Here is a 51,403-nt window from a genome sequence, read left to right on the forward strand (position 1 = left end):
CCTGCAGGTTGACGAGAACCGTGCGCGCTTCTCGCGGATCATCTGACCGTCTGGGCGACAGGGCCACCATGCAGACCTCGATGGCGATCACGGCGTTCTTCATGGGTGTGGTGGGCGGCCCCCACTGCGTGGCCATGTGCGGCGCGGCCTGCGCCGGTATCGGCCGGGCGGCGGGCGCGCGCAGCACGCGTGCCCTGCTGGGGTTCCAGGTCAGCCGCATGGCGGGCTACGCGCTGTTCGGGGCGTTCGCCGCCGGGTCGGTGCAGGGCCTGGCCTGGATGGGCACGAACACCGCGGTGTTGCGCCCGGTCTGGACCATGTTTCATGTGGGCGCGCTGCTGCTGGGCGCGGTGTTGTTGTGGCAGGCGCGTCAGCCCGCGTGGATCGAAAGCCTGGGCCAGGGCGTCTGGCGGCGGGCGCGGCCGGCACTGGCCGCCCTGGGGCCGCGCGCACCGGTGGTGCTCGGCTTTGGCTGGGCGCTCATGCCCTGCGGCCTGCTGTATTCGGCCCTGCTGGTGGCGTCCCTGTCGGCCAACGCGCTGGATGGGGCGCTCATCATGGCGCTGTTCTCGATCGGTACCTCGGTGTCGCTGACCGCCGCGCCCTGGTTGCTGCTGCGCCTGCGTGGTGCCCCGTCGGGCGGCTGGGGCATCCGCCTGGCGGGGTTTGCGCTGGCGCTCACCTCGGGCTGGGCGCTGTGGATGGGCCTCACCCAGCCCACGGGCCTGTGGTGCCTGTGAACTAAGGCTGCGCGCGCCTGCCAGGCAGGGTGGCCAGCACCAGTCCGAGCAAGGCGATGCCGAAAGCCACGGCCTGCAGCGCCGTGAGCCGCTCACCCATGAAGAGGACGCCGATCGCTGCTGCGCTGATCGGCAGCATCACGGTGAACACGCCGGCTTGCGAGGCAGGCACCGCCTTGAGGCCGGTCATCCACAGCCAGACCGTCCAGACGCTGGCGGCCAGACCGTAGAAGACCAGCAGCGCCCAGACGGGCAGCGAGACCCCGGAGAAATCGAACTGCCAGGCGGCCCACAGACCGAGTGGCGTGACCAGCGCGAAGCCCCAGAGGTTGATGATGGCGGAGATGCGCTTGGGCCCAAGGCCCTGGGTGAGGTGCTTGCCGATCACCACATACGATGCCTCGCACACGACGGCTGCGAAGACCAGCAGGTTGCCCAGCAGGGTCCGGCTGATGCCCCATGGGCCGCTGGTGTCCGCGACAGCGGCCGTGGCACTGTCCACCTTCTGGAGCGAAAACAGCCCGATGCCGATGGCCGCGCATGCGATGCCGGCTGCGCTGCGCCAGCCGATGCGCTCGCGCAGGAAGATCCAGCTCAGCACCGCGACCACAGCCGGGATCGACGACATCACGACGCCGGCAGCGACGGCCGTGGTCAGGCTCACGCCGAACAGCATGCAGATCGAGAACAGGAAGTTGCCGAGAAACGACTCGAGAAACAGCAGCCAGCGCGTGCGCGGCGTGATCGCCGGCTCGCCAGCGGGCTTGCGCAGCCAGTGGCCCATGGCCACGCCGCCGATGCCGAAACGCAGCCACGCCAGCAGAAACACGGGGAACACCAGTACCAGGGGCTTGGACAGTGCCACGTAGCTGCCGACCAGGGACATGCTCAGGGCCAGGCTGGCATAAGCCCACCATCGGTTCGGGGAAGTCACGGCATTTCAGGGTATACGCGGAAGTCTGCGCATCATGCCTGACGCGTCACGGGGCATTTCGGGATGAGAGATTTTTGTTTTGCAATATGAGATGAAAGAATGTTGCGCTGCACTAAATTTTCTCAATGCAAGAGAATGATTTTCATATTGAGGGATTTGATGAAAAAGATATTGAAAAATAAAGAAAAATTAATTGTCTTATATAAGACATAAGAGCTTTCAAAACTCTTCTATAAGACTTAAAGTCTTCTCAACGGCACCGCGCTTCGTTTTTTCCGTTCGCGAGTCCGCTGCCCCGATCCCCCAACCTCAAGGAGTATTCACATGCCTCAATCCCTGACCGAGCAACTGAGTCGCCAGCAGCAAATCGAAGCCCTCGAAAAAGACTGGGCGACCAACCCGCGCTGGAAGGGGGTGAAGCGTGGCTACACCGCCGCCGACGTCGTGCGCCTGCGCGGCAGCATGCAGGTCGAGCACACGCTGGCCAAGCGCGGTGCCGAGAAGCTGTGGGACAAGGTCAACGGCGGCGCCAAGAAGGGCTATGTGAACGCTTTTGGAGCCATCTCCGCCGGTCAGGCCATGCAGCAGGCCAAGGCCGGCTTGGAGGCCGTGTACCTGTCGGGCTGGCAAGTCGCTGCCGACGGCAACACCTCCGAGACCATGTACCCCGACCAGTCGCTTTACGCCTACGACTCGGTGCCGACCATGGTTCGCCGCATCAACAACACCTTCAAGCGGGCCGATGAAATCCAGTGGGGCCGTGGCATCGAGCCGGGCAACAAGGACTTCATCGACTACTTCCTGCCCATCGTGGCGGACGCTGAAGCCGGTTTCGGCGGCGTGCTCAACGCGTTCGAGCTGATGAAGAACATGATCGCCGCGGGTGCCGCTGGCGTGCACTTCGAAGACCAGCTGGCGGCCGTGAAGAAATGCGGCCACATGGGTGGCAAGGTCCTCGTGCCCACGCAGGAAGCCTGCGAAAAGCTGATCGCCGCGCGCTTCGCCGCCGACGTGATGGGCGTGTCCACCATCGTGCTGGCCCGCACCGATGCCGAGGCCGCCAACCTGATCACCAGCGACCACGACGCCAACGACAAGCCTTTCCTTACCGGCGAGCGCACGCAGGAAGGTTTCTACCGCGTCAAGAACGGCCTGGAGCAGGCCATCAGCCGCGGCATCGCCTACGCGCCTTATGCCGATCTGGTGTGGTGCGAGACCGGCGTGCCCGACATCGGCTTCGCCCGTGAGTTCGCCCAGGCCGTGCAGGCCGCCTGCCCCGGCAAGCTGCTGTCCTACAACTGCTCGCCGTCGTTCAACTGGAAGAAGAACCTCAACGACAAGCAGATCGCATCCTTCCAGGAAGACCTGGCCGCGCTGGGCTACAAGTACCAGTTCATCACGCTGGCTGGTATCCACATCAACTGGTTCAACACCTTCCAGTTCGCCCACGCCTATGCCCGCGGCGAGGGCATGAAGCACTACACCGAGATGGTGCAGGAACCCGAGTTCGCCGCGCGCGAGAAGGGCTACACCTTCGTGTCGCACCAGCAGGAAGTCGGCGCGGGTTACTTCGACGACGTGACCACCGTGATCCAGGGCGGTTCGTCCAGCGTGAAGGCGCTGACGGGTTCGACCGAGGAGGAGCAGTTCCACTGAAATCCCCCGAGTCCGCCCCAGAGCGGTTTGAGGAGACACGGAGCCCGGGCATGCCCCGGGCTTTTTTATGGGAAAATGGCGGCTTGTTCGACACAGCAAGAGCGAGAAAGGCAATCTGGTTATGACACCGCGAACTCAGGAGACCACTCTCCCGGCCTTGTAAGGCCTGCAGTTCGCGCCTGCCCGATTGATTCCCTTCTGACCCACACACCAGCGCGGCCCCTGCCGCGCTTTTTTGTTTTCTGGATCCCCCATGTTGCACATCACGCTCCCCGACGGTTCCCAACGTGAATTCCCCGGCCCGGTCACGGTGGCCGAGGTGGCGGCCTCGATCGGCGCCGGTCTGGCCAAGGCGGCGCTGGCCGGAAAGATCGACGGCAAGGTGGTCGATACCGGTTACCTCATCACCCAGGACAGTCCGCTGTCCATCGTCACTGCCAAGGACGCCGACGGGCTGGAGGTGATCCGCCACTCGACCGCTCACCTGCTGGCGTATGCGGTCAAGGAGCTGTTCCCGGACGCGCAGGTGACCATTGGCCCGGTGATCGAACACGGCTTCTTTTACGACTTTTCGTACAAGCGGCCCTTCACGCCCGAGGATCTTGTCGCGATCGAAAAGCGCATGACCGAACTGGCCAGCAAGGACGAGCCCGTGGTGCGCCGCGTGCTGCCTCGCGACGAGGCCGTTGCTCATTTCAAGGCCATGGGCGAGCACTACAAGGCAGAGATCATTGCCAGCATCCCTAGCAACGAGGACGTGTCGCTCTACCGAGAAGGTGCGTTTGAAGACCTGTGTCGCGGCCCGCACGTGCCCAGCACCGGCAAGCTCAAGCACTTCAAGCTCATGAAAGTGGCGGGTGCCTACTGGCGCGGCGACCACCGCAACGAGATGCTGCAGCGCATCTACGGCACGGCCTGGGCCACCAAGGAAGAACTGCAGCAGCACCTGACCATGATCGAAGAGGCCGAGAAGCGCGACCATCGCAAGCTCGGTCGTGAACTCGACCTGTTCCACATCGACGAGCATGCGCCCGGCCTGGTGTTCTGGCACCCCAAGGGCTGGACGCTGTGGCAGGAGGTGGAGCAGTACATGCGCCGCGTCTACCGCGACAACGGCTACCAGGAGGTCAAGGGTCCGCAGATCATCGACAAGTCGCTGTGGGAGAAGACCGGCCACTGGGACAAGTACCGCGACAACATGTTCACCACCGAGAGTGAAAAGCGCGACTATGCCCTCAAGCCCATGAACTGCCCGGGACACATCCTGATCTACAAGCAGGGCATCAAGAGCTACAGGGATCTGCCCCTGCGCTATGGCGAGTTCGGACAATGCCACCGCAACGAGCCCAGCGGCGGCCTGCACGGCATCATGCGCGTGCGTGGCTTTACGCAGGACGACGGCCACATCTTCTGCACCGAAGAGCAGATATTGCCCGAGTGCCTGGCCTACACCGCGCTGCTGCAGAAGGTCTATTCCGACTTCGGTTTCAAGAACATCATCTACAAGGTCGCTACGCGGCCGGCCGCGCGCATCGGCTCCGACGAAGTCTGGGGCAAGGCCGAGCATGCCCTGATGGAGAGCTTGCGAGCCTCAGGTTGCGAATTCGAGATCGCGCCCGGCGATGGTGCCTTCTACGGCCCGAAGATCGAGTACACCCTGAAGGACGCGATCGGACGGCAATGGCAGTGCGGCACCATGCAGGTGGACTTCTCCATGCCCGAGCGGCTGGACGCCGAATACGTGGGCGAGGATGGCTCGCGCCACCGCCCCGTCATGCTGCATCGCGCCATCGTGGGCAGCCTGGAGCGCTTCATCGGCATCTTGATCGAAGAACATGCGGGGGCCTTGCCCACCTGGCTGGCGCCGGTGCAGGTCGCCGTGCTCAACATCACCGACGCGCAGGCCGAATACTGTCGGGAAATCGCGAAATCTCTGCAGAATCAAGGGCTTAGGGTGGTGACCGACCTGCGCAACGAGAAAATTACGTATAAAATACGGGAGCACGCGCTGCAAAAGCTGCCTTTCATCGTTGTCGTGGGCGACAAAGAGAAGGAAGCTGGTGCCGTGGCTGTACGGGCTCGAGGGAACAAAGACCTCGGTGTCATGCCGCTGGAAGCCTTTTCCAAACTCATTGCGGCAGACGTTTCATCCAAAGTTTGATGTCCAACATCTGGCTTGATGCCCCTGCCGCCGTGGCACACCTCGCGTGTATGGTGGCGGCCGAAGGGCCGCCATTCCGCTTGACCAAGCCCACACGAAGGAACTCACCATAGCTACCAACTTTCGCGACCGCCGCCAACGTGAAGAGCGCGCACACAGACTGAACCGGGAAATCATGGCTCCTGAGGTTCGCCTCAATGGCCCCGAGAACGAGCCGCTGGGCATCGTGAGTCTGCAGGAGGCGCTGCGCATGGCCGGTGAACTGGATGTGGATCTGGTCGAAATTGCGGCCACTGCTGTCCCTCCCGTGTGTCGTCTGATGGACTACGGCAAGTTCAAGTACCAGGAGCAGAAGAAGGCAGCGGAAGCCAAGGCCAAGCAGACGGTCATCGAGATTAAGGAAGTCAAATTCCGGCCCGGTACCGACGATGGCGACTACAACATCAAGATGCGCAACATCCGGCGCTTCCTTGACGATGGTGACAAGTGCAAGATCACGCTGCGGTTTCGCGGCCGTGAGATCACCCACCAGGATCTGGGCCTGGCCTTGTTGAACCGGATTCGCGATGAGTTGGCCGATTCGATCGTGGTGGAGCAGTTTCCCAAGCTGGAAGGGCGCCAGATGATCATGATGATCGCGCCCGGACGAAAGAAGGCCGGTGCAGCGGCCAAACCCGCCGAGGCGTCAACGCCAGCGGCGGGGCAGTCGGCAGCCTGAGGACGGCCGGCGGCAACAACAGCATTGGACGGGCAGGGTAGTCTCCTGCCGGTTCGAGGCGGTGGCTGAAGGGCCATGCGCCGAATCGGAGAGCCGAAAGGTTGTCCATAAAAGTGGCTCGGGGCCAACAAGTCCGCGGAAGGTTCGCGGCGCCTCACGAGCACAAATGAAAAGGAGCATGAAGATGCCCAAAATGAAGACCAAGAGCAGCGCGAAGAAGCGTTTTCGCGTTCGTCCCGGTGGCACCGTCAAGCGCGGTCAAGCCTTCAAACGTCACATCCTGACCAAGAAGACCACCAAGAACAAGCGTCACCTGCGTGGAGCAGTCACCGTGCATGAGACCAACATGGGTCATATGGCACAGATGCTGCCCGGCATGGGCATTTGATCAACGACGAACAAGGAGAACACACATGCCTCGCGTCAAACGTGGTGTAACGGCTCGCGCCCGACACAAAAAGGTTCTGGCTCTGGCCAAAGGTTTCCGCGGCCGCCGCGGCAACGTCTTCCGCATCGCCAAGCAGGCGGTGATGAAGGCAGGGCAATACGCCTACCGTGATCGCCGCACGAAAAAGCGCGTCTTCCGCCAATTGTGGATTGCCCGTATCAACGCCGGTGCCCGCGCATGCGGCCTGACGTACAGCCAGTTCGCCAATGGCCTCAAGAAGGCCCAGATCGAGATCGACCGCAAGGTACTGGCCGATCTGGCGGTGAACGACCCGGCGGCCTTTGGCAGCATCGTGGAGCAGGTCAAAGCCAAGCTGGCCGCTTGATTCACGATCGGGAGTGCAGCGTTCGTCGCAGCGTCTCCCGTCGCTCTAAGGGGTTGAGGCTTGAGGGATTCCCTCGCTGGCTTCAACCCCTTTTTTCTTTCCCAACGATTCAAGCACGAACATGAACGAGTTGGACGCACTGGTTGAAAGCGCCCGCGCAGGCTTCGCGCAGGCGGGCACGCCGGCCGATCTGGAAAACGCCAAGGCCCGGTATCTGGGTAAGGCGGGCCGCATCACGGAGCTGATGAAGGGCCTGGGCGCGCTGCCGGTGGATGAGAAGAAGTCGCGCGGGGCTGCCATCAACCTGGCCAAGCAGGCCATAGAGACCGCGCTCGCCGAACGGCGCCAGGCGCTGGCCGACGCGGAGATGCTGGTGCAGCTCAGGGCCGAAGCCCTGGACGTGACACTGCCTGGGCGCCAGCGCGGGCAGGGTGGCCTGCATCCGGTGAGTCTGACGCTGGAGCGCATCGAGGCGATCTTCGGCTCCATGGGCTTCGAGGTGGCAGAAGGGCCGGAGATCGAATCCGACTGGTTCAACTTCACCGCACTGAATACACCGGAGGATCATCCGGCGCGCTCGATGCACGACACGTTTTATGTGGAGGGCGGCAGCGAGAAGGCGCCCAATCTGCTGCGCACCCATACCAGCCCGATGCAGATTCGCCATGCGGTGCAGCACGTGAAACGCCACCGGGCCGCGTTGGACGCTGGTCGCTCCATGCCGGAGATTCGGGTGATCGCTCCGGGGCGTACTTACCGGGTGGACAGCGATGCCACGCACTCCCCCATGTTTCACCAGTGCGAAGGGCTGTGGATCGGTGAAAACGTGAGCTTCAAGGATCTGAAGTTCGTCTTCACCGATTTCTGCCGCACCTTCTTCGAATCAGACGACCTGGTGCTGCGCTTTCGTCCCAGTTTCTTTCCTTTCACCGAGCCCAGCGCCGAGATCGACATTCAGTTCCAGCACGGCCCGCTGGCGGGACGTTGGCTGGAAGTGGCAGGCTCCGGGCAGGTTCATCCCAACGTGGTGCGCAACATGGGGCTCGATCCGGAGCGCCACATCGGCTTTGCCTTTGGCATGGGACCGGACCGCCTGACCATGCTGCGCTACGGAGTCAATGACCTGCGTCTGTTCTTCGATGGCGACATCCGCTTTCTCGCCCAGTTTCGCTGAGACCACGACATGCAATTTCCCGAATCCTGGTTGCGTGCATTCTGCAACCCGCCCCTGAACAGCCAGCAACTGGCGGACACCTTGACCATGGCCGGTCTGGAGGTGGAAGAGTTCGAGCCTGTGGCGCCCCCGTTCTCGAAGGTGGTGGTCGCGGCGATCATTTCGGCCGAGCAGCACCCGAATGCAGACCGCTTGCGCGTGTGCCAGGTCGATGTCGGGCAAGGCAGTCTGCTCAACATCGTGTGTGGCGCGCCCAACGCCCGCGTGGGCATCAAGGTACCTTGCGCACTCGTGGGAGCTGAGCTGCCGCCGGGTGAGGATGGCAAGCCGTTCCAGATCAAGCTGGGCAAACTGCGCGGTGTGGAGAGTCAGGGCATGCTGTGTTCGGCGCGCGAACTCAAACTGTCCGACGACCATGGTGGCTTGCTGGAGCTGCCCGACGACGCGCCGGTGGGGCGCGACATCCGCGAGCAACTGGCGCTGGACGACATGCTGTTCACGCTGAAGCTCACACCCAATCTCGCGCATTGCCTGAGCGTGTACGGTATTGCACGGGAAGTGGCGGCGTTGACCGGCGCGCCGCTGATCGAGCCCTCGTTTCCCGCGGTGAACGTGACGCTGCAGGACCGATTGCCGGTCCGCGTGGATGCACCCGATCTGTGCGGGCGCTTCACGGGGCGCGTCGTGCGGGGCGTGAACACGCAGGCCGCGACGCCGGACTGGATGGTCGAGCGCCTGGCGCGCTGCGGGCAACGCAGTGTGTCGCCCCTGGTGGATATCTCGAACTACGTGATGTTCGAGTTGGGCCGGCCCTCGCACATCTTCGACCTCGACAAGATTCACGGTGGCCTGCAGGTGAGGTGGGGTCGTGAGGGCGAGTCGCTCAAGCTGCTCAACGGCAACACAGTCGCGGTGGATGCGCAGGTCGGGGTCATTGCGGACGATCAAAACGTGGAGTCTCTGGCGGGCATCATGGGAGGGGATTCCACCGCGGTGTCGGACGCGACGCAGAACATCTATATCGAGGCGGCTTTCTGGTGGCCCGGATCCATCGCTGGTCGCTCCCGCCGGTACAGCTTCTCCACCGACGCCGGCCATCGTTTCGAACGGGGCGTGGACCCGTCCACGACGCGCGAGCATGTGGAGCGCATCACGCAACTGGTGCTTGACATCTGTGGTGGTCAGGCCGGTGTGCTCGACGACCATGTGGTCAATCTTCCACAGGTGGCGTCAGTAACCTTGCGTGTGGCGCGCGCGGCCAAGGTCATCGGCATGCCGCTCACGCTGGACCAGTGCGCTGGCGCCCTGCGCAGGCTTGGCTTGCCGGTGGAAGAGGGGAGTGGAGTGCTCACCGTCGTGCCACCACCCTACCGTTTTGACCTCCGGATCGAGGAAGACCTGATTGAAGAGGTCGCGCGCGTGATCGGCTACGAGCACCTGCCCGACACGCCGCCCCTGGCGCCGATCACGGCCAGGATCCGGGCCGAATCACGCCGTGGCCCGTTTGAAGTTCGCCGCAGCCTGGCCGGTCTCGGCTATCAAGAGACCATCAACTTCAGCTTTGTCGACGCGCGCTGGGAGCATGAACTCGCAGGAAACGCCGATCCCGTGCGACTGATCAACCCGATTGCAAGCCACATGAGCGTGATGCGCTCGTCGCTCCTGGGAGGGCTGGTATCGGTGCTCAAGTTCAATCTCGACCGCCGGGCCGACCGTGTGCGCCTCTTTGAGGTCGGCCGCGTGTTTCTCAAGGACGCATCCGTCATCGACAGCGACACCACGGTGGCTGGGTTTCGCCAACCCGTGCGGGCGGCTGGTCTGGCTTACGGCGCAGTGGATGCCTTGCAATGGGGTGTGACCGAGCGCACGACCGACTTCTTCGATCTCAAGGGCGACGTGCAGAGCCTGTTGTCGCCTCGCCAGCCCGAATTCAGGGTTGCGGAGCACCCGGCGATGCATCCCGGGCGTTGCGCAAGTATCTGGGTGGACGGTCGTTGCGTTGGACACGTGGGCGAGCTGCACCCGCGCTGGCGCCAGGCTTACGAACTGGCGCACGCGCCGGTACTTTTTGAACTGGAGCTGGAGGCCTTGCAGGATCGGCCCGTGCCGGCCTACGAGGCGGTCAGCCGCCACCAGTCCGTTGAACGCGATCTGGCAGTCGTGGTGAAGGAGTCGGTGACACATGACGCCGTGACGGCGGCGATCAGGGATCTCGCAAATCCCTGGTTGCGCGATGTGGTGCTGTTCGACGTGTACCGGCCCAAAAAGGGGGCAATCTCAGGTGGGTTGGGCCAGGACGAAAAAAGCCTTGCCGTGCGGCTGGTGCTCAATCGTGAGGACGCTACACTGACCGATGAGGACATTGAAACGACGGTGCAAGCCGCAATGGAGGCCCTGGCTCGGCGCGTCAATGGCCGGCTTCGCGCCTGATTGAACGAGGATGGAGAAAGCCTGAATGGAACTCGCTGTTGAAAGTCTGGAAACGCCGGCACTGACCAAGGCTCAGCTTGCCGAGTTGCTCTTTGATCAGATCGGTTTGAACAAGCGCGAGTCCAAGGACATGATCGATGCCTTCTTCGATCTGATCACCGACAGTCTGGTCAATGGAACGGATGTGAAGATTTCCGGGTTTGGCAATTTTCAGATCCGGACCAAGGCGCCTCGACCGGGGCGCAATCCGCGTACCGGTGAACCAGTGGCCATCGAAGCCCGTCGCGTGGTCACGTTCCACGCCAGCCCGAAGCTCAAGGAGCAGGTGCAGACTGCCGTGATCGGTGCATGAATGCCATATCGGGACGTAGCGTCCCGAACACATCCTGCTCCTGAATGGCTACCGATATCGCACCAAATTGGTGCGATATCCTGTTGTAGATGGCTGGTTGCAACATTTCACACGGAAATGTTCACTCGCCCACGCGCACCAGCCCGAGTTAGAGTAGATTTCAAGGTTCGGTCTGTACCGCCTTGATTTTCATGGAAAAAACGCTCCCGCCCATTCCCGCAAAACGCTACTTTACGATCGGTGAGGTGGGCGAGCTGTGTGGTGTCAAGCCCCACGTGCTGCGGTATTGGGAACAGGAGTTTACGCAGCTTCGGCCGATGAAGCGGCGCGGCAATCGCCGGTACTACCAGCATCACGAGGTCCTCATGATCCGCAGGATCAGGGAGCTGCTGTATGACCAGGGCTTCACCATCAGCGGTGCGCGCAACAAGCTGCAGGAACTCGTTCAGGCCGAGCGCGACAAGCGCCGCAACGATGAAGACGAAGCCATCGACGTGATTGATCTGGACGAGGTCGTTCATGGCGAAGATGTAGTGCCTTTCATCGAGGCCCATTTTCCTGTGCCAGGTGCCTCGGGTGCGCTGCTTCACGATGTGCGCCGCGAGTTGCTCGAAATTCGCGAGCTTCTCAGGCACTCGGTCTGAATGCCCCTGGTTTGGACGCTATAATTTCAGGCTTGTCGGCGTGTAGCGCAGCCTGGTAGCGCACTTGCATGGGGTGCAAGGGGTCGCGAGTTCGAATCCCGCCACGCCGACCAATAAAATCAACGGGTTAGCTCAGAAATGAGCTAACCCGTTTTTCTTTCCAGAGCCCGTGGGGTAAACGTTGGGGTAAACAGCCGCAGCGCTGTCGGTTCTTCAACGGACCAGAAAAACGCCCACGACGACAGGAATCACCATCCCGGCGGCTGAGACTTCTCAAGTCTTGGTTTTGTGGTGGTCAAGCAACGATGAGCCGTTGCCTGTGCCGCTTCGCTCTATCGACTTCACTTCGCCGACGAACGGCAACTTCTTGCCAGACTGTCGCTACACCCCGCGCAGCACACTGAACTCTCGGAACAGCCGCGCCGGCAACGGCGTCCGCAACTTCCAGACGATGCTCATGGGCCGTTCGCCCTCGGCCGACTCCAGCGTGACTGGGCCGCAGGCACGGTAGGCCTCGCCCTTGCGTGTTCTCACGAAGAGTTGGAACTGCCATCCGTTGGTCGCGCTTTCGAGATAGCGCCTGCCTCCGGGCGTGTCCGGGCCGGCGCTGTTCTGGGATTGCCAGTGAAAGCGCTCGGCGCTGATCGCGTAGTCGTGATACGCGATGCGGTCGTGGTAGCCCTCGCTCTTGTCGAGCGTGACGAACAGCAGCTCGGTCTGGCGGCTGAGCAAAGACAGTGTGCCGGCCTGGAACGGCACGCGGCGTGACGCCGTCAGCCAGCGCACCGCCGTGAGGATTTCGCGAGCCCCGTAACCCGCATGCAGGCACAAGGGTGTGTCTTCGAGACCGGCCACAGGATGCGCGCCCAAGGTGCTGCGGGCCTGCAGAAGGGCAGACAGCTCCACCAGCTCGGCAGCGATGACCGGGTGAGCCTCCATGCGCTCCAGGAAGGCTTCATGCCCCGCTGCTTGCTCGTGGCGTCCATCGATCTGAAAGGCCAGCATCTGCACGCCCAGCGCGTCCTCTGCATTGAGTGCTGGTGAACTCCCTTGGCGCGAACCCACAGCCGTCATGACGTCGAGACGGCGCGGATCATCCACATGCAACAGATCGCCGAAGCGGCGGCTGAAGTAGTCCTCTTCAGGTCCGGGCTCTGAGACGATCAGGCCTGCATCACGCTTGAGCGATGTCCAGCCGCTGCGGCCTTGTCCGGTACCGGTGCGATAGATGTCTTCCAACTCCAGCGCCTGGTCGTGGAGGAAGTCGGCCAGTTGAATCGCTGATCGGCCACGCAGCGCCGCATAGGTCTGCAGCTCGGTCTTTAGACGGCGCCAGTTCTGCGACGTCAGGGATCGCAGGCCTTGTAGCACCTGTTCTCGCGTCTGGCGCTGCAAGTGAATGTGGCATCCGGGCGGCAAGCTGCCAAAGCCGTTCTCAACGCCGTCCACCAGTTCGCGTCTCGACAAGCCGGTCAGGCTCGACAACAGGCGGTCAAACCGGAACTCGGCGCGGTGCTGGCCCACGAAGTCGAGCACCAGGCAACTCTCTTTGCCGGGGGCCAAACGCAGGCCGCGACCGATCTGTTGCTGGAACAGCACCGGGCTCTGAGTGGGTCGCAACAGCAACAGCGTGTCCACCATCGGCAAGTCGATGCCCTCGTTGTAGAGATCCACCGTGACCAACGCGCACAACTCGCCGCTGAGCAGGCGTTGCGGCGCCCGTCGCCGCTCCTCTGGTGCCGTCGTGCCGACCACGCAGACCGCCGGCAGACCCGCGCGGTTGAGCCAATCGGTCATGAACTCGGCGTGCGCCACGGACACGCAGAAAACAATGGCGCGCGACTGCCGCGCATCGGACGCCAGGCGACGCCACTCGTTGATGACCAGCTTGGCGCGCACGTCGTTACCGGTGACCAGGTTGGCCACCGCCTCGCGCTCTCCAGGCCTGTCCCATGGCACTTCCGAAAAGTCGGTGGCGTCGTCGCAGGCGTAGTACTCGAACGGCGCCAGCAGTTGCAGGTCCAGCGCGTGCCACAGCCGCAGCTCGACCGCCGGGCTGCCATCCGGACGCGAATCGAAATACGGCGCGATGGGCTGCCCATCGCTGCGCTCAGGCGTCGCCGTCAGCCCGAGCAACACGCTGGGGCGAACGGCTTTGGCAAAAGCGTCGAACCGATCGGCCGCCAGGCGGTGGCATTCATCCACCACCACCGTGTGCCAGTGGTCGGCGCCAACGGTGGCCACCAGGTTGCGGCTGGTCACGCTGTCGATGGTGGCGAACAGGTGGTCCCAGCGCTCGGGTTGGTGGCTCCCGGTGAGCAGATCGCCGAACTCGGGATCGCGCAGCACCTCGCGGTAGGTGCGCATGGCCTGCCGCAGGATTTCCTCCCGGTGGGCCACAAACAGCAGGCGAGGGCGCCCACCTTCGATGCGGCAGGTGTTCCTATAGTCAAACGCGGCCACCACCGTCTTGCCGGTTCCGGTGGCCGCTACCAGGAGGTTCCGGGAGCGACCGTGGGCGCGCTCGGTGCTCAGCTGCTCCAGCATTTCCAACTGGTAGGTCTTGGGCTGCAGGTCGAAGAAGCTGATCGTGGCAGAGGGTTCGCCACCAAATGACTCTCGACCCAGTGCCGCCGCCAGGGCCTGCCGGTGTTCGACGTTGTCCGGGTCGTAGCGCTGAAACTCACTGTCCGCCCACAGCGTCTCGAAGTGAGCCACGGCGCGGGCAAACATCGCTTCTTGCGCGCGCTGGGTTAGCTTGACCGTCCACTCCAGCCCGCCGGTCAGTGCAGCTCCCGAGAGGTTGGCGCTGCCGACATACGCCGAACCAAAGCCGGTCTTGCGCTGGAACAGCCAGGCCTTGGCATGCAGGCGCGTGCGCCGGCCATCCAGCGACACGCGGACCTCACAGCCCGGCAGGCGCGCGAGTTCGTCCAGCGCACGTGCCTCGGTCGCACCTGTGTACGTGGTGGTGAGGATGCGCAGCCGGGTCTTCGGTAGCGCCTGTCCATCTTGCTGCGCACCCTTGGCCGTGATCTGTTGCAGCACATCCTGCAGCTTGCGCACGCCCGAGACGGTGATGAAGCTGACCAGGATGTCCACCTGATCGCTCGACGCCAGCTCGCGACGAATCTCCTGCAGCAGCGAAGGCGAGCCTTTGCCGGCCGTGAACAGCCAGGGCACGCCCAGCCCAATCTCCGGCGACACCGGGAACTGCTGGTCGCGTTGTACGGCCCTCAGGACACGCAATGGCGGCGCCACCAGGTCCACCACTTCGCCAGCCGCATTGGCACCGTCCGCGCTGCTTCCTGCGAGCCGCTGACGCAGCATCACCAGCAACCCATTCACCAGTTCGAGTTGTCGCTTCGCTTTCTCGGCCTCGTCGCCAGACACATCGTCGAGGATGGTCGAGAGCTGGCGGGTGATGACATCGGCCAGGAACTCGGCTGCACCACCTTTGAGTGCCGACACATCGGTCCGTGACGGGTCGAGGTCCGCCAGCGATCGGGCCAATCCCTCGGTCAACAACAGGTCATAGAGACCATCGGGCAATGCCATTGTTGTCCTTGGAATCAGTTGATCGGGCGCGTTCCGCGGCAGGCCGGGTAGCCGGTGCAGCCCCAGAACTCGTTGCCGGCGTTGGTGCCGCGTTTGGCGGTGCGCCGAACCATGGGTTTCGCGCACAGAGGACAAGCCAGCGCCTGGGTTGATAGAGCAGGGGCGTGAGCCACCGGCGCAGCAGGCTTCTGGGCAGGCGACCGATCGGCACCCGCCTGAGCTTGCCGCAGCAGCCTGTGCAGCTTCGGCCCATCGACCAGCGTCACGTTGCGGCCGCTGGCAAAGCTGATCGCCTCATCGGTGAACCGACCCGAGGTCACCACGAACCCGCCGGTGGCGCCCTTGGCGGCCATCACACCGTACAGCTCGCGCACCACGTCCACGCCCACCATGTAGGCGCGCCACTGCTTGCACTGCACGAGAAACTTTTCGCCGCCATTCTTGCCCGGCTTGGTGAGCACGAGGTCAATGCCACCGTCGGCACCGCCGCCCCCGGTTTCCACCACCTGGTAGCCCTGCAACCGAAAACCTTCCCCCACGAGCATTTCGAACTCGCGCCAGCTCATGCCATCGAGCGCGTCGGTCGCTTTGCTCCTGGCCACATCAGCAACCAGGTTCTTTCGCTCACGCCGCCGCCAGGCTGACGTGCCCGCACCCAGCAAGCAGATGAAAGGGAGGAGGTACTGGCCAACAGTGGCCAGTGATCTCCAGATGGACTGCGTGACCACCGCGCCCATTTGACCGGGCTGCGTTGGCGCTACCACCGGCAGGGATGCGATGCTATGAAGCACGAAGTAGCTCACCAGCGCCAGCAGCACGCCGGCCCACCAGGGCAGCATTGCCACCAGTTCCAGCAGGTCGTCGGCCGTGCTGGTTTTCTTGCGTCTCGCCATTCTTGAGTTCCTCCCTTGATCACCCGTGCTGCTTGGCAGCCAATTGCTGGCGCGCAGCCTATCCTGCCATCAATCCTATCCACCTCTCTTCTGCTTGATCGGATGGGGTCGGACCGTCCGACCCCTGCGATGGGGCGCGGTACCCGACTGGAAGGGCCGTGCATGGGCGGACAGATCAGGGAATGCCTTGTGGATCAGCCGCAATTTGTCAAACGGTTTGACAACGTAGTTCGGTGTCTGCCTTCAAAGGGAGAGACTGAATGCTGCGTGTTGCAGTCGAAGCCATAGTCCGGTGTGCAGCGAGTGCAGACGGTGAGTCCTGCCAGTCCAACTCACGCTGACTGACCCGAAGCGGCTGTTGGGTGCGGTGATCAGCATTGGCCCGAATGGCGGCTCTACGAGGTACTGCGGTCATAGGGATACCGCGAGCTGAATTGTGCCGCGCCACCGACCACTTCCACATGACCTGAGCTGATGCTTTCGACAAATCTCGGGCAGGTTAAATTTCAGTCTGGATGACTGCAGTACCCAGTTCGCTGGCAACGGTGAAGCAAGGTGATCTTAGTGGCTGCTCTCGGTAGAGGACAACGGGGATGACTGCGATCCTCGTGGGCGCGGCCTGAGGTTCGCCGCGCACCAGCCACTCAGAATCTGCGAACTGATGCCACCAGACTCGGGAATGTGGTGCCATAGTGCATATATCGGGAAATAAAAATGAAGCATGCTGCGTTGAGCATCCTAAGTGCATTTTTCTTGGAGTAGCTGCGGAAATCGATATCAAACCCCCAACAGCTCATTCAACGAGTCCATCTTTTCATCAAGTTCGCTAGCACTGAAACGTTCGACAATGCGGCCGTGCTCCATCACATAAAACCGGTCTGCCAATGGCGCTGCAAAGCGGAAGTTCTGTTCGACCATGACGATGGTGTAGTGCTTCTCACGCAGCGAGACGATCATGTGGGCCAGCACTTCGATAATCACCGGAGCCAGGCCTTCAGAAATCTCGTCCAAAAGCAATAGGCGAGCTCCCGTGCGAAGTATGCGCGCCACGGCCAGCATCTGCTGCTCACCGCCAGAGAGCCGAGTTCCAGGGCTGTGTCGGCGTTCGGCCAAATTGGGGAACATTTCGTAAATTTCCTCGAGCGACATACCTGGTGTGCCCGTCTTCAACACCGGCGGCAGCAGCAGATTCTCCTCGCACGACAGACTGGAGAAAATGCCACGCTCTTCGGGGCAATAGCCGATGCCAAGGTGGGCGATCCGATGTGTGGGCATGCCGATGGTCTCAGCACCGTTGACCTTGATCGAACCTCTCCGGGCGTCGGTCAGTCCCATGATGGCGCGCATGGACGTGGTGCGCCCTGCGCCGTTGCGGCCGAGCAAGGTGACGACCTCGCCTGGCCTGACGGCCATGTCCACGCCATGCAACACGTGGGATTCGCCATACCACGCCTCAAGACCGCTGATTTCCAGTGCGTGTGTATTGGTAGACGGGAGGTTCATATCAGTGCTGCCCTTGTAGTTGCCCGTCGGTCGTGCCCATGTAGGCCTCCATCACTTGCGAATTCTTCGACACATCGTCGTACGGCCCTTCCGCTAGCACCTCGCCGCGCTGCAACACCGTAATGCGGTTGGCAATGGTCGAGACCACTTTCATGTTGTGTTCGACCATGAGGACGGTGCGTCCGGTGGCGACCTTCCTGATGAGTTCCGTCACCCGGTCGACATCTTCGTGGCCCATGCCTTGCGTGGGCTCGTCGAGCAGCATCAGCTCAGGCTCCATCGCCAAGGTGGTGGCAATCTCTAGTGCCCGTTTCCGGCCATACGGCAGGTTCACGGTCATCTCGTCCGCGAGGTCTTCCAGTCCCACCTCCGTCAGCAATTGCATGGCGCGGTCGTCGAGCTTGTGCAGGCTGCGCGCGCTGCGCCAAAAATGAAAATCCGTTCCCAGTTTTCGCTGAAGTCCAATGCGGACGTTCTCGATAAGCGTCATGCGCGGGAACACGGCTGAAATCTGGAAGGAGCGGATCACGCCGCGCCGGGCAATCTGTGCCGGTTGTTCGTGAGTGATGTCATGTCCATTGAAGAAAATCTGACCCGAGGTTGGCTCCAGAAATTTGGTCAGCAAATTGAAGCATGTGGTCTTACCCGCGCCGTTCGGACCAATGAGCGCGTGGATGGTGCCGCGCTGAACCTGCAAGCTGATGTCGCTGACGGCTGTGAAACCTCTAAACTCTTTGCTCAGGCATCGAGTTTCCAGTATGAAGTCGCTCATTCTTTCTGCTCCCCCGAGACAGGCTTGTCGCCGTTCGAAAATAACCAGGCGCGGGCGCGCTCGATGAGCACTGTGAGCTCGCCCATGATTCCGCTGCGAAAAGTCAGAACGCAGATCACGAAGATGAGTCCGGTCACCATGCTGACCGACTCACCCAGCGAGTTGAACCACTCCACGCCGGAAAGTGCTGCGAAGAATTGCCCGAGTTCGCCTATCTTGTTTTCCAGCAAGACCACCACGGCAGCACCGACAATGGGGCCGGACAGGGTGCCCATGCCGCCCACCAGTGTCATCAGAATCACGTGGCCCGAGGAGGTCCAGTGCACGTCACTGAGCGTGGCGAAACCCAGAACCAACGTCTTGAGTGAACCCGCCAGGCCCGCGAGCCCCGCTGAGAGCACGAAAGCCAACAACTTGAAGCGATTTGTGTCGTAGCCCAACGAAATCGCGCGGGGCTCGTTTTCCTTGATTGCCTTGAGCACCTGCCCGTAGGGAGAGTGGATGGTGCGCACGATGAGCAGGAATGCAGCGGTCACGACTGCGAGCGCTACGTAATACATGACGAGATCGTTTTGCAGATCGACAAGGCCGAACAGCATTCCGCGCGGAATACCCTGGAGCCCATCTTCACCGCCGGTGAAGGGCGCTTGAAGACAAACAAAGTAGAACATCTGCGCCAAGGCCAACGTGATCATGGTGGAGTAAATGCCTTGGCGCCGGATGGAAAAAAACCCGATCAGCAAACCCAGCACCGCACCACTGAGTGTGCCGAGAAGCAGGCCCAGTTCCGGCGACAGACCCCACGCCTTGATGGAATGCCCCGCGGCGTAGGCCGCACCGCCGAGAAACGCGGCATGTCCAAAGGACAACAGACCGGTGTACCCGAGCAACAGATTAAAGGCTGCAGCAAAGAGTGAAAAGCACAGTATCTTCATAACGAAAATTGGATACGCGCCAATTGCCGGCGCCACGAGCAACCCCAGAAACACGAAGCTGTAGCCGATCAAGCGAAGTTTGTTTGCATTCATATTTGATTCTTCACTTCTCTTTGCCAAACAGGCCGGCCGGGCGGATCAAAAGCACAATCACCATGATGACAAACACGACGGTGGACGAAGCTTGGGGATAGAAGACTTTGGTGAGACCCTCGACAAGACCGAGCCCCAGGCCGGTGAGGATGGAACCCATGATGGAACCCATGCCTCCGATCACAACCACGGCGAACACCACGATGATCAGGTTCTGGCCCATGAGCGGCGAGACCTGGTAGATCGGCGCGGAAAGCACGCCCGCGAAGGCGGCCAGACCGGCGCCAAACGCGTAGGTCAGCGTAATCATTAAGGGCACGTTGATGCCGAATGCTTCCACCATCCGGGGGTTTTCGGTTCCTGCGCGCAGGTAGGCGCCCAGCCTGGTTTTTTCAATGACGTACCAGGTGACGGTGCAAACCAGCAAGGACACCACCACTACCCATGCACGGTAGTCGGGGAGGAACATAAAGCCAAGGTCTGTGCTGCCTTGCAGCAGTTCGGGTGTGTCGTAGTTCAAGCCCGACACGCCATATACCGACCGGAACGCACCTTCGATAAGCAGTGTCAGGCCGAGGGTGAGCAGCAGGCCGTACAAATGATCGAGCTTGTAGAGGCGCCGCAAAAAGAGGCGCTCGACCAGAATGCCGAAAACTCCGACCACCACCGGCGCCGCAATCAGCATGATCCAGTAATTGATACCCAGGTAGTCCATGGCCATCCAGGTCAGCACCGCTCCCAGCATGAACAGTGCGCCGTGCGCAAAATTGATGATGTTCAGCAGACCGAAAATAACTGCCAGTCCGAGACTGAGGATTGCATAGAACGAACCATTGACGAGCCCAAGAAAGAGCTGGCTCAATAGAACCGATAGATTGAACTGCATCAGTTGAGACCTCGGGAGATGTTCATGGTGTTGTTTGCATGTTTTTGAAGCTTCCGCGTGCTGAGGGTGCATGGCGCTCTCAGGGGCCGCCGTTGTTTACGGCGAAACGACCTACCACGCTTGCTCCAGGATCTGGAGAATTTGATTTCGATGGAAAATAGGTCGCGGATTGGTTTTCACCATCATGCTTTGCATGGCTGCGGTCGCGATGGTTGCGAAATGCTCTCGGCTCACGCCAACGTCACGCAGTTGCGTCGGCATGCCGAGATCCTTGGCCAGTTCTTCGATGAGGTCGCAGGCCGAAGAATCGGGCCGCCGCAAGGCCTGGCTGATCAAGGCCTGCCGTTCCTCGTTGGCCATCTGGTTGTATCGGAGAACGTTGTGCAGCATGACGCAGGATGTATGTCCGTGGGGGACTCCTGCGACAGCGCCGAGCTGGTGCCCGATTCCGTGACTCGCGCCCCATTCGATGCGGTTCAGCCCGGTACAGCAGAGCCAAACCGCCAGTTGGCTGTTCAGTCTCGCTTCGATCTGGCTTGGATCGGATTTCGTCTGACGCAGGGAGTCCGCCAGCATTGACAAACCATGAAGACATGTTGAGTCCGTGAAGGGCTGTGGGTTACGCGAACAAATGGTCTCTGCGGCGTGGTCGATGGCGCGCATGCCTGTTGAAAGCCACAACCAATCAGGGGTGTGCACAGTGATAGCCGGATCGAGAATCACCCGTTGCGCGCCAATTTCCCTTGCAGTGAACAGATCCTTTGTTTGCCTGTTTGTGTCGGTACAGCCGGCGAGGTTGCTGAACTCTGCACCGGACAGCGTCGTCGGAACGGCGATCTGGCGGATGGGCGGGTTCTTGATGGGCGGCACGTGCTTGCTGCCGTCTTCAAGCAGCCGGATGGCGAATGCATCGAATTGCTCCGGCGACTCCAGGTCTTCTGCAAGGCCGATCAACAACATCTTGACGGTGTCGATCGGTGTGCCTCCGCCAACCGTCACGATCAGGTCCGGTCGTGCAGAACGGACCGCTGCCAGTGCCCGAATAACGCTGTCCCGCGGCACGTGGGCGACACACTCGTCGAACAATCCGCAAAAACAATCACCTAGTGCTGTGGTAATGCTGCTCACCACGTCGGTCTTGCGGCTGAGCGATTGACTCGAAACCAGATACACCCGTTTGGCGCCCATTTCCCCGACGGTCTGCATTACCGCCTGAACACACGGCATGCCAAACAAGATGCTTTCCTGGGCGAGGAAGTCGTAGCGGCCAGAAGGAATCATTGGTTTGCCTTTTCTGTTGAACCTGAGGAGCGCCGAGTTGAAGCAAGGCTGTTCGGGATGCCATACATCGACCACGAATGAAGACGGCTTTTGCACAACATGCGTCGGAATCTCCAAGGTTCAGATGGGTTTGCGGTCGCTGTGCTGCTGGTACTCCTTCGCCCGGAGTTCACGCCGCAGCAACTTCCCAGTGGAGGTTTTCGGAATCCCCTCGATGAACTCGATGAGGCGGGGATATTTGTAGGGCGCCGTGGTCTTTTTGACATGGTCCTGCAGCGCCAGTACCAGCGCACCATCGCCCTCAACGCCGCTGCACAGTTTCACGAAGGCCTTGACGACCTCACCCCTTTCCGGATCGGGGCTGCCGACGACCGCGCACTCCATCACCGCAGGGTGTTCCATCAGGGCGTTCTCCACTTCCATCGGGCCGATTCGGTAACCTGCCGAACTGATGATGTCGTCGGTGCGACCTTGATAGAAGATATAGCCTTCTTCATCGATGACGACCATGTCTCCGGTCAGGAAGTATTCTTTCGATCCGCAAGTCAGCCGGGTTTTTTGCGTCAGTTCTGGATCGTTCCAGTAGCCCAGCATCACCTGGGGATTCGGCAGACAAAGCGCCAGTTGGCCCGCGGCGCCACGGGGCATGATGTCGCCCTGTTCATCGATGGCCACCATCTCGCTGCCAGGCAGCGCGCGCCCCATCGAGCCCGGCTTCTGAATCGATCCCGCCTGGTTCGCCACGGTCATCAGGGTCTCGGTCTGGCCATAGGCTTCGACCAGCGGAATTCCCGTCTGCTCGGTCCAGCGACGCGTCACTTCCGGATTGACCGACTCCCCTGCCGAAACCGCAAGCCGCAACCGCCACCCGGGTTCGGTAATACCCGGTTCGTTGATGAGCTGGCGAAACTCAGTGGCTGCGCCGCAAAACACGGTCACGCCGTATTTTTCGATCTTGAGCAGGCGGTCTGCAGGATCGAAGCGGCCGTTGTAGAAAAGCACGGTGCTGCCACACGACCAGGGTCCCCACAGAATGCTGGTGCCCGCTTTGCTCCATCCCGTATCGGCCGTGCACCACATGAGGTCCTGCTCGGTCAGTTCCTGCCAGAATTGGGCCGATACCCGCCAGGAAAACAGTGCACGGGCGGCATGGGCGACGCCTTTTGGCAGACCGGTGGAACCAGACGTGTAGTAAATCACCGCCGGATCATCGAGGCCGGTGTCGTCGCAGGTGAACGTCGTGCTGGCTCGGCTTACTTCGCTGTTGAAATCCAGCCAGCCGGGTTCTATGGCGGCGTCGATCCCTACAGCCAACCGGGTTGAAATGCCTGATCCAGTGAACTTGCCCATGTTCGCGGATGTGGTGACCGCAGCGGTCGCTCCGGCATGCCGGGCTCGGTATGTGACGTCCTTTTCGGTCAACATGTCGATGCACGGAATGGGTACAGCCCCCAGCTTGGTGCAGGCCACCATGATCAGTTGCCATTGCGGGATGCGGGGCAACATCACGATCACCCGGTCGCCCTTTTTAACCCCACACGTGCGCAGGAAATTGGCAGCCTGGTTCGACTGCCTGCTGATGTCGCTGAAGGTGTAGCGCTCTTCCTTTCCGGACTCTTCACACCAGATCAAGGCTTCCCGATCGGGCGTTCTTGCAGCCCAGTCGTCAACAACATCGCGGCCAAAGTTGAATGTCCTGGGCAAATCCCAACTGAATGCCTTGTATTCGTTCAGGTATTTGTCGTGGTTGATATTCATCGTCTGTCTCCTTGCTGTAACGCACGCGTCTATGTTTCTGTGTCTTGGGGGCTGGCATTCTGATGGCCAAGCTCAGATGACGTTTTGGTCTCTGAGCGATGCAATTTCCTGGTCAGTAAAGCCTGCTCCCAGCAGTGCCTCCTCATTGTGTTGGCCCAGCATGGGCGGTGCGAGCCTCACGTTTCCGGGTGTCCTGGAGAACTTGATGGGAAAGCCCAATTGCGGAATGCGGCCTTCACGCGGGTGGTCGATATGGAACAGCATTTGCCTGTGCTGCAACTGAGGGTCGGCAAAGGCTTCTTGTATGGTGTTCGCTGGCGTGGCCGGGATATCTGCCGCCTTCAGGCGTTCAAACCACTCCTGCGCCGTTGCGGTGAGGAACAGCGCCCGCAACACGGCGAACTGGTGCTCACATGCCTCCCCTTCGGGCCACTGGTCGGCCTTCAGTTCCGGGTGCCCTACCAGATCACAAAATGCGGCCCAGAAATGCGCCTCGATGGCACCCAGCGTCATGTGGCGACCATCGCTGCAAAGGAAAACGTTGTAGCAAGGCGCCGCGCCCAGGAAAGCCCGTTCACCGCCTTTGGGCTCCACACCGGCGAACAAATAATCCGCCGCGTGATAGGCCAGCCATGGAACGAGTCCGTCGGTCATGGAAATGTCGACGAACTGTCCTTGGCCGTCGGCCTGGCGAGCCTGCAGCGCCGCCAGGATTCCAAACGCGGCCATCAGCGAGCCGCCGCCCACATCGGCAATCGACAGGCCGGGCACGATGGGGCCGGTCGCGGGTGTACCGAACAGATGCAGGCCGCCCGCGAGCGCCAGGTAGTTGAGGTCGTGGCCCGCCACCTTCGCATAGGGCCCGTCTTGCCCATAACCGGTGATGGCGCAATAGACCAAGCCGGGATTAGTCTCCCGCAGCGATTCGTAGCCCAATCCCAGGCGTTCCATCACGCCTGGGCGGAAGCCCTCAACGACTACATCGGCAGTGGAAGCCAGGCGTCGGAGGACCACTTTGCCTTCTTCGCTCTTGAGGTCCAGGGTCAGGCTTCTCTTGTTCCGGTTGAGCAGCAGGAACGAGCCGGACTCCTCCTTGCAAAGCGGTTCGAAGGCTCGGTTGTAGTCGCCCCCGATGGGGTGCTCAATCTTCAGCACGTCGGCGCCGTAATCGGCCAGCATCTGGGTGCAAAAGGCACCGGGCAGCAGGCGCGTGAGGTCGAGCACCTGGATGCCGGCCAGAGCGCGTTGCTTGTCGGGTTTTGAGGGATTGTGCATATCAAGCAGCAGTCCAACCGCCGTCAACCATGAGGCTGTGGCCCGTGACATACGACGAGGCCGAGGAGGCAAGGAACACCGCCGCGCCATGGACTTCATCGGCGCGGCCAAAGCGGCCCATGGGAATCCGTGCCAGCAGCCGTGGCCCGATGTGGGGGTGAGCGACCATGTTGGCCGTGAGGTCGGTTTCCACGAAACCATAGGCGATGGCGTTGACCCGGATGCCATGTTCGGCCCAGTCGTGCGCGAGCGATTTCGTCAGCTGCTCGACCCCACCTTTCGAGGCGCCGTAGGGCACCTGCCGCTTCAGTCCGATGTGTCCCGCGATGGAGCTGATGTTGATGATGGAGCCGCCCTTGCGCGCGATCATCAGAGCACCCAGGTGGCGGCAGCAGTTGAATACGCCGGTGAGATTGACCCCGATGATCTGGTCCCAGTCCGAACGCTCTGTTTTCTCCATGGAGGCGTAGTGAGGGTCTATCCCGGCGTTGTTAACCAGAATATCCAGGCCGCCATATTGCGCAGTCACCTGTTCGCGCAGGCGAATGACGTCGGCCTCGTTCGATACGTCGGCTAGCATGTGAGCGGCGCGCCCGCCACGTTGCCCAATGACATCCACTGTCTCCTGCATGGACGCCGTGGTGCGGCCGCAGACCACCACCGTGGCGCCGCTGGCCGCTAGGGCTTCGGAAATCGCCCGTCCGATACCGCGACCACCGCCGGTGACCATGGCGATTTTTCCGGTCAAGTCAAAACTGCTCACTGCGCTTTCTCCTCACGCGTCACGCGGCGGCTGATCGCCCATCGGTGCACCTCTGAAGGGCCGTCGTAAATGCGGAATGCTCGAAGTTCGCGGAATGCCCGTTCGACGATGGTGTCCCCGGTCACACCCAGGCCACCAAGAATCTGCACACAGCGGTCCGCAACCCGGTACAGAGCCTCTGAGACAATCACTTTGGCCACGCTGGACTCGTGCCTTCCATGCTTGCCTTGGTCCAGCGTCCAGGCGGTGTGCCAGATTGTGAGTTGGCACACATGCAAGTCGATTTCGTTGTCGGCGAGCATGAAACCGATGCCTTCGTGTTCTGAAAGTGGCTTGCCAAAAGCCTGGCGGCGTTTCGCGTAGTCGATGGCGACTTCGTTGGCGCGGCGAGCCACACCCAGCCAGCGCATGCAATGCGTCAGCCGAGCCGGCGCCAGGCGAACTTGCGCATACCGCAGGCCCTGCCCCAGTTCGCCCAGGATGTGACTGGCCGGAATGCGCAAGTCGCGGAATTCGATTTCAGCATGTCCACCGGTGAAGCTGGAGTCGATGCTGTCGATGCTCCTGACGATGTGGATGCCGGGCGCGCTCATGTCGGTCAAAAACATGGTCGGCCCACCGCCGGAACCCGCGGCCTTGGCCATCACAATGGCGAAGGCCGCGCCACTCGCTCCGGTGATCAGCCACTTGCGACCGTTGATGACGTAGTCGTCGCCATCGCGCTCCGCCGTAGTCGCCAGAAGGCTGGGGTCGGAACCGGCCCCCGGATGTGGCTCGGTCATGCAGAAGCACGAGCGCACCTCACCACTGGCCAGCGGTTTGAGCCAGCGTTGCTTTTGCTCTTCTGAAGCCACTTCCTCCAGCAAGTGCATGTTGCCCTCGTCTGGCGCCGCGCAGTTCAGCGCGAGGGGCCCCAACATGGAGTGTCCAGCTTGCGCGAAGACCACCGCCCGGCCCAGGTGCGACAAGCCCAACCCACCCCATTTTGTGGCCACATGTGGCGAGAGCAGGCCAGCCTGGCGGGCGAGGCCCACCAACTCCAGGCGCAGCGCATCGGTGGGGCCGTGGCTGTCCTGACGTGGATCGGATTCGTAGGGAACCACCCGTTCGCGGACAAAGGTCGCAGTTCGTTTTTCTAGGTCCAGCAGCTCTGGAGGCAATGTGAAGTCGATCATGGAGTCGTTCCTGTATGTTCATTGAAATGAGTCAGACATGGCGCCCTTGCGCCAGGTCGTGGGTGAATTCCAGCAACCCGTGTGAGAGTTCACCGAAGCGGCTGTAGCGCGGGTCGGTGGTCGCCCCGCTGCGGTAACGGGCGTGGAGCTGCATGAACACCACGCTCAGTTTGAAGAGGCACAACACGCGGTAGAACGCCAAGTTCGAGACATCACGGCCCGTGGCGCAGGCGTAGGCCTGCACCACATCGTTGCGGCTCGGAAACCCGTAGCCTGCGGTCGGCATTTGAGCCAGTTCTTGCATGGCTGGTGGGTCGCCGGCCTCTGTCCAGTAGCTCAGCATCGTGGCCAAGTCGAACAGGGGATCGCCGCGGGTCGACATGTCCCAGTCGAGCAGCGCCAACGGCTCAAGGGTCTGCGGATGCAGGATCAGGTTGTCCAGCTTGAAGTCGGCATGCAGAAGGGTGGGCGGCAGCTCGGATGGTCTGTTTTTCTCAAGCCATGCAGAAATGAAGCGGACCGACTGGTGTTGCTCGTCTTTGGATGCAAGTTCTGCGCGCCGCGTCCAGCCGCTCACCGCGCGGGCCAAGAATCCCTCAGGTTTGCCAAGATCGCCCAGGCCTGTTTTGGCTGGATCAAGCGCATGCAGCTGCACAAGTAGATCCACCATCGACCCAGCCAGCTTTTGGCCGATGGCCGGGGCCACGATGTCGGGCGGCAAGTGCGCGCCGCTGATGACGCGCCCGGACCGGTATTCCATGATCTGGAAATGTGCGCCCATCACGGCGTCGTCGTCGCAGTACAGCACGGAGCGAGGCGCGTAAGGATAGTGTGGAGCGAGCGCTTGAAGCACCCTGTGCTCGCGAGCCATATCATTGGCACCTGGCAGCACTTCACCCAGGGGCGGGCGACGCAGGACATAGTCGGTGCCATCGATTTCCACCAGGTAATTCAGGTTGGCCAGCCCACCGGCAAACTGCCTTGGCGCGTGCTCCAGGTTGAGGCGCATGCCCTGGCCTGACAAGTATTGGCTGACGTTATCCCATGGCAAAGGCACGGTATCGCCCGCGGTCCGCAGGTTGGGCCCCGCACCCAGGGCATCTGTTGATGGCGCCTGAGCGAGCACCCTTGCCTGTCCGAGGTAGCCGGATTGTGCTGTGATGGACGTACTGTTCATGTTCCGTTTGCAAAGTATTCGCAATAGCGCAATGTGCGGCGATCGCCAAGTTCGCCGGGTGTCACATTGGTCCTGGCAAGAGCCGTTATTCGGGCAGGGGCCAGGATTGGGTTTCCGATGGAACCCCCCCCTGCGATGGATTTTTTTCTATTTCTTGAGCAATGCGCAGGTGGACTTTTCCAGTGGAATGAAGGCTTGGTCGCCTGGCGTTATCTGGCGAACGTGGTAGTAGTCCCATGGGTATTTGGACTCTGACGGCCTTTTGACTTGCAGCAGATACATGTCGTGCACCATGCGGCCGTCCTCACGCAGCTTGCCGTTGCGAGAGAACATATCTTCGACCGGCATACTCCGCATTTTTTTGAGGACAGGCATCATCTCGTCGGTGCTTGCTGCGGCGATGCCTTTGAGGTAGTGAAGAACCGATGAATAGACGGAGGCTTGGACCATGGTTGGCATCCGTTTTTGCTTTTCGAAGAACCGCTTGGACCAAGCCCTGGTTTTCTCGTCAAAATCCCAATAGAACGCCTCCGTCAAGTACATGTTCTGCGCCTTGCTCAGCCCCAAACCATGCACATCGGTGATGAACATCAGCGTGGCTGCCAAAATCTGTTGTTTGGTGATGCCAAATTCCACGGCTTGCTTGATCGAATTGGTGGTGTCATTGCCGGCATTGGCCAATGCGATGACTTTGGCCTTCGATCCCTGGGCAGTCAGCAAGAACGAAGAAAAATCTGGCGCGGAAAATGGGTGCTTGATGCTGCCAAACACCTGCCCCCCGGATGCCTTCACCACGTCCGCGGCATCCTTCTCCAGAGCATGGCCACCCGCATAGTCAGCGGTCAAGAAGAACCAAGTGTCCCCCCCCTGTTTCATGACTGCACGGGCGGTGCTCGCGGCCAGCGCGTAGGAGTCATAAGCCCAGTGAAGCCCGGATGGTGTACATTCTTCGTTGGTGATCCGGGTGCTTGCAGCACCGGAAAAGATCGCGAACCGGCCTTTTTCCTTGGCGATATTGAGGACGGCCAGAGCAGCGGCCGATGACGGGACGTCAGCAATCATGTCGACGCCGTCCGCGTCAAACCATTGGCGCGCTCTTGTTGACGCGACGTCGGCCTTGTTCTGGTGATCGGCGAAGACCAGCTTGATCGGAAAAGTGGTCTTGGTGGACTTCTTGAAATCCTCGATGGCCAGCTCGGCCGCCAACACCGAACCCGGTCCCGACAGGTCGGAAAAGATGCCCGACATATCTGTCAGGACACCGATTCGTACTTCGTTGTCGCTTAACAGAAGTGGCTGCGCGCCAACCCCCATCGAAAGCATGATCGTGCCTGCGCCGAGCAGGTGGGCCAATTTAAGATTGTTCTGCATTTGGGATGTCTCCGTTGAGGTCACACTTTTCAAGGCCCCACGCCTCGTTTGTCTGACTGTCAGACAATCATTGCGTTGATGCAGTTTCCGTTCAACGGTGTAAACCATACTTGACAGCTTGACTTTAAAAGCGTAGTCGTGAAAATCTAGACATCCCTAGATGCTGATCCGAACTTGGATGTAGGATGGTCGGACATTCGCGTCACCAGACGCGCGCCGTTGAACAGAGGAATTTGCAGTCCAGATTCTTGCCTGCGCGGCTAAAAGCACAGGCGTTGAAAGATGAAAGCAAACTTCGAAAAGCTCAAGAAAGTACCGGCCTACAGGGCGCTGGCTGAAGCCATGACCGAGCAAATACTCGACGGACGATTGGAAGAGGGCGAACAAGTGCCAACCGAGTCGGAGTTGTGCGAGATGTTCGGCGTCAATCGCTCGACCGTAAGAGAAGCCATCCGGGTTTTGGAAGAGGCCAACCTGATACGGAGGGAACACGCCAGGAAGCTTCTGATCAGCAAGCCTTCGCACCAAGAAATCGGATCCCAGCTCGAACGTGCCTTGTTGCTGCATGAAGTGACCTTTGACGAACTTTGGGAGGCTATGCACCTTCTCGAGCCGCAGATGGCAAGGCTTGCCGCTCAGCAACCGCAAGCGGCGCTGATTGAAAGACTGACTTTGAACATCGAAGCCACCCAGGAGGCGCTGTCGCGAGGCGAGTCGCTGGTTAGGCTCGATATCGAATTCCACGGTTTGATCGCCCAAATGTGCGCCAACAGGGCCCTCAACCTCGCACGTGAACCCATCAGTCGGCTCTTTTACCCGTCTTTCCAGCGCGTCATGGCCAAGGTTCCGGTGGCTGGCCAGCGGCTTGTCGGCGCACATAAAGCCATCCTGGATTCGCTCATCAGGGGAGACGGTGCCGCAGCTGAAATGTGGATGCAAAAACACATCACTGACTTCAAGCGCGGGCTGGAGCTCGCCAGCGTCGACGTCAAGTCTCCTGTGGGTTGATAGGCTCTGAGTTTTTCCCCGAGCTGCGACTCCCGGCGCGCGCCCTGTTTCTCCCTCCATCCACAGTAGTTGTACGGTTTCATAGCCATGGCCAGATCGAATGGCTCTTCAGGGTCGGGCACAGCCGCTCACTTCAGTCGCGACGAGTCGTTCTCGAAGCGCTGACCAAGCTGGCCTATGTTGAGTGGCAGGTGACGGAGGTGCAGCGGTTGTTCGACCCTTCCATCCTTGAATGACCGCTGACCGTGGGGGCCGACATTCAAGCGAGCAAGGTCAGCGGCAGCAAGCAGCCTTGAAGCGACCTTCGATTTTCCACTTGCGTCATTGCAGCGAGTGCTGCTGGTGGGTGCGCCTAGGTGAGTTCACGCCTTCTGCCTCGAAGCGGCTTTTCGGCGTGGCGACGTACACTGACTCGAACGGCTTCTATAGGAGGGACTGCGGCCACAGGTTTGCGCGACCCGGTCGGCGCCGCCTCACTGTCTGCGCTCCAGGTTCTTTTTCGGGCAGGCTACCAATCCGTAGAGCGTGATCTCTGCTTCCTACGCTCAAAGGATAGGGACAGGTTGTCTATCTGATCAGGGAAGTCCAAAGAACGGGGAATGCTGTTCAAACAACAGGGGCCACCATATGCCAGCTCCACCTAACAGGATTTGCAAATCGTCTGGGACCCCACCCAGTTGCTCAGCGGGCCGCTCAAGTCCATGCCACGCCGCAATGCAGTCATCTCGGCCACGATGCTCATGGCGATTTCGGGAGGCGTGAGGGCCCCGAGGTTCAGCCCCACAGGACCGTGCAGGCGATCGGCTTCTTCTGGGCTAACGTCGAACTCCAGTAGGCGTTCGCGGCGCTTGGCGTTGTTTTGCAGCGAGCCAAGTGCGCCAACGTAAAACGCGGGGGTGCGCAGCGCCTCCATGAGCGCAAGGTCATCGAGCTTGGGGTCGTGGGTGACTGCGACCACGGCGCTGTTGTGGTCCAGGTGCATGGCCAGCACCAGGTCGTCGGGCATCGTGGTGGACAGCGTCACGCCAACCACGGACTCCCAGCCTTCGTGGTATTCCGTGCGCGGCTCGCAGACGGTGACCTGGTAGTCGAGCATGACGGCCATGCTTGCCAGGTAACGCGACAGCTGGCCGCCGCCGATGATGAGCAGGCGTAGGCGCGGACCGTGCACGGTGGTGAGCGTGGCGCCGTCGAAGCCGACGCGGTCACCCTCTAGGGCGGGCTCGTGGCGCACCAGGCCGGTGGCCATGTCGAGCCTGCGCTGCACACGCTTGTGGTTCTGGATGCTGCTCAGCAGTTCGCGCAATTGCGATTGCGGCGAGAGCGGCTCCAGCACGATCTGCACCGTGCCACCGCAGGGCAGGCCGAAGCGGCGCGCCTCCTCGGCCGTCTCGCCGTAGGTGGTGGTTTCGGGCCGGCGCAGTGCCAGATCGCCGCGCGCCACGCGGCCGATCAGGTCGTCTTCGATGCAGCCGCCCGAGACCGATCCAGCCACCTGGCCGTCGTCGCGGATCACCATCAGCGAACCCGGCGGGCGCGGCGCCGAGCCCCAGGTGCGCACCACGGTGCCGAGCACCACGCGGTGGCCACGGCCTTGCCAGTCGAGGGCGGTGCGGATCACGTCGATGTCGATGCTGTTCATGGGGAATCGCTCCGTGCAAGGGGAAGGGGGTGGGGTGGCGTCGGGCGCCAACCGGTCGCGAGCAGCGCGAGAAGGGCAGCGCCGCCGATGAGGCTGTAAGCCAGTTGCTGGGCCCATGGGCCGGTCGTGGGGCTGAGCCAGCCCACGGCGAGCAGCAGCGCCGGTCCACACAAGGACCAACCAGCGACAGCGAGAGGCGAGGGAGGGAACGCTTCGGACCGATGCCGCCCCGCGTGCACCGACCAGGCCAGCGCCAGCAGGCCCATGCCCACCAGCCCATGGGTGGCACCCGTGCCGGCGAGCAACACGCCCGCACCCAATGCCAGCAGCGCGAGCGGCAGGCGCTCGGCCCACGGTGCGCTCAGGTGGCGCGGCACCAGGTCGAGGCGGGTGAGAACTGGCAGCGCCGCCATGGCGCCCAGATGCACCATGACCGCGGTGGCCGGCGACCAGCCTGCGGCGCTGCACCAGGCATTGTTCAGCCACAGCGTGCCCATCATCAGGCCCATCGCCGTGGCCGGCAGGGCGCTGGCAGCGGAGGGAGCGGCGTCTGGCGCGTTGGGCACCGTGGGCGGGCGGCCCAGCGCCGCCGCGAGCAGCAGCACCACCGACGCGGCCCACAGGCTGTGCATCGCTGGCAGTGCGCCGGTGGTGCACAGCGCGGTGAGCGCCGCGGCCAGCAGCGGCGGCCCGCCCGACCAGCTGCGGCGGCACGCGCCGCGCGCCACCGGCACGTCCAGCGAGGCCGACCACGCGGCCCACACGGTGGCGAGCACCAGCAGAGCCACGTGGCCGGTGGCGGCGGGTTGCCATTGGCCCACGAGCAGCGCACCCAGCGCCGTGGTGGCGCCCAGCAGGGGGGCAACCGTTGGCGCGAGCCGCGCGGGCAGGCCGGCCTGGGCGAACAGCAGCCGCAGCGCCCACCACAGCGCCACAGGCAGCACGCCGCTGGCCACCGACCAGCCCAGTCGCTGACCCTGTGCGCCCAGCCACACCCAGCCCATGAGCAGCGCGGTCCAGCGGGCCAGCGCGAGGGCCTCGGGGGGCAAGTGAATCCTAGACATGGCTGTAGCCGTGCAGCTGGTCGGAGCCCGCCACCGCGTGCACGCTGGCATTGAACGAGACGATGATACGGTCGGCTTCGCCGTCGTACGGCATGGCCTGGTGGGGCAGCCACGACGGGAACACCACCAGCTGGCCGGGCACCGGCTCGATGTCGATGTGGGCTGACTGCAGGTAGGCGTTGCCGAAGTCCATGTGGGCGCCGCCCAGGTGGTTGAAGTGTGGGCCGTAGAAGCGCGTCACGCCGTTGGTGGCGCCCAGCAGCGGATGGGCTTGGCGCTGTGTCACTTCGTCAATCTGCACACAGTACACGCCCGACCACGAACAGTTGCCGTGCGTGTGCACGTCGTGGTGGCTACCCCGGTTGGCGATCTGGAACCAGAGGCCGCGCAAGGCGATCTGCAGGCCTGGCGCGGCCTCGGGCCAGGCGCCCTGATTGGCGAGCGCGACGGTCTGGCGCAGGCCATCCACGGTGAATTTCACCAACGCTTCCCATTCGGGGAGCCGGATGCGCTGCAGCAGGTCGTCGCGGCTGGCGTAGAAGGCCGCCGCCGGATCGGCGCGCTCGTCGCTCGCGCGCAGGGCGCGGAACACGCGCACCAGCAGCGGGTTGATGTCGTGTGCCTGCGCGAAGCGATGCACGCCCAGCGGCGTGGACCAGAGCGGGAGCAGCGGATCCGGGGTCATGGACTCAGGTGGCTCAGGCTTCGGTCAGCAGGTCTTTGGGCCACAGGAGCCGGTGACCGGTGCGGGCGGCCAGGGCCTCGATGTCCTCCGGGATGTCCACGTCGGTGCGGTAGCGCTGGTTGCTGCTGGCCCAGCGGTGCACGGCCTGCGGGTTCGCCGACTGCCACTGCCTGCAGCCGACGCTGGCTAGGCCCGCAAGGATCTGCTCTCGCACGCTCTGGCTCAACATCACCGGGTTGCCCGGCAGGCCGTCCACCGTGGGCTGGACCACTTCGGTGCCTTCGGGCCGCTTCTTGTACGCACCGATCAGGTCGTTGATGTCTTGCGAGTTGATCAGCGGCTGGTCGGCCAGCGCGACCAGCACACTGTCGATCTTGCCGGTCAGCGCCTGCAGGCCCAGCCGCAGCGACGATACCTGGCCCGCGTCCGGGTCCAGGTTGCGCACCAGCGTGACCGGGAAGTCGCGCACCTCGGGTTCGATGCGCTCGGCGTGGTGCCCCAGCACCACCACCAGCTCGTCCACGCCCGCGCCCGAGAGCGCGATCAGCTGGCGCCGGATCAGCGGAACGCCGCCCAGCTCCAGCAGGCACTTGGGTTTGTTACCCATGCGCGAGGCCGAACCGGCCGCGAGCAGCACCGCGCCCACCACCACGCGGCTGTACAGACCGCCGCCGCCCTTCAGGATGCATCCCACGTCAGCTACCTCCACAACAAGACTTCGTGGCCACCACCGGCGGGGCCGCTTCGCTGACCGATTCTGCTTCCGCAGGCTTGGCCGCACCGCCGCCGCAGCAGCTGCCCATTTCCATGGGTGGCAGATCGAGCTTGAACTTCGGCGCCGGCTTCGCTGCCTCTGGGGTGGCGGCGGCACGCGCAGGCCGACCGCGCCGCGCCGCGACCACGGTCGCCAGCACCGCCAGCGCGATCTCTTCCGGCGTCTGCGCGCCGATGGGCTCGCCCGCGGGGGCCACGATGGCGGCCACCTGCGCCGGGTCTTCGCCCGCGCTGATCAGGCTCTGGCGCAGCACGTTGGCCTTGCGTTCGCTGGCCACGAACCACAGCGTCGGCGGCTTCAGCGCCAGCGCGGCCCTGAGGGCCTGCAGGTCGCGCCGTCCCTGGGTGGCCACCACCACCAAGCCGCCGTCCGGCAGGGCCTGCACGACCGCGTCGGCGCTGTCGCTGCCGATCACACGCGCCGCGTCGGGGAAGTCGCCAGCCTGCGCGCCCTCGACCACCAGCACCGTCTGCAGGCCGATGCGCGGCGCCAGCCCGGTCAGCGCGCGCGCCACCGGCGAGTCGCCGAACACCACCAGCTGAGGGGCCGGCAGCACCGGGTCGATGAACAGCTCCAGCGTGCCACCCGAGTGGCAGGCCATACCGAACTCCAGCACGTCACCCAGCGTGCGCTCGGCGGTCTCGTCGGTGGGCGCAATGCGGATGCTCTGCGGCTGGCCGCTGGCCAGGGCCTGGCGCACGGTCTTGACCACCGCCGGTTGCGCGCAGCCGCCGCCGATCCAGCCGTGGATCTGGCCGTCGGCGGTGACCAGTGCCTTGTCGCCCGCCTTGGCTGAGGTGGGCGCCTGCGCGCGCAGCACGGTCACGAGTGCAAACGCGCGGTCTTCGGCCTGCAGCCGGGCGGCGTCGGCGATCCATTGGTTGCGGTTCATGGCGTGTCTCCTGTGGGTGTGTTTCTAGTGCAGCACCGGCCGCGCCGCAACCAGGTCGGCGAGGCTGGCCAGCGGCACGAAGCGGTGGATGTGTTCGCGGGCGTTCCGAACCGCGGCCGCGGCGGGCGCCTGGCGCGTGGGGTGGAACCAGGTGATGCGCGCGCCGTGGCCACGCAGGGCGCGCAGCGCGTCGGCCAGGTGTTCGGGTGCGTCGGTGTCGAAGCCGTCGGACATCACCCACACGCGCGCGCCGCGCCGCAGCTGGGCGCGGGCGTGCACACGGGCGAAGTCCTGCAGGCTGGCGGCGATGCGGGTGCCGGCGCCGAAACCGGCGGTCACGGCGTTGATCTTTTCTTGCACCGTGGCCGAGTCGCGCTGCATCAGCGGCGTGACCTCGGCCAGCCGGGTGTGGAACACGAACACGCGGGCCTGGGCCTCCAGCGCGAAGGCGCGTGCGATGCGCAGGAACAGCGCGGCATGGCTCTCCATCGAGCGGCTCACGTCGGCCAATATGAACAGGCGCGGTGGCTCCACGCGCTTGACCTGCCAGGCCGGCGCCAGCGGCTCGCCGCCCCAGGCCACGCTGCGGCGCAGGGTCTGGCGCAGGTCCAGCCGCTGGCCGGGGTGGGCGTTGCGCCAGCGGCGTGTCGGCAGTGGTCGCAGCTGCGCAGTGATCTGGCGCGCCAGGCGCTGCAGGGCGCCCAGCTCTTGCGGCAGCCACATCTGGCCGTCGCGCTGGTGCAGGGCTTCCAGCTGGGGCTCGCTGCGGCTGGCGCCGCCCATGGCACGCGGCGTGCCGGCCTCGCTGTCGCCCGCGCCCGCGTGTGGCGCATCGGCGGCGGTCTGGGGTGCGGCTTTGGCGGCGGTGGGCGGTGGCTGCGCGGCGTGGTCCATCTGCTCGTGCATCTGCTGCACGGCCTGGCGCAGGTCGCGCTGTGGTCGCGTCTGCCCACTCACGCGCACCTGGCCTCGCAGGCGCTCGGGGTGCCAGTAGCGGGCAAAGAGGTCGGGCCAGAGCCGCCATTCGCGTGCGCTGTGGCAGGCGATGGCGCGCCAGGCCGCGTTCAGGCGCGGGCCGTTCGGTCCACCCAGCACCATTGCCGCCTGCAGCATGGCCTGCTGCTCGGCCACGCCCACGCTCAGCCCGTGGTCGCGCAGCAGTGCCGCGAAACCGGCGAGGGTTTCGCTGGGGGCAAGCGCGGGCGTGGTGTTCATGAGGCGGCCGCGTTGGCCGGGGCTTTTTCGGCCACGCCCACCGTGCGCCGGCCCTCGATCAGTTGGCGCGCGCGATCGGCGCCGAGGCCGAAGCGGTCTTCCCGCGTCTTGAGCAGGCAGCCCAGCGTGGTCAGCAGCACCGCCATGTCCTCGGGCAGCGTGTGGTGGTGCATGCGGTGCAGCGCGTTGACCCAGTCCAGCGTCTCGGCGATACCGGGGATCTTGGACAAATCTTCATTGCGCAGCCGCTGCACGAACTGCACCGCTTCTTCGACCAGCCGGGTGTCGGCCTCGGGCAGGGCGGTTTTCACGATGGCGATCTCGCGCGCCAGCGTGGGGTAGTCGAGGTGGTGGTACAGGCAGCGGCGACGCAGCGCGTCCGAGAGTTCGCGCGTGCCGTTGCTGGTGAGGATGACGCGCGGGATGTGAAGCGCGCGCAGCGTACCGATCTCGGGCACGGTGATCTGGTAGTCGGCCAGCACTTCGAGCAGGAAGGCCTCGAAGGCCTCGTCGGCGCGGTCGATCTCGTCGATCAGCAGCACGCAGGGGCCGTCCTGGCTGATGGCCTTGAGCAGCGGGCGCTCCAGCAGGAACTCGCGGCTGAACACGTCGGCCTCTTTCACCGTGCCGGGCTGGCCGTCGTGCAGGCGGATCGCCATCAGCTGTCGACCATAGTTCCACTCGTAGGCCGCCTGCGCCAGATCCAGGCCCTCGAAACACTGCAGGCGCACGAGCACCGCGCCCTGGGCCTCGGCGAGTGCCGTGGCCAGCGCTGTCTTGCCCACGCCCGCGTCGCCTTCCAGCAGCAAGGGCCGCTGCAACTCGCCCGCTAACCACACCGTGGTGGCGAGGTCGGCGTCAGCGAGGTAACCCACCTGCTGCAGCTGCTCGCGCAGCTGGCGGTCACCCGGTGCAGCCGGCGTTTGCATGCTCAAGCCTTCTTGCCAAAGAGACCCTGCCACCAGTTTTTGATGAGCGCCCAAACGATGGCCAGTCCGTTGATCTCCTGCGCCACCGGCGGGGCGGGACGGGGTGGCGCCGCGGCCACCGTGAGGGGCGTGGCTTGTTCGGGAGCGCCACCGAACGCCACCGCAGCGTCCTCGGCGATCTCCACCGAGGCCGGCGCGGGCAGCGCCAGCGCCGCCTGGCGGAAGTTCTCGACGAACTGCACCAGGATCATCTCGGACACCTGCACCATCATGCGGCCGCCGAACTGAGCGAACTTGCCGTTGACGATGACCGAGGCGTCGCCGTGCAGCACGCTGTGCGCCGGGTTGGCCGGGTCGGCTTCGATCACCGCGATCAGGTCCATCGAGGCGGACGAACCGCCCTTGTCGGCGCCCTTGCCGCGCAGCACCATCTTGCGGTCGGCCTCGCTTTGTTCCAGCACGTCCACCGTGCCGCCGAACTGGGCCACCGCCGGGCCCACCTTCACCTTCACGCCGCCCTTGTACGAGGTGTCGGACAGCTGCTCGGTGAGCTCTGCACCGGGCATGCAGCCGGCCACCGCCTTGAGGTCGGCGAGGATGGCCCAGGCGCGGGCCGGGTCCACGTCGAGGGGGTAGCGTTTGTCGAGTTTGACTTCCATGTCGGAGTACCTATGTTGAATCAGGAATCAGTGGATCGCCACACCGGAGCTCGAGACGCAGCGCCTGAGCACGCGCCAGCCCAGGGCGCCGTGGATCGGGCTTTGCCCGGCCGCCAGCGCCGCCCCCTTGAGGGGGTCGCGCGCAGCGCGGCGGGGGTGGTTCACAGATTCAAACCTCTTGCCTTGAGTTCTTTCCACACCCGGAACGCGTTGTGCGGCATGTCCATGTGCGTCATGCCCTGGTGCGAAAACGCATCCACGATGGCCGAGGTGAAGGTCGGAATGCTCCCCACGTGCGGCGACTCGGCCACGCCCTTGGCACCCAGCGGATGGTGTGGCGAGGGCGTCACCGTGTGGTCGGTTTCCCAGTGCGGCGTTTCCACGAAGGTGGGCAGGAAGTAGTCCATCAGCGTGTTGCCGAGCAGGTTGCCCTGCGCGTCGAACGGCATCTGCTGGCCCATGGCCACCGCGAAACCTTCGGTCAGGCCGCCGTGGATCTGGCCCTCGATGATCATCGGGTTGATGCGGGTGCCGCAGTCGTCGAGCGCGTAGAAGCGGCGGACCTTGGTCTCGCCGGTGGCTCGGTCGATGTCGACCACGCAGAGGTAGATGCCGAACGGGAAGGTGAAGTTCGGCGGGTCGTAGTAGTGCACTGCTTCCAGGCCAGGCTCCAGCCCGGCGGGCGGCTGGTGGTAGGCCTGCCAGGCCACGTCGGCCATGGTCTTGAACTTGCTGTCGTCGCCCTTGACCTTGAAGCGGTCCACTTCCCAGTCGAGGTCGTTCTCGTTCACCTCCAGCATGTGGGCCGCGATCTTGCGCGCCTTCGCGTGGATCTTGCGCGCGGCCAGTGCGATGGCGGCGCCGGCCACCGGCGTGGAGCGTGAGCCGTAGGTGCCCAGGCCGTAGGGCGCGGTACTGGTGTCGCCTTCTTCGACCTGGATCACCTCGCTGGGAATGCCAAGCTCGGTGGCGATGATCTGCGCGTAGGTGGTCTGGTGACCCTGGCCCTGCGTGATCGTGCCCATGCGGGCGATGGCCGAGCCGGTCGGGTGGATGCGGATCTCGCAGGAGTCGAACATGCCCACGCCCAGGATGTCGCACATCTTGCTCGGGCCCGCGCCCACCACCTCGGTGAAGGTGACGAGGCCGATGCCCATCAGCGTGGGGCTGTTCGGGTCGGCGCGCTTGGCGGCCTGCTCTGCGCGCAGGCCCTTGTAGTCCACGGCCGCCAGCACCTTGTCGAGCGCGGTCTGGTAGTCGCCGCTGTCGAACTCAAATCCGAAGGCGCTGGTGTAGGGGAACTGCTCTTTCTTGATGAAGTTCTTGGCGCGGATCTCGGCCTTGTCCATGTTCAGCTTCTGCGCCAGCACATCGACCATGCGCTCGACCAGGTAGACCGCTTCCGTCACGCGGAAGCTGCAGCGGTAGGCCACGCCACCGGGCGCCTTGTTGGTGTAGACACCCTTGACCGAACAGTGCGCGGCCGGGATGTCGTAGCTGCCGGAGACGATGTGGAACATGCCGGCCGGGAACTTGGTCGGATCGGCGCAGGCGTCGAACGCGCCGTGGTCGGCCACCACGTTCACGCGCAGGCCGGTGATCTTGCCGTCGGCGGTGGCGGCGATCTCGCCGTCCATGTGGTAGTCGCGGGCAAAGGCGGTGGACGAGATGTTTTCGATGCGGTCCTCGACCCATTTCACCGGACGGCCGAGCACGATGCTGGAGACGATCGCGCACACATAGCCGGGGTAGATGCCGACCTTGTTGCCGAAGCCGCCGCCGATGTCGGGGCTGACGATGCGCACCTTGCTCTCCGGAATGCCCGAGAGCATGGACACCACCGTGCGCACCACGTGCGGCGCCTGCGAGGTGATGTAGGTGGTGAGCTCACCCTTGATCGGGTCGAAGCTGGCCACGCAGCCGCAGGTTTCCAGCGGGCAGGGGTGCACGCGCGGGTAGTACATGTGCTGGCTCACCTTGACCGCCGCGTTGTCGAACGCCGCGTCGGCCGCGGCCTTGTCGCCCGCGTCCCAGGTGAAGATGTGGTTGTGGTGCTCGCGCGGGCCGTGCGCGCCGCTGGTCTTGCCGGCCAAGTCTTCGCGCAGCACCGGGGCGTCGGGCAACAGCGCGGCGTAGGGGTCGAGCACCACAGGCAGCTCGTCGTATTCGACCTCCACGGCCTCCACCGCGTCGGCGGCGATGTAGCGGTCGTCGGCGATCACGATGGCCACTTCCTGCATCTGGAAGTGCACCTTTTCGTCGGCCAGCACGGCGGCCACGTCGCCCGCGAGTGTGGGCATCCAGTGCAGCTTGAGTGGCTTCAGGTCGTCGGCGGTGAGCACGGCGTGCACACCGGGGATCGCCAGGGCTTTCTCTTTGTTGATCCTGACGATGCGTCCGTGGGCGATCGGTGAGCGCACGATGTCCATGTGCAGCATGCCCGCCATCTTGATGTCGTCGACGTAGTTGCCCTTGCCCTGGATGAATCGGGCGTCTTCCTTGCGCAGGCGCGAGACGCCCATGCCAGCCAGGGCGAGTTCACGGGCTTCGGCGGTTTGTACCGGTGCATTCATGTGGGGTTCTCCTGATCAGGCCGTGACGGGTTCTTGCAGCTTCTTGGCGGCGTATTGCACCGCCTTGACGATGTTCTGGTAACCCGTGCAGCGGCACAGGTTGCCGGCCATGCCGTGGCGGATCTCTTCTTCGTTGGGGTTGGGGTTTTCCTGCAGGAAGCGGTAGGCGCGCATCAGCATGCCGGGAGTGCAGAAGCCGCACTGCAGACCGTGCTCTTTGTAAAAGCCTTCCTGCACGGCGTGCAGCACGCCCTTGTTGGCCAGGCCTTCCACCGTCAGCACTTCGGAGCCGTTGCACTGCACCGCCAGGTGGGTGCAGCTCTTGACGGACTGGCCGTCGATGTCGACCGTGCAGGCGCCGCAGTGACTGGTTTCGCAGCCGATGTGGGCGCCGGTGAGGTTGAGTTCTTCGCGCAGGAAGTGGATCAGCAGGGTGCGCGGCTCGACCGCTTTTTCCTGCGCCTTGCCGTTGACGTGGACGGTGATGAGTTTTTTGGCCATGGGGTTGTCTCCTGTGTTTATGCGCAACGGGCCCAGGCCTTGGCCAGGGCGCGCTTGACCATTTCGCCGGCCATGGCGGTCTTGTATTCGATGTCGCCGCGCAGGTCTTCGGCGGGGTCGCAGATGGCGGTGGCCTCGTCTGCGGCGGCCTGCAGCGTGGCGGCGTTGACCGGCTGGCCGAGCAAGACGGCTTCGGCGGCCTCGGCGCGCAGCGCGGTGGGAGCCACGTTGGTCAGCGCGATGCGCACGTGGCTCACGGTGTTGCCGCTCTTGCGCATGACCACCGCACAGCCGGCCGTGGCCCAGTCGCCGGTCTTGCGCTTGAGTTTTTCGTAAGCGTATCCCGTGCCCTGCGCGAAGGCCGGGGCGTGGATCTCGCACATGACCTCGTTCTCTTCCAGCAGCGTCATGTAGGTGCCGAGGAAAAAGCCGTCGGCGGGCACGGTGCGGCGGCCGCTCGGGCCTTCGAGCACGAAGGACGCTTCGATGGCGATGGAGAGGGCGGGGTGGTCGTTGCCCGGATCGCCGTGGGCGATGTCGCCGCCGATGGTGCCGCGGTTGCGCACCTGCGGGTCGGCGATCAGCTTGGCGGCCTCGGCCAGCAGCGGCAGCTTGGCCTGGATCACTGGGGAATTGATCAGCTCGTTCTCCGTGGTCATGGCGCCGATCACCACGGTGCCGCCGGCTTCGCGGATGCCGCGCAGTTCGGGGATGCGGTTGATGTCGATCAGGTGCGCCGGTTCGGCAAAGCGCAGCTTCATCATGGGCAGCAGGCTGTGGCCGCCGGCCAGCAACTTGGCCTCGGAGCCGAGCTGGCCCAGCAGGGCCACGGCCTCGCCGACCGACTTGGGCGCGTGGTACTCGAAACGCGGTGGAATCATGCTTGTCTCCTCTTGATGGGGTGGCGCGATTGACATTTGTCAACGACAACCCAGTCTGGGGGAGAACCGTATCCCGACAACAAAGTCGGGTTACTAACTCATCGGTTCACAAAATGACTTGTTTTCCGCTCGAACCGCACGCTGCGTTGCACGAAACGCTCAGATCAAGCGCGTCTGGCCTGGCAATCCGGGTAAGTCCCAGGGTGCTGAAACCAGCTTGATTCAGTACCTGGTCAGTAGACCCAGGGCTTCTCGCAGCCGAGCTACCTCGCCGCGCGCCACGGGGATCGGCTCGCGGTGTTTGCCTTTGAGCACGACCTGCGTCTTGCTGCCCTCACGTCCCAGCTCGGCCACTGCCTGCAGGTTGACGATGAAGCAACGGTGCACGCGCATGAACTGCGCCGGGTCCAGGCGCGCTTGCAGGTCGCCGATGCTGAGGTTGCAGAAGTGAAAACCGTCGCGCGCGTGCACGCGGGTGTAGTGCGCCTGCGATTCGAGGCAGAGCACGTCGGCGGTGTCCACAAACGCCACCTTGTGGTTCGCGACCATGGGGATGCGGTTGAGCCGTAGGTTCACGGGCGCCGGCAGCTCGGCCGTGACCGGCGCCTCTTGACTCACGACCTGGGTCACGTCGTAGAACACCAGCACAAAGCCGGTGGTCGCGCCCAGGTGGTCGCCCAGCCGCGTCACCTTGATCAGCAACACCTGTTCGGGGATGTTGATGATCATGGTCATGGGCGTGGAACTGGCGACCGGGCAGCCCGAGGCCTGGTCGAGCAGGAAGTCGACCTTGGGTTTGGATCGTTCGGGGTGGAACGAGGTCACCAGCTTGTCGAACGGCTGCTTCTCCCCCACTGGCAGCACCTTGCGGGCGAAATCGTTCATTGCCACCACGTTGCGTTCGGCGTTGAGGTGGATCACGCCGACTTCAAATCTCTCAAACAGATACAGGGGCGAATTGTTCGCGACCTGGGCTTCCATCAGCAGTCTCCTGGCCACTCGTACTAGAGTCGGCGTGAGCGAAGAGTAACGCAACTCTCGACGCTGGCCTTGAATGATCGCATTCAACGGCTCGGACTTAGTGCCTGGTTCGGTTCCGAGCGGCAATGCAGCCAAGCCTCACGAAAGATAGCAAAGGGTGGCGGAAGTGCCTGGTCGCCTTGAGCCCATCCGGTCGTTCGCTGCCGGTCCGCGGGCATTGATGGGCGAGTACCCGGTCTCCAGCGTGAAGCGGTCATACGTAAGGTCGACCGTCGAATGACCGTTGACGGCCGCCACTGTCGTGCAAGAGGTCAACCGAGAGTGACTCAGTTCAGCCTTCTCCGGGCATTGACCATGCACAGGTCGGAATTGAACGTTGGCTGAGTTGGCTGTTCCAGTTTGCTTGCCGCGCAGACCCGTTCAGCGTTCCATGTCGACGGAGGACCTGGCTTTCACCTCGCGCGATGGTACGGGGGCGCTCAGTTGTTTGTCAGGTCGTGCCGCCTCGCGCCCCATTCCATCTGCCGCATTCGGCCAAGCGTGTTCGGCACTTCTTTGTTTGTCAGTCCGTGCTGCCTCGCGTTGCAGTCGCGGCGCGACTTCCTTGAAGTACGCCGAGTCGCTCACGAACCGCACGATGTGCTTGGCCAACTCCCGGTCCTCCGGGACATCGGATGCCTGCAGCGCCTTCTTGATGTGCGCCCAGGCCTCGAATGCCCCGGAGTGGCTGCGCTCGTAGCTTGCGCCTGACTTGACCTGCTGCTTTTCACTCTGGCTCAACCGTCCTTGCTGCCGGGCCTTCACCTGCCAGATGCTTTCATCCCGGCGGTTCGCCCCGCGCGAGGCTTGTCGCGTCGCCTCGGCCTCCACACCCAGTTCTCGCAACTTCTCCGCAAAGGTCTCGCGCCAGCGGTGCAGGTCCGTCTTGCGCGGGTTCAGTCGCTTGCCATCGATCGATTCGGCCTTCACGCTCAGGTGCACGTGTGGGTTGGCCTGGTGCTCGTGCAGCACCATCACGTAGTGGTGATCCCTCAGCTCCCTTCTCGCGAACCCGCGTGCCGCCTTCAGGACCGTCTGCGCATCGGTGCCCTGAGGCATCGACAGCATGATGTTGAAGGCTTCGCGCCGGTGGCTGGTCTCCGGGATCAGGGACCCGCTGACGCGCCATTGGTCGATCAGGTCGTGCATGGCCTCCTTGCCCTCGCGCACGACGCCCCGGTCGTCCTCGATGCGCAGCTGGCCGTTCTTGCAGATGTAGCGAAAGTGCGCCGCAATGGCGCCCATGCCCCGGCCACCGCCGGTGACCTTCACCATCACCTGCGGTGCCCGTCGTACCACGGTGGCGGCAATACGCTGGCGGATCGCGGCCGCACTGGGCCGGTTCGGGGGGTTCAGACGCGGCGTGGCGTCCGGCTTGACGATGTGGCTGGCCGGGTAGAACAGCCGCTCGCCCCATTCCACCAGCACGCCGTCGATGGAGGGGCCGGTGGTCATTGGGGTCGCCGGGTTGGCCGCAGCTCGGCGACCAGCTCTGATGCCGTGTCCAGATGGCGCCGGATGTCTTCGTTCAGCGTCCTGATGCCGGCCCGGTAACGTTCCAGCTCCTGCGACGCACCGGGCTTGACCATGTGCAAGATGCGCAGGTAGGCGCTGAGATCGGTGCTGATGACGGCCAGCCTGTTGGTGGAGGCTTGGAGCGCGGCCACGGTCTGGGTGTGGTTCCTGGGCGGCGGAGCGCCTTCGATGAGCGCGGCCACATAGATGCTCTTGGAGACATTCGCGATGCGGGCCTTGTAGTTCATCAACGCGGCGTGTCCGGCAGGCAGGCGCAACGTGACCTTGACGACCTGCTCCTCGCGCACATATTTCAAGGGTTTCGGATCTGGCTTCTGATCACCAGACTTCGGGGCCAGGTAGGCCAGCACGGCCTGGCGCACCAGGGCTGCCGGGGTCATCTGGTTCACCCGTGCGCGGGTCTGCAACGGCTCGCGCAGGCCACGCAGGTCGATGGTCACCCGGTCACGCTGAGGCTTTCCCATGGCCTGTCTCGGCACTGACGGGTACGGTTTCGGGAGTCAGCCTGGCGGCCAGCTCTGCGACACGCTGGCGCAAGGCCAGCATCTGATCGTGGGGGAGTGCGTCGATGCCGCCCGAGCGGGTCAGCCGCTGCAGCGCAGCGTCCAGCCGCTCACAGAGCCCGCTGGCGCGGGCCAGTGCCTGCGCCATTTTGTCTGGTCGTGGAGACGTTGGTGCCGGCTTGTCAACTGCGGGTGTGACATCCCGAGTCGAGTAGCGGAGACTGGTCACGGCCTCACGGGTGATGGGTTCCGTGCCAGCGACAAGGGCCGCCACCTGCTCGGGCTGCTCTTCATGCAGGCGGCTGAGTTCGTGGAGCGTGCGCGGAGATTCGCAGCGTCCGCTCCTGAGCGCCTGGTCCAGCACGGGTGGCAGATTGAGGAGGGCCAGGTGGTGCGCCACCGTGGTGAGGTCCATGCCCAGCTGGCGGCCGACCTCGGCATTGGATTCGCCGGCATCCACCCTGCGCCGGATGAACTGCGCGAGTTCAAGCGGGGAGAGGTTCTGCCGCTTCAGGTTCTCGGCCACCTGGTCGTAGGCGTCGCGAGCCCCGACGGCGAAGACGACGGGCACTGTGGTCAGCCCGGCCTGGATGGCGGCACGCCAGCGCCGGCTGCCAAAGCGGATCAGATAGCGTCCCTGGGTATTCCGGTCACTGACCACGATGGGCTGCAGCATGCCGCGCTGGGCGATGTCCCGAGCCAGCTCCTCGATGGCCTCCGGTGGGAACGCCTTGCGTGGGTTGTCCGGGTCTTCGTCCAGCTGGTCGATGGGCACCATCAACGCCAGGCCGGTCGGCACGGGCTTGCCCTCGAACAGGTTCAACTGGTCGAGGTTGATGCCTGGGGGCTTGCGATTGGCAAGGAAGTTGGTCAGTGAGCCCATGATCGATCGTCGAGGGTGACGACGACCACTCTAGGGGCCAGAGCAGGCTGGTTGTGTGCTGGATTCGGGCTGAAATCAAGCGGGGAGGGCGGAGCCTCTGCGAGTCGCCCTGAATCGAGTCCATGCCCGGTCAGTCGTCTCTATGGATGATTTTCTCGTGACAGTTGACGTTTGGAGTCAATTGCAGAGATTATTTTATTCAAATTTGAGTCAAGATTTTCTTGTTGAAGAATGAATTAATTGCTACAGTTGACCCGTGGAAGCAACTGTAGCGCCTTTTTCATTCAAGTCTTTGCTGGCGAGCCTGCCTCGGGGGGAACCGCTGAGCACAGTAGCCCTGCAGGCGCGCGGCCTCAGTGCGTTCCGGGCTTCTGCATTGGCTCGCAGCGGCTGGCTGGTGCATCTGGCGCGCGGTGTCTACATGCTGCCGGGCGACACACTGACTCGCGACGGTTGTCTGGCCTTTCTGTCGGAACAGACCCCGGGATTTCATGTGGGCGGCAAGACCGCACTGGCCTGGCGCGGAGTTCGCCAGAACATCGCATTTCGTGAGCATCTCGACCTTTGGGGCGACGTGCCTCGGCGCCTGCCGAACTGGTTCACGCAGCGCTTTGCGGCGGGCTACCAGGCCACCCAGCTGTTCGATGATGGTCTCCCGGTCGGGCTCGGACTGCAGCCCCTGCCAGGAGGTGACGCGCGCGTCCTGGTCTCCGTGCCGGAGCGCGCCATGCTGGAATTGCTCAGCGACGTTGGCAAGCTGCAATCACTGGCGGAGGCGCGGGATCTGGTCGGGAGCCTGCCCGGCCTGCGCACCAAGGTGCTCGACGAGTTGTTGCAGCACACCGACCGGATAAAGGTCGTGCGCATGGCCGCCAGCATGGCAACCCGCATGAACCTGCCCTGGGCCGCTGTGGCGGAAAAACACAGCGAACGCATTGGCGGTGGCGCGCGCTGGGTGGCCGTCGGCCGCACCGGTGAACGCCTGGATCTCAAGCGGCCACGAATCCGGACTACATCGACATAGTCCGCCTGCTGCTGGGCATCGCCCCGGCGGTCTTCGCTTCCGGTCGCTTCGCCATGAAGGGTGGCACCAGGCTGGCTTTCTAGGCTTCGGGCAGGCTTTCGAAGAAAAAACATTCAGGCAGGAAAGCCGGTGCAACGTGGTCGATGTCCTTGGCTGATACGCCGCAGGCAAAGAAGCTCTCCCGCCAGTGCCGGACCACATCGACCAGACGGTTGATTTCCGCACGCGCATCGGCCACAGACAGACCAAACCGCCCGGCCTGCGAAATCAGGTTGTAGATGCTCGCCGTGCGGCCGTGATCTCCAATGCTCAGGGCCAGGTCGCGCCTCTCCAGGCTGACCACAGGGGAGGGCACCAGATCGTAGGCAGGCGACAACCGCCATCCCTTCTGCCTGTGCAGCAGGGCGTGGTTGCGGGGGTGGTCGTCGTTGTTGGTCACGGCCGCGTTGAAGACCATGCGCCGGAACAGCTCCGTGCAATCGGCCTCTGGCTTGTCCGACCAGCGCCGCAGGTTGTCGGCCAGCAGCGGATAGGACCAGCGCTCCCGGTCCAGGTGGCTGTCGCCACAGTCGAGGACGGTCAGCCCGCTGACGAGGCCGAAGCGCAGATAGCCCTGGTTGGTGTGTTCACGGTCGAAGCGCTGCACCATGAGCACATCGCTGGCGCCCACCGCCTGCAGCCGAGCCTGCGCGACGTTCAGGCCACAGCGGCGTGCGAGGTCGAGGGTCGCGAATTCGACGCGCTGCAGATTGAAGCGATCGTCGCGTGCGGGAAACTTGCCGAGCCACAGGCTCTGCGCGTCCTCGATCGTGGCCTTGGGGCGCGCCCCGCCCATGCTGGTGCCAGGGTCGAGCTGTTCGAGCAGATGTGCAGCCACTGGTCGCCCGTCCTCGATCGCCTGGGTCGCCGCGATCAGTTCGGCCAGCTGGTGCGTGCGGTTGTAGGTGCGCCTCGGCGCGGGGGGATCCACCTTCAGCCCGAAGCTCAGGCAGCCCGCCCCGTCCTGCGGGCCGTGCAGCAGGTAGTCGATCTCCTGAAGGTCAGCGGCGCTTCGCTGCAGGGTGTGCTCGATCACACGCCGACCCCAGGCATCGGGGCTGGCGTCCCGCACGGCTCCTGGGATTCCCTTGAGCTGCGTGAACTCGAACACCGTCCTGGCCAGCGGAAGCCGAAACGGATCGAGCGCGACCGCGTCCGGGCGTTGCAGGTAGCGGTCGCCGTACCGGAACCGCCCGATCTGCGTCCCGTCGGGCAAGGTCTGCACCTTGAGCAGTGCGGCTGGCACCGTTTCCAGGGTGCCGGGCAACTGGATGTAGACGTAGGCCTGGCGTTCAGAAGTCATAGCTTTCGCTGGGCTTTGTGGACCTGCCCGCCCGCGCCGGACGGCGCGAGGATTCGAGTGCCTTGCCGTGCAGGTCGGTGTCGGGGTCGGCGACAGCGTCCAGCGTCTTGTCCAGGCCCAGCGCCCAGAGCACGGTGAAGCACACGCCGACCGCTGTGCCCGGCCGGCCGAGCTCCAGCGCGGTGAGGGTGTTGCGGTTGATGCCTGCCTTGCTGGCCAGATCGGCGACGGACCAGCCCCGGCGGATTCGTGCTGTCCGGATGCGCTGTCCGAGCTGCGCCACCTGTTCGACCACCTGCGGCGGCGTTGAGAAGTTGCTCATTTAGATAGGCGTTAATGGATTTAATGCTCATCATAATAGGCAAAAATCAATCTGATGGCAACACGGTAACATCCATTTTGATGCTCTAAGTAGGCGCAAGGCCAGATAATGCCCAGTATGTTGGGCATATTTTGGAAAATTCTGAAATGAGAGTGATCGGTCATGCCGTGCCTGTCTGCGCCATGATGCTGTCAATCTGCTTCCCCAGCTTGTCCCACGCTGCCTTCTTCTCGTCGGCGAACTCGTGGTGCAGGTAGTGGCGCCGCACCCGGCTGCCCGCCATCACGTGGTTCTGGCAGCGGTCGATGATGTCGGGCAGGATGCCCAACGCCTGCATCATGGTGGCGCCGGTGCGCCGCATGTCGTGCGGTGTCCACTCGCGGTGGCTGCCGCTCTTGAGCACCAGTGCGTTGTCGTTGGCACGGCGTGACAGGTCCTTGCGGACCTTGAACTGGATCTGTCGGTCGCCCACCTGCTTGGACACGGTCTTGACGCAGACGTGGGTGTCTTCCTTGAGGTTGCGGGCCGGGAAGCAGTAGGGCGATGTTCCGGTGAGGGCCTTGAGCGCCTGGAACTGGCGCAGCGAGAAGTCCGAGAGGTAGACCCGGTGTCCCTGCTTCTTGCCCATCGATCCTTTGACGTTGGCAACCGGGATGGTCCAGTAGCGCTCCACCAGGTCCACGTCTTCCCAGCGCGTCATCAGCAGCTCGCCGATGCGGCACAGCGTGCCCAGGCAGATCCAGATCGCCAGCTGGGTCTCGCGCTTGAGCGGGCGCTGCACCTCGTACTTGTGGCCGGCCGGGGTCTCCTCGTAGGCGGCCTCCATGCGCTCAAAGATAGCCTGCAGTTCCTGTAGCTCCTTGGCCGACAGCACGCGGTCGCGCTCGTTGACCATGTCGAAGTCCTTGGAGACGATCTTGCGGATCTCGATCAGGTCGGCCGGGTTGCCTTCAATCAGCAGGCCGCGCCAGGGCTGGCGCTTTTCGGCCCAGGCGAACAGCTGCACCAGATCCTGGTGCACGCGAACGGACATGCGGTTCACGCCACGGGCCACCATGGTCCGCAGGACCTTGCGCAGGTCGTGTTCGGTGATGCTGCGCAAAGGCTTCTCGCCCAGCACGGGCAGCACGTCCTTTTCAAACGAACGGCGCAGTTCGGCGTTGCCATCCTTGCGCGCGACGCCATCGGCCAGCCAGGCGTCGAACATGTCCTTGAAGGGCCTGTTCTGGCTGGCCTCGGCGGCCGCTTGTGCAATCGTCGCTTCGACAGCGGCCTGGTTCTCGATGCGCTCGGCTTTTTTGTGGTCGTTGGGGTTGACCCCTGAGCGAGCAAGTTCACGGGCTTCATCGCGCAGACGGCGGATCTGCTCCATGGAGACATTGGGCCAGGTGCCGCACGGATACCAGGCGATCTTGCCCTCCCACCGGAAGGCGAATTTGAAGCGGGCGGACACGCTCTGGTCGTTGGCGACCCGGACCTCACCAATGAGCCCGTCGCCGTCACTGAGGGTGTCGCCACGCCAGTCCGGGGGCATGGCCTTGAGCTCCAGCGTCGTCCACTTTTTGCCCTTTCCCGCCTTCGGGTACCGTGTCATGAGGCCTCCATGGGGTAAACGGTGGGGTAAACAAAATAAACGCTGTCAGTGTATTTCGTGGGACGACTTTGGATCAAGTATCCTTTGTATCTATATGATTTAAAACAAAAACATTGTCCCATAACGTCCCGGGAAATCCCGCAAGATTTCACGTATATTTCGATGGGGTGCAAGGGGTCGCGAGTTCGAATCCCGCCACGCCGACCATTTTTACCGGAAGCCCGCAATCGAAAGGTTGCGGGCTTTTCTGTTTCCGCCGTGAAGGGGCCGCTGAATGGTGCGCGTGAAATCAAGTCTTGACTGCGACAAGGGAGAGATGATGGGCGTGATGAGAAAGGGGTCCTGATGGCGCAGGCAGATGCAGAAATGGTGGATGCGCTGGTTATAGGCGCCGGGGTGGTTGGCCTGGCAGTGGCGCGCGCGCTGGCACTGAGTGGGCGGGAAGTCATGGTGCTGGAGCGCGAGGCAGCCATTGGTACCGGCACCAGTTCGCGCAACAGCGAGGTGATCCACGCAGGTATCTACTACCCGGCGGGTTCGCTCAAGGCGCAGTTGTGCGTGGAAGGCAGGCGGATGCTGTACGCGTACTGCGCCGAACGTGGCGTGGCGCACCATCGCTGCGGAAAGCTCATCGTGGCCAGTACAGCGTCCCAGCTGGCGGCATTACCCGCGATTCTGGAGAGGGCGCGTGTCAACGGGGTAACCGATCTGCGCCTGATCGACCGCGAGCAGGCGCGTGAACTCGAACCGCAACTGGAATGCCTGGGTGCCGTGCACTCGCCGTCTACGGGCATCGTTGACAGCCATGGACTGATGCTGGCGTTGCAGGGTGATCTGGAACATGCAGGTGGGCTGGTGGTCTGTCACAGTGGCGTTGAGCAGATGGCGGTCGGCGGCGGCGGCATCGAGGTGGCGACGACCGATGGCACGCGCCTGCAGGCGCGCTCGGTGGTCAACGCCGCAGGCCTCGAGGCATGTGACCTGGCACAGCGCGTTCGAGGACTGGATGCACGGCATGTGCCTCGGGCCTGGTTTGCCAAGGGCAGCTATTTCACGTTGTCGGGACGATGTCCCTTTTCACATCTCATCTACCCGGCTCCCGATCCCAACAGGCATCTGGCGGGACTGGGCGTACACCTCACGATCGACCTGGGTGGGCAGGCCAAATTCGGACCGGACGTGCAATGGGTCGAGGCGGCCGATGATTTGTTGGTGGATCCGGCCCGGGGCGATGGGTTCTACGCCGAAGTCCGGCGCTACTGGCCGGGGCTGCCCGATGGTGCGCTGCAGCCTGGTTATGCCGGCATGCGACCCAAGATCAGCGGCCCCGGCG

47 protein-coding genes and 1 tRNA gene (1 of these 48 running past the window's edge) are annotated in these 51,403 nt (G+C 63.4%); 15 read left to right on the top strand and 33 right to left on the bottom strand.

Annotation, left to right across the window (positions count from 1 at the left end; translation table 11 throughout):
• Nucleotides 1-46, top strand: partial view of an oxygen-independent coproporphyrinogen III oxidase gene (gene hemN / locus K5880_RS17680; protein ID WP_297655343.1) — the final stretch only. It extends 1,349 nt beyond the left edge of the window; the window shows 46 of its 1,395 coding nt (coding positions 1,350-1,395); its start codon lies off the left edge, out of view; it ends in the stop codon at nucleotides 44-46.
• 22 nt (nucleotides 47-68) lie between these two features.
• The gene (locus tag K5880_RS17685) at nucleotides 69-740 is read left to right on the top strand and encodes a sulfite exporter TauE/SafE family protein (RefSeq protein ID WP_297655346.1); all 672 of its coding nucleotides are present in this window, start codon (nucleotides 69-71) and stop codon (nucleotides 738-740) included.
• A 1-nt stretch (nucleotide 741) separates the two neighbouring features.
• Here K5880_RS17685 and K5880_RS17690 read toward each other — a convergent pair whose 3' ends face one another.
• A complete protein-coding gene (locus K5880_RS17690; RefSeq protein ID WP_297655348.1) occupies nucleotides 742-1,674 on the bottom strand; it encodes a DMT family transporter in 933 nt (310 codons plus the stop codon).
• 324 nt (nucleotides 1,675-1,998) lie between these two features.
• Between K5880_RS17690 and aceA the strand changes: the two genes are divergently transcribed.
• The 10 genes from aceA to K5880_RS17740 all read left to right on the top strand — a co-directional run bounded on the left by aceA (nucleotide 1,999) and on the right by K5880_RS17740 (nucleotide 11,695).
• On the top strand, nucleotides 1,999-3,330 hold the full coding sequence (gene aceA / locus K5880_RS17695; RefSeq protein WP_297655351.1) for an isocitrate lyase: 1,332 nt from the start codon (nucleotides 1,999-2,001) through the stop codon (nucleotides 3,328-3,330).
• A gap of 253 nt (nucleotides 3,331-3,583) precedes the next feature.
• Entirely contained in the window at nucleotides 3,584-5,491 is a 1,908-nt protein-coding gene (gene thrS / locus K5880_RS17700) for a threonine--tRNA ligase (protein WP_297655354.1), read from the top strand.
• A gap of 109 nt (nucleotides 5,492-5,600) precedes the next feature.
• Entirely contained in the window at nucleotides 5,601-6,209 is a 609-nt protein-coding gene (gene infC / locus K5880_RS17705; RefSeq protein WP_297655437.1) for a translation initiation factor IF-3, read from the top strand.
• Between the two features lie 184 nt (nucleotides 6,210-6,393).
• The gene (rpmI, locus tag K5880_RS17710; protein WP_066151481.1) at nucleotides 6,394-6,597 is read left to right on the top strand and encodes a 50S ribosomal protein L35; all 204 of its coding nucleotides are present in this window, start codon (nucleotides 6,394-6,396) and stop codon (nucleotides 6,595-6,597) included.
• A 25-nt stretch (nucleotides 6,598-6,622) separates the two neighbouring features.
• The gene (rplT, locus tag K5880_RS17715; RefSeq protein WP_086120609.1) at nucleotides 6,623-6,982 is read left to right on the top strand and encodes a 50S ribosomal protein L20; all 360 of its coding nucleotides are present in this window, start codon (nucleotides 6,623-6,625) and stop codon (nucleotides 6,980-6,982) included.
• A 121-nt stretch (nucleotides 6,983-7,103) separates the two neighbouring features.
• Entirely contained in the window at nucleotides 7,104-8,156 is a 1,053-nt protein-coding gene (gene pheS / locus K5880_RS17720; RefSeq protein WP_297655357.1) for a phenylalanine--tRNA ligase subunit alpha, read from the top strand.
• Nucleotides 8,157-8,165: 9 nt separating this feature from the next.
• Nucleotides 8,166-10,586, top strand: coding sequence for a phenylalanine--tRNA ligase subunit beta (gene pheT, locus K5880_RS17725; protein WP_297655360.1), 2,421 nt, complete (start codon nucleotides 8,166-8,168; stop codon nucleotides 10,584-10,586).
• A 25-nt stretch (nucleotides 10,587-10,611) separates the two neighbouring features.
• The gene (locus K5880_RS17730) at nucleotides 10,612-10,938 is read left to right on the top strand and encodes an integration host factor subunit alpha (RefSeq protein ID WP_291127007.1); all 327 of its coding nucleotides are present in this window, start codon (nucleotides 10,612-10,614) and stop codon (nucleotides 10,936-10,938) included.
• Nucleotides 10,939-11,129: 191 nt separating this feature from the next.
• Nucleotides 11,130-11,582, top strand: a complete 453-nt coding sequence (locus tag K5880_RS17735; protein WP_297655363.1) for a MerR family transcriptional regulator — start codon at nucleotides 11,130-11,132, stop codon at nucleotides 11,580-11,582.
• A gap of 36 nt (nucleotides 11,583-11,618) precedes the next feature.
• Nucleotides 11,619-11,695, top strand: a tRNA-Pro gene (locus K5880_RS17740).
• Nucleotides 11,696-11,963: 268 nt separating this feature from the next.
• Here the strand turns inward: K5880_RS17740 and K5880_RS17745 are convergent.
• The 13 genes from K5880_RS17745 to K5880_RS17805 form a co-directional block, all read right to left on the bottom strand.
• Complete coding sequence (locus K5880_RS17745) at nucleotides 11,964-15,140, bottom strand: DEAD/DEAH box helicase (protein ID WP_297655366.1); 3,177 nt, start codon at nucleotides 15,138-15,140, stop codon at nucleotides 11,964-11,966.
• 14 nt (nucleotides 15,141-15,154) lie between these two features.
• Nucleotides 15,155-16,033 (bottom strand): restriction endonuclease, encoded by an 879-nt coding sequence (locus K5880_RS17750; protein ID WP_297655369.1) that lies wholly within the window; start codon nucleotides 16,031-16,033, stop codon nucleotides 15,155-15,157.
• 777 nt (nucleotides 16,034-16,810) lie between these two features.
• Nucleotides 16,811-17,536, bottom strand: coding sequence for an ABC transporter ATP-binding protein (locus K5880_RS17755; protein WP_297655370.1), 726 nt, complete (start codon nucleotides 17,534-17,536; stop codon nucleotides 16,811-16,813).
• A gap of 1 nt (nucleotide 17,537) precedes the next feature.
• The gene (locus K5880_RS17760) at nucleotides 17,538-18,308 is read right to left on the bottom strand and encodes an ABC transporter ATP-binding protein (RefSeq protein ID WP_297655373.1); all 771 of its coding nucleotides are present in this window, start codon (nucleotides 18,306-18,308) and stop codon (nucleotides 17,538-17,540) included.
• Nucleotides 18,305-19,336 (bottom strand): branched-chain amino acid ABC transporter permease, encoded by a 1,032-nt coding sequence (locus tag K5880_RS17765; RefSeq protein ID WP_297655376.1) that lies wholly within the window; start codon nucleotides 19,334-19,336, stop codon nucleotides 18,305-18,307. The genes K5880_RS17760 and K5880_RS17765 overlap by 4 nt, the downstream gene beginning before the upstream one ends.
• A gap of 10 nt (nucleotides 19,337-19,346) precedes the next feature.
• Nucleotides 19,347-20,222 (bottom strand): branched-chain amino acid ABC transporter permease, encoded by an 876-nt coding sequence (locus K5880_RS17770; RefSeq protein WP_297655379.1) that lies wholly within the window; start codon nucleotides 20,220-20,222, stop codon nucleotides 19,347-19,349.
• Between the two features lie 111 nt (nucleotides 20,223-20,333).
• Nucleotides 20,334-21,620 carry an iron-containing alcohol dehydrogenase gene (locus K5880_RS17775; protein ID WP_297655381.1) on the bottom strand — a complete coding sequence of 429 codons (1,287 nt, stop codon included), beginning with the start codon at nucleotides 21,618-21,620 and terminating at the stop codon, nucleotides 20,334-20,336.
• A 3-nt stretch (nucleotides 21,621-21,623) separates the two neighbouring features.
• Nucleotides 21,624-23,261: an AMP-binding protein gene (locus K5880_RS17780; protein WP_297655384.1), complete on the bottom strand. Its 1,638-nt coding sequence runs from the start codon at nucleotides 23,259-23,261 to the stop codon at nucleotides 21,624-21,626.
• A 72-nt stretch (nucleotides 23,262-23,333) separates the two neighbouring features.
• Nucleotides 23,334-24,536, bottom strand: coding sequence for a CaiB/BaiF CoA-transferase family protein (locus K5880_RS17785; RefSeq protein WP_297655387.1), 1,203 nt, complete (start codon nucleotides 24,534-24,536; stop codon nucleotides 23,334-23,336).
• Between the two features lies 1 nt (nucleotide 24,537).
• Nucleotides 24,538-25,299: a glucose 1-dehydrogenase gene (locus tag K5880_RS17790; protein ID WP_297655390.1), complete on the bottom strand. Its 762-nt coding sequence runs from the start codon at nucleotides 25,297-25,299 to the stop codon at nucleotides 24,538-24,540.
• Entirely contained in the window at nucleotides 25,296-26,471 is a 1,176-nt protein-coding gene (locus K5880_RS17795) for an acyl-CoA dehydrogenase family protein (RefSeq protein WP_297655447.1), read from the bottom strand. Before K5880_RS17795 ends, K5880_RS17790 begins: the two co-directional genes overlap by 4 nt.
• 34 nt (nucleotides 26,472-26,505) lie before the next feature.
• Nucleotides 26,506-27,651, bottom strand: coding sequence for a phosphotransferase family protein (locus K5880_RS17800; protein WP_297655392.1), 1,146 nt, complete (start codon nucleotides 27,649-27,651; stop codon nucleotides 26,506-26,508).
• Nucleotides 27,652-27,798: 147 nt separating this feature from the next.
• Nucleotides 27,799-29,004, bottom strand: a complete 1,206-nt coding sequence (locus K5880_RS17805) for an ABC transporter substrate-binding protein (protein WP_297655395.1) — start codon at nucleotides 29,002-29,004, stop codon at nucleotides 27,799-27,801.
• 300 nt (nucleotides 29,005-29,304) lie between these two features.
• Here K5880_RS17805 and K5880_RS17810 point away from each other — a divergent pair, with 300 nt between their 5' ends.
• Entirely contained in the window at nucleotides 29,305-30,030 is a 726-nt protein-coding gene (locus K5880_RS17810) for an FCD domain-containing protein (RefSeq protein WP_297655398.1), read from the top strand.
• 640 nt (nucleotides 30,031-30,670) lie between these two features.
• On the opposite strand, the gene K5880_RS17815 is transcribed toward K5880_RS17810, so the two are convergent.
• The 16 genes from K5880_RS17815 to K5880_RS17890 all read right to left on the bottom strand — a co-directional run bounded on the left by K5880_RS17815 (nucleotide 30,671) and on the right by K5880_RS17890 (nucleotide 45,788).
• Nucleotides 30,671-31,672 (bottom strand): XdhC family protein, encoded by a 1,002-nt coding sequence (locus tag K5880_RS17815; RefSeq protein ID WP_291216895.1) that lies wholly within the window; start codon nucleotides 31,670-31,672, stop codon nucleotides 30,671-30,673.
• Complete coding sequence (locus tag K5880_RS17820; RefSeq protein WP_291216892.1) at nucleotides 31,669-32,736, bottom strand: hypothetical protein; 1,068 nt, start codon at nucleotides 32,734-32,736, stop codon at nucleotides 31,669-31,671. The genes K5880_RS17815 and K5880_RS17820 overlap by 4 nt, the downstream gene beginning before the upstream one ends.
• A complete protein-coding gene (locus tag K5880_RS17825; protein ID WP_291216889.1) occupies nucleotides 32,729-33,421 on the bottom strand; it encodes a TIGR02466 family protein in 693 nt (230 codons plus the stop codon). Before K5880_RS17825 ends, K5880_RS17820 begins: the two co-directional genes overlap by 8 nt.
• Before the next feature lie 13 nt (nucleotides 33,422-33,434).
• Nucleotides 33,435-34,115 (bottom strand): nucleotidyltransferase family protein, encoded by a 681-nt coding sequence (locus K5880_RS17830; protein ID WP_291216886.1) that lies wholly within the window; start codon nucleotides 34,113-34,115, stop codon nucleotides 33,435-33,437.
• A gap of 1 nt (nucleotide 34,116) precedes the next feature.
• The gene (locus K5880_RS17835) at nucleotides 34,117-35,088 is read right to left on the bottom strand and encodes an XdhC family protein (RefSeq protein ID WP_297655404.1); all 972 of its coding nucleotides are present in this window, start codon (nucleotides 35,086-35,088) and stop codon (nucleotides 34,117-34,119) included.
• A 24-nt stretch (nucleotides 35,089-35,112) separates the two neighbouring features.
• Complete coding sequence (locus K5880_RS17840) at nucleotides 35,113-36,303, bottom strand: VWA domain-containing protein (protein WP_291216881.1); 1,191 nt, start codon at nucleotides 36,301-36,303, stop codon at nucleotides 35,113-35,115.
• Nucleotides 36,300-37,232, bottom strand: a complete 933-nt coding sequence (locus K5880_RS17845; protein WP_297655408.1) for a MoxR family ATPase — start codon at nucleotides 37,230-37,232, stop codon at nucleotides 36,300-36,302. Before K5880_RS17845 ends, K5880_RS17840 begins: the two co-directional genes overlap by 4 nt.
• A 2-nt stretch (nucleotides 37,233-37,234) precedes the next feature.
• Nucleotides 37,235-37,891 carry an SRPBCC family protein gene (locus tag K5880_RS17850; protein ID WP_291216877.1) on the bottom strand — a complete coding sequence of 219 codons (657 nt, stop codon included), beginning with the start codon at nucleotides 37,889-37,891 and terminating at the stop codon, nucleotides 37,235-37,237.
• A 27-nt stretch (nucleotides 37,892-37,918) separates the two neighbouring features.
• Nucleotides 37,919-38,056, bottom strand: a complete 138-nt coding sequence (locus K5880_RS17855) for a hypothetical protein (protein WP_297655411.1) — start codon at nucleotides 38,054-38,056, stop codon at nucleotides 37,919-37,921.
• Nucleotides 38,053-40,464: an aerobic carbon-monoxide dehydrogenase large subunit gene (locus tag K5880_RS17860; protein ID WP_291216874.1), complete on the bottom strand. Its 2,412-nt coding sequence runs from the start codon at nucleotides 40,462-40,464 to the stop codon at nucleotides 38,053-38,055. Before K5880_RS17860 ends, K5880_RS17855 begins: the two co-directional genes overlap by 4 nt.
• Nucleotides 40,465-40,479: 15 nt before the next feature.
• Complete coding sequence (locus K5880_RS17865; protein WP_291216871.1) at nucleotides 40,480-40,965, bottom strand: (2Fe-2S)-binding protein; 486 nt, start codon at nucleotides 40,963-40,965, stop codon at nucleotides 40,480-40,482.
• Nucleotides 40,966-40,982: 17 nt separating this feature from the next.
• On the bottom strand, nucleotides 40,983-41,846 hold the full coding sequence (locus K5880_RS17870; protein ID WP_291216868.1) for a xanthine dehydrogenase family protein subunit M: 864 nt from the start codon (nucleotides 41,844-41,846) through the stop codon (nucleotides 40,983-40,985).
• A 222-nt stretch (nucleotides 41,847-42,068) separates the two neighbouring features.
• A complete protein-coding gene (locus K5880_RS17875; RefSeq protein ID WP_291216866.1) occupies nucleotides 42,069-42,827 on the bottom strand; it encodes a LytTR family DNA-binding domain-containing protein in 759 nt (252 codons plus the stop codon).
• Nucleotides 42,828-43,247: 420 nt separating this feature from the next.
• Complete coding sequence (locus K5880_RS17880; RefSeq protein ID WP_297655418.1) at nucleotides 43,248-44,321, bottom strand: relaxase/mobilization nuclease domain-containing protein; 1,074 nt, start codon at nucleotides 44,319-44,321, stop codon at nucleotides 43,248-43,250.
• Complete coding sequence (locus K5880_RS17885; protein ID WP_297655421.1) at nucleotides 44,318-44,842, bottom strand: hypothetical protein; 525 nt, start codon at nucleotides 44,840-44,842, stop codon at nucleotides 44,318-44,320. Before K5880_RS17885 ends, K5880_RS17880 begins: the two co-directional genes overlap by 4 nt.
• A 4-nt stretch (nucleotides 44,843-44,846) precedes the next feature.
• Entirely contained in the window at nucleotides 44,847-45,788 is a 942-nt protein-coding gene (locus tag K5880_RS17890; RefSeq protein WP_297655423.1) for a ParB/RepB/Spo0J family partition protein, read from the bottom strand.
• A 292-nt stretch (nucleotides 45,789-46,080) separates the two neighbouring features.
• On the opposite strand from K5880_RS17890, the gene K5880_RS17895 reads away from it, so the two are divergent.
• On the top strand, nucleotides 46,081-46,812 hold the full coding sequence (locus K5880_RS17895) for a type IV toxin-antitoxin system AbiEi family antitoxin domain-containing protein (protein ID WP_297655424.1): 732 nt from the start codon (nucleotides 46,081-46,083) through the stop codon (nucleotides 46,810-46,812).
• A 79-nt stretch (nucleotides 46,813-46,891) separates the two neighbouring features.
• Here the strand turns inward: K5880_RS17895 and K5880_RS17900 are convergent, their stop codons facing one another.
• The 3 genes from K5880_RS17900 to K5880_RS17910 form a co-directional block, all read right to left on the bottom strand.
• Nucleotides 46,892-48,154, bottom strand: a complete 1,263-nt coding sequence (locus tag K5880_RS17900) for a type II toxin-antitoxin system HipA family toxin (protein ID WP_297655426.1) — start codon at nucleotides 48,152-48,154, stop codon at nucleotides 46,892-46,894.
• Entirely contained in the window at nucleotides 48,144-48,476 is a 333-nt protein-coding gene (locus K5880_RS17905; RefSeq protein WP_297655429.1) for a helix-turn-helix transcriptional regulator, read from the bottom strand. The genes K5880_RS17900 and K5880_RS17905 overlap by 11 nt, the downstream gene beginning before the upstream one ends.
• Nucleotides 48,477-48,636: 160 nt before the next feature.
• Nucleotides 48,637-50,070, bottom strand: coding sequence for a site-specific integrase (locus tag K5880_RS17910; RefSeq protein ID WP_297655432.1), 1,434 nt, complete (start codon nucleotides 50,068-50,070; stop codon nucleotides 48,637-48,639).
• A gap of 345 nt (nucleotides 50,071-50,415) precedes the next feature.
• Here K5880_RS17910 and K5880_RS17915 point away from each other — a divergent pair.
• Nucleotides 50,416-51,403 (top strand): NAD(P)/FAD-dependent oxidoreductase (locus K5880_RS17915; protein ID WP_297655435.1); only part of this gene is annotated, 988 nt, incomplete at its 3' end.

It is taken from the genome of Hydrogenophaga sp., assembly GCF_025699295.1.
Taxonomy (GTDB): Bacteria; Pseudomonadota; Gammaproteobacteria; order Burkholderiales; family Burkholderiaceae_C; genus Hydrogenophaga.

Bases quoted from the DNA above. Each gene is read 5' to 3' on its own strand.
- K5880_RS17810 (WP_297655398.1), top strand. From the start codon at position 29,305: ATGAAAGCAAACTTCGAAAAGCTCAAGAAAGTACCGGCCTACAGGGCG.
- K5880_RS17780 (WP_297655384.1), bottom strand. From the start codon at position 23,261: ATGAATATCAACCACGACAAATACCTGAACGAATACAAGGCATTCAGT.
- K5880_RS17800 (WP_297655392.1), bottom strand. From the start codon at position 27,651: ATGAACAGTACGTCCATCACAGCACAATCCGGCTACCTCGGACAGGCA.
- K5880_RS17750 (WP_297655369.1), bottom strand. From the start codon at position 16,033: ATGGCGAGACGCAAGAAAACCAGCACGGCCGACGACCTGCTGGAACTG.
- K5880_RS17755 (WP_297655370.1), bottom strand. From the start codon at position 17,536: ATGAACCTCCCGTCTACCAATACACACGCACTGGAAATCAGCGGTCTT.
- K5880_RS17905 (WP_297655429.1), bottom strand. From the start codon at position 48,476: ATGAGCAACTTCTCAACGCCGCCGCAGGTGGTCGAACAGGTGGCGCAG.
- K5880_RS17860 (WP_291216874.1), bottom strand. From the start codon at position 40,464: ATGAATGCACCGGTACAAACCGCCGAAGCCCGTGAACTCGCCCTGGCT.
- K5880_RS17765 (WP_297655376.1), bottom strand. From the start codon at position 19,336: ATGAATGCAAACAAACTTCGCTTGATCGGCTACAGCTTCGTGTTTCTG.
- thrS (WP_297655354.1), top strand. From the start codon at position 3,584: ATGTTGCACATCACGCTCCCCGACGGTTCCCAACGTGAATTCCCCGGC.
- K5880_RS17785 (WP_297655387.1), bottom strand. From the start codon at position 24,536: ATGCACAATCCCTCAAAACCCGACAAGCAACGCGCTCTGGCCGGCATC.
- rplT (WP_086120609.1), top strand. From the start codon at position 6,623: ATGCCTCGCGTCAAACGTGGTGTAACGGCTCGCGCCCGACACAAAAAG.
- K5880_RS17900 (WP_297655426.1), bottom strand. From the start codon at position 48,154: ATGACTTCTGAACGCCAGGCCTACGTCTACATCCAGTTGCCCGGCACC.
- K5880_RS17850 (WP_291216877.1), bottom strand. From the start codon at position 37,891: ATGGAAGTCAAACTCGACAAACGCTACCCCCTCGACGTGGACCCGGCC.
- pheS (WP_297655357.1), top strand. From the start codon at position 7,104: ATGAACGAGTTGGACGCACTGGTTGAAAGCGCCCGCGCAGGCTTCGCG.
- K5880_RS17865 (WP_291216871.1), bottom strand. From the start codon at position 40,965: ATGGCCAAAAAACTCATCACCGTCCACGTCAACGGCAAGGCGCAGGAA.
- K5880_RS17730 (WP_291127007.1), top strand. From the start codon at position 10,612: ATGGAACTCGCTGTTGAAAGTCTGGAAACGCCGGCACTGACCAAGGCT.
- K5880_RS17770 (WP_297655379.1), bottom strand. From the start codon at position 20,222: ATGCAGTTCAATCTATCGGTTCTATTGAGCCAGCTCTTTCTTGGGCTC.
- K5880_RS17890 (WP_297655423.1), bottom strand. From the start codon at position 45,788: ATGGGCTCACTGACCAACTTCCTTGCCAATCGCAAGCCCCCAGGCATC.
- K5880_RS17735 (WP_297655363.1), top strand. From the start codon at position 11,130: ATGGAAAAAACGCTCCCGCCCATTCCCGCAAAACGCTACTTTACGATC.
- K5880_RS17820 (WP_291216892.1), bottom strand. From the start codon at position 32,736: ATGTCTAGGATTCACTTGCCCCCCGAGGCCCTCGCGCTGGCCCGCTGG.
- K5880_RS17880 (WP_297655418.1), bottom strand. From the start codon at position 44,321: ATGACCACCGGCCCCTCCATCGACGGCGTGCTGGTGGAATGGGGCGAG.
- K5880_RS17825 (WP_291216889.1), bottom strand. From the start codon at position 33,421: ATGACCCCGGATCCGCTGCTCCCGCTCTGGTCCACGCCGCTGGGCGTG.
- K5880_RS17760 (WP_297655373.1), bottom strand. From the start codon at position 18,308: ATGAGCGACTTCATACTGGAAACTCGATGCCTGAGCAAAGAGTTTAGA.
- K5880_RS17685 (WP_297655346.1), top strand. From the start codon at position 69: ATGCAGACCTCGATGGCGATCACGGCGTTCTTCATGGGTGTGGTGGGC.
- K5880_RS17840 (WP_291216881.1), bottom strand. From the start codon at position 36,303: ATGAACACCACGCCCGCGCTTGCCCCCAGCGAAACCCTCGCCGGTTTC.
- K5880_RS17745 (WP_297655366.1), bottom strand. From the start codon at position 15,140: ATGGCATTGCCCGATGGTCTCTATGACCTGTTGTTGACCGAGGGATTG.
- K5880_RS17870 (WP_291216868.1), bottom strand. From the start codon at position 41,846: ATGATTCCACCGCGTTTCGAGTACCACGCGCCCAAGTCGGTCGGCGAG.
- K5880_RS17835 (WP_297655404.1), bottom strand. From the start codon at position 35,088: ATGAACCGCAACCAATGGATCGCCGACGCCGCCCGGCTGCAGGCCGAA.
- pheT (WP_297655360.1), top strand. From the start codon at position 8,166: ATGCAATTTCCCGAATCCTGGTTGCGTGCATTCTGCAACCCGCCCCTG.
- K5880_RS17910 (WP_297655432.1), bottom strand. From the start codon at position 50,070: ATGACACGGTACCCGAAGGCGGGAAAGGGCAAAAAGTGGACGACGCTG.
- K5880_RS17875 (WP_291216866.1), bottom strand. From the start codon at position 42,827: ATGGAAGCCCAGGTCGCGAACAATTCGCCCCTGTATCTGTTTGAGAGA.
- rpmI (WP_066151481.1), top strand. From the start codon at position 6,394: ATGCCCAAAATGAAGACCAAGAGCAGCGCGAAGAAGCGTTTTCGCGTT.
- aceA (WP_297655351.1), top strand. From the start codon at position 1,999: ATGCCTCAATCCCTGACCGAGCAACTGAGTCGCCAGCAGCAAATCGAA.
- K5880_RS17845 (WP_297655408.1), bottom strand. From the start codon at position 37,232: ATGCAAACGCCGGCTGCACCGGGTGACCGCCAGCTGCGCGAGCAGCTG.
- K5880_RS17815 (WP_291216895.1), bottom strand. From the start codon at position 31,672: ATGAACAGCATCGACATCGACGTGATCCGCACCGCCCTCGACTGGCAA.